A 42,438-nucleotide genomic window follows, 5' to 3' on the forward strand; every position below is an offset into this window, starting at 1 on the left:
CACCGATCAGATCCTCGGCATCTACACCGAGATGACCACCCTCGCCGGTGAGATCCACACGGGCCTGCACCGGGGTCGCCGTCTGACTGACGCGGAGAAGACCGCGCTGCTCGGGAAGGTCACCCGGCGCAGCGAGCTGGGCCAGCAGGCCGAGCAGCTGTACGTCAACGCGGTCTGCCGGGGCCACGACCTGCTCGGCGACGAACAGGTCGCGTTGGCGGAGAAGATCCTCGCCGCCGAGAGCGACGCGGCGTGGTCGGCGATCGCGCAGGCCCTGGGCCGCCCACAGGTGCCGGCGCTGAGCTAACTCCGCGCCGCGCCCCGCGCCGCTGACGCCCGCAGCGGATCTGCAGGGCGTCACCGGCGCGCGGTACACGCGTCCCCTCCCCGCCGTCCACCCACACGGAAACGGACCTGGCATGGCCGACGGCCCACCCGTCACCGACCGGACGCCCTTGAACACCAATGTCGCGCACACGGCGCGGATGTACGACTACTTCCTGGGCGGCAAGGACAACTTCCCCGCGGACCGGGACGCCGCCGAACAGGCTCTGGACAAGTTCCCGCACCTGCGCACCGCGGCCCGGCAGAACCGCTCCTTCCTCCACCGGGCGATCAGGTTCCTCGCCGCCGAAGCCGGCGTCGAGCAGTTTCTCGACATCGGTACCGGTATCCCGACCAGCCCGAACCTGCACGAGGTCGCACAGGAGATCAGACCAAACGCGCGCATCGTCTACACGGACAACGACCTGCTCGTCCTGGCGCACGCCCGCGCACTGCTCACCAGCACGCCCGAGGGACGCACCGCCTACGTGCACGGCGACCTGCGTGACGTCGAGGCGATCCTGTCCGCCCCCGAGATACCGGCCACGCTGGACCTCACCGCGCCGGTCGCGGTGTCCCTCATCGCGATCCTGCACTTCCTCGACGACTAGGACGACCCGTACGGCGTCGTCCCCCGGCTCATGGACCGGCTGCCCCCGGGTAGCCGTCTGATCATCAGTCACATCACCGCCGATTTCGATCCGGCGGTGGGCGACGCGGTCGAGGTCTACCGGGCGCGGGGAGTTACGGCGCGGGCGCGTAGCCGGGAGGAGATCGCACGCTTTTTCGACGGTCTCGATCTGGTCGAGCCCGGCATCCAACCGGTGCATCGCTGGCGCCCCGACCACGACACCGACGTCACGCTCGCCGACGCCGAGGTGAGCGTGTACGGCGCGGTCGCTATCAAACCGTGAGGTCCGGAGCGTGCGGCGTGAGCACGGCGGCTGGCGGGGGTGGGGCCGGTCGGATCGGCTACAGCCGGGGTGAGCTGCCGCTCGCATTGACGCGGACGGTGGTGCGCGCGGTGCGCAGGGCCCGGGTTGTCGTCGCGGAGGCGTGCCGCCGCGACGACAACCCCACGGTCCGGATGGAGCATGACGATCCGACCAGACAAGCGCTGTTGTGGGCGCCCGTGCCGGGGCGGCTCCGGCCTGAAACCCGACGGCGGATCGAGGTCCACGCGGACGGTCGCGCAGGTCGAGGAGATTCACCTGCGGCTGCGCGCCGCGGCGGAGGGCACGTCGGATGATTGACCTGCACAGCTACACGACCGCTTCCGGCGGGCAGATGCTGCCGCAGGAGCTGGTGGTCCCGCATCCCGGTCACGACACCCAGGCCCGGCGTGAGCTGCGTGAGCTGGCCGCGACACTCGGCCTACTCCCGATCGGGGGCAGCGGCTACCACGGGCACGGTGATCGGCTCGGCGCGGCGGCGACGTCGCTCGCCGTCTACAAGCGGCTCGTCGCCCAGGCCCACGGCGACACGCCGATCCGCCGATGAGCCGCGCCTGTGACCTGCTGTCCTGCGCGTTGCCGTGGCGGCGGCAGTGGCGTGCGCAGGACCTGCGGAACCTGGATCCGGAGGTGCGCCGAGGGGTGCAGGAGGGATGGGGATTCGTCGCCGTGGCGGTGGCCTTCGCTCTGCTCCTCACCGTCCTCGTGATCCTCCGGTGATGGGGGGTGAGCCCGCTCCGTCCGCCGTCCCTGCGGACGGAGCGACCCCCGTCTCAGACCACGAAAGGCACGTGGCCCGTGCGGAGGAACGCGCGCAGATCGGCCGCCTCGCGCAGGCGGTCAGAACGACGTTCGACGCCGCGCACATCGACCTGGACGTGGCGCGGTGCGCGGCGTTTCGGGGGCGCACCGCGCGGGCTGGCCACATCGACGGCGCGTATCGCGCCGCCCTGGCGCGGGCGGCACAGCAGTGTGCGGGCCCGGCTGGCGGCGGGACGGAAGGTGGGAGATGACGACGAAGACGATGGCGCTCACGGGGCTGCTGTGCTTCGGGACGGCCCTGCTGTGGAGCGCCTACTACACGCTGGTGCGCTGGTGTGCCCGGGTGGGCATGGGGCGGGAGGCCGCGCTGCACGTGGCCGTCGGCGGCGCATCCTCCGTCGTCCTGGTCAGCCTGCTGATGCGTGCCTTGTGGTGAGGATCTACGCGCTGGACATCGGTGCCTCCGCCGTCAAACGGGCGATCGTGGAGACAGGACCGCCGGTCACGATCGTCACGCCGCTGACGGCGCTGCGCCTACCGCCCACGCCCACCGTCGACGCGGTGCGAGACCGGCTCCTCACCGCGCTGACCGAGCCCGGCGCCACCGACGGCATCAAGCGGATCGGGATCGCGACGACCGGCGCGGTCGACACCGACGGCACGGTGCTCCGCGCCGGTGCGATCCAGCGCTACACCCGCATCCACTGGCCCACCCTCCTGGCCATGTCTCTGCCCGCACTGCGCGGACGGATCCACGTCACCAACGACGGCCTGGCCGCGACCTGGGCGGAATACCACTGGCGCGGACTGACCGGCACCCACGTCCACATCACCCTCGGGTCGGGCATCGGGGGTGCAATCGCGACCGGCGGGCGGCTCGTCGGCACCTCGGGCGCGGGCCCGGCCGGGCTGGGACACATTCTGGTCCACCCCACCAGCACCGTGCGATGCTCCTGCACCCGCGTCGGATGCGTGGAAACCCTCGCCTCAGCAAGAGCGATCCGCCGCGCCTACCAATCCTCCCAGCGGGCGGTGTCCGCGCCGCACAGCTCCTCACCACCGCGCACCCCCACCCTGCTCGAGCTCACGCACCTGGCCCAGCACGGCGACGCTACGGCCCGGCGCGCGTTCGCCGCCGCCGGCTACTGGCTGGGAATCGCCGCCGCGAACCTGGTCAATATCCTCAACCCTGACTCGATCACCGTCGGCGGCGGACTCGCCCGAGCAGCCGCAACCGCCGCCGGTGACGGCGACGGCTACCTCGCCGCCGCGCAGCAGGCCATGCGGGACCACGYGGTCCCCCGCCTCGCCGCCCACGCAAGCCTCGACACCGCCGCCTACGGCGCCGACGCGGAACTGCTCGGCGCCGCGCTCCTCGCGGCCAGCCCTTAGYCGCCGCACCAGCACAGCACTCTCACCAACCAGGAGGTGTTCCGTGCCCGCAGGGATGGAAGCGTCCCGAGACTATGACGCCCGCCGCACGGTAATCATCGCAGTCACCGTCGGGGCGGCCGTCATGCTGCTCGTGCTCCTTCCACCCTGGTCGCCGGTATCACCGTGGCGATCAGCCACACGGCTGGGCGCCTGCCCGACCCTCACCCTCTACATTCCAGACGGTCGGTACAGCGCCTACGGGCAGGATCTGCGCCGGCGCACCGAAACCCGCTACCCCGGTACACGGGTGCATATCGACGCCGTCGACGGCACGGAGATCGTCAATCTTCTCGGCGTCGGCGACCCCTGCGCGGCGGCCATCAGCCCCCAGACCACCCTCACGGACACGCAAGACCACCTGCACCTCCTGCCGCCCGTCCCGCGCAACCGGACGGACCCTCCCGCCCGGCTGGTCAGCAGCACCTCCGCCGATCCCAGCCTGATTGCCTATCTCGCAAGCGGGCCATGACAAGCCGGCCCCGCCCGCCCCGGACCACCGCGCCCTTCTCCGCGGCACGAGGCCACCCCCACCCCATCCTCCTCACCCGCCATGGGAATGACACGTGATCGATGAACAACAAGCGAAGAAGATCGCCGAGAAACTGCTCGGACGCCCCGCCGACGACCCGGAGCAGCCGTGGCACCTCGAAGAATTCCCCCAGGGCTGGATCATCAACACGACCRCACACCTAACAGAGCTGTACGCCGGCGGGTTGCTTCAGGTCATCGAGAAAGAAAACGACCGCGTCATGCGCTTCCCATCCTTCGTCCCACCCCCCCGAATCCGCCACGACTACGAGAACATTCTCCGCAGGGGATTCCCGGAGGACATCGGTGATCTCGATGATTGACGAGGAGGCGGCAGGAGAAATCGCGACCTCCCTCCTCGGACGACCCAGCAGCGATCCGACGCAACCCTGGAATCTCATCGAATTCCCGCAAGGATGGATCATCAACGAGACCGGATACCTGGGGGAGACATTTGTCGGTGCACTGGGAAGGGTGATCGAGAAAAACTCCGGGCGAGTCGTCCGGTTCCCCTCACGGGTTCCTTCCGGCCGAATCCTGTCCGACTACGGGTCGGTCGTCACGATGGGAAGGACCGAAAAAAACGAGTCGTCGGGACGGTCCGACGGTGGCGCATCAGCCCAATGCCATGAATCATGACCGTGCCACGAACCAGCTCAACTCCCCGGCACACAACGTCAGAAGAAGAGCCGCGAGATCCAGCCCAACCATGTCCCCGCGGCGAAGCCGACCACCGCCACTATGATGGCGAGCGCCACTACAAGAGCCGCTGAGACCTCCCACGATTCCCACCGGCCGTCAAGGCGCTGGTTCCTCTTCATCTCCGCAGCTACTCCAATCCGAATTCCGGTGGCGTTTCGCCTCCACCCGGCGAGGGAGGCTGATTCGTGGTGACGCTGAGCGGGCTGTGGATGGCTGCCAGAGCGGCCAGCGTCGCGATCGGCTCGGTGCCCGTCACTTCCAGTCCGGGGACCGCTCGAACAATGTTGCCGAGGTCTTCTAAGCTGCGGTGCAGGGCTGACGTGAACGCCCCTGTCGGGGCGGCGAGGATGCCGCGTGAAGGATCACGGACGAGGGTGTGATCGGGCGCAGGGGCAGGTAGTTCTTCGTGGTGTGGTCGTTCCCAGATCTCACCGAAGAGGGGATCGCGGCGGGGCAGGCCTGATCCGCGGCGAAGCCGCGGGCCAGCCGGTCCCTTCTCGGCGAAYGCGTAGTTGTCCATGCTGACGAGAACCTCACCGGCCCGCAGAGGAAGTCCGGCGTCCTGACGAGCGGCCACCAGCGCGTCGATCGTCTGCCACATGGTGCCGGCCAGGGGCTCGATGTCCCGCGCGTGCAATCTGAGGGGAGGCTGRCTGAGGTTGTCCGGCTGTATCTCGTAGATCGGCCTGCCGTGATGGGGGAAGGCGCGCAGCACCGTTCCGTTCTCCAGGCCGGGGTGATCTATCGCTCGTATCCGGGCTCCGTAGCACAGGATCGGTTCTATGCCGCTGCTGGGCGATCGCAACGTGGGCATGACCGTGTCCGCCGCGAGGGCGACGAAGGAGGTGGGGTGGTGGCGGAGGGGATGCCCGGGCAGTCTGCTGATGTCCGGGCGGATTCCGTACCACAGCCCTCCTGACCCATCCTCGATCGTCTCCATGACGACGGCGGTGATTGCCGAGGGCCGGCCGTCATCGTCCAGCAGGGCGATTCGTGTCCCCGTCGGATAGGGCACGTGGGGTGGGGCAAGAATCCGTAACAGTCGCGGTCCGTGCGCCGCCAGGAGGTCCCGCTGCCGCGCGGTCAGACTTTCGGCCGTACGGCGGGCGACGGCCTGTTCGGCTACCCACCGGATGAGATCGTCGTCGTCCACGCCGAGGGCTGCGGCCACGGTGATATCGCCGGCCACGACGAGCGAGGAGTCGTGCCAGAACCGGAAGGACACCTGCTGTGCGTGGTCGTCGCGAACGGTGAGGTCGACGATGTCGATGYGGTAGTCGCTGTGTTCCCAGACTCGCGAGGGCGGGTTTTCGTAGAGGAGTCTGCCGTAGCTGGTGAACGTGCCGTCGGCGAGCAGGACGCTGCTGCCCCTCGTCGGCCTCCATTGCAGGAGCTGACTCCACGACGCCCGCATCGTCGCCGGAGAGTCCACCGCCGCGCTGCCGGCAGGGGCAGCAAGGAGGATCTGATATGCGTGCGCGGGAATGGCGAACCCGAGGCTCTCCTCGAGAGCCCACCGGGAGGCCGACGCGCGATGGATCGTGACGGGTTGTCCTGATTCCCGGGAAATCAGATGGAGCTCGGCGCCGATCAGCGGCGGGTCCGCCGCGTCGAGACGTGTCAACTCCCAGACGGCCTCTCCGACATGGATGACGACCGCCGGCGACAGCGGCGGTGCCGTCGACACCATGGCGATTCGCCCCTTTCCGCGAGCGGTGCCACGCCTGGATCCGCAGAGCCGCGCGTGCGGGCTTCGTCGGGACGTGTTCAGGTTCCGGTCATGGCGTGGTCGGTGTCGCAGAGGTCCCACTCCCACGGGGCGACGGCGTGGTCGACGATCGCGGACTGGTTGCCGATCTTCCACAGCGCCTGGAATGGTCGCAGGGCGCGCAGGAGCGTCGTTTCGGTGCTGGTGAGGCCGAGGTCGGCGAGCAGGCCGCGGATCTGTTCCGGGTTCTGGTGGAGGAAGACGCGCACGCTCGTGGTGGTGAGCAGTCCTTCGGCGATCTTCGCCGCGGCGGAGCCGTCGTCGACCTGGCTGCGCAGGTCGCTGAGCGCGTGGGTGATGAGGATGTTGGCGGCGCCCCACTGGCGGCCGAGTCGCCACTGGTCCTGCAGGAATCGGGTGATCGCGAGGTCTTCGAGGGCCATCCAGGCTTCGTCGACGATGGTGAGCATGTGCCGATCACGGCTGCCGTACATCGCGCCCTGCAGCCAGCCGGCGGCGGCGGTGAGCACCAGCCGGAGGGTGCGGCGCCGGGCCAGCAGCGCTGACAGGTCGAGGACGAGCCCGGGGACGTGGTCCCAGTCGAGGTCGACGCTGGTCGCGGTGTCGCAGATGCCGCGCAGGTCGTCCTCGGCGAGCAGGGCCACCGCGTCGAGGAGAGGCCGGCGGCGCTCCTCGAGTTCCTGCCGGGTGGTGTTGAGGTCGTCGGCGAGTCTGGCGGGCGGCTCGGCCAGCAGGCGGCGCAGGTCCGGCAGGGTCGGATCCAGGGTTGTTGTGGCGGTGAGAAGGCGCAGGGCTTCGTGGAGGATGCGCCGCTCGCCGGCTGGCAGGTCGGTGCGGGCCGTCGCGATGGCCACCAGGGTCGCGGCGACCCCGACGCGGTGAGCGAGCAGATCGTCGGCGTTCGCCTCGGCGCGGGCCGGTCCCAGGTCGAACGGGTTGACGCGGACCGTTCCGCCGTGGCGGAGTCTGAGCACGGCCCAACCGAGGGCTTCACCGAGGCGGGTCCACTCCCCTTTCGGGTCCAAGACCGCGGTGAACCGGGTTGGGGTGAGCACGCTCGATCGGTAGACGAGGGTCTTCGCGATCGCGCTCTTCCCGTAGGCACCGGCGCCGCAGATCATCATGTTGGGTCCCTGGACGAGGCCCTGCCGGTAGGCCTCGTGCAGGTCAAAGAAGAATCCGCCGCCGGCCAGCCGGTTGGCCCCGAGCAGGGCGCCGGTGACGCCAAGCCGGGCACCGATGCGTCCGGGATAGAGAACGCACAGGTGCGCCGTGGTCGCGAGGTCACGAGGAAGGGTCAGCGATCGTCTTGTCAGCGGCCCGGCGGACGTCCGTCGGTCGTCGGATGGCAGCGTCGTCACTCGTCCTCCGTGCTCACTGATGGTGGATGTGGGAGAAGCGGCGGTCACAGGAGGGCGTCGCGCAGGCCCTGGTGAGGTGCCCGTCCGCCGGGCAGGCTCGCGGCCCAGGCCCGGTCATGACGGCCGTGCAGGGCGCGCAGGTCGGTGATGCCGGTCTGGGCGGCGCGGTCCCTCAGATGTCGGCTCGCCTCGTCGAGTTCGTCGAGCGTCGGCGCGGCGACGTCGGCGAGGGCGAGGTAGCCGAACTCGGCGTGTCCGGAGTGCAGTTCGATCTCGCGCTGGTCGACGGCCGCCTGGGCGTTGGCGAGATGCGTCGGGACGCGGACGCCGTACCGCTCTCGGGTGGCGACGGCGGATTCGACCTGTACCGCGTCGGCGGTGATGCGCCGCCGGGACGCCCGCGAGGAGATCGGCTCGCACAGGACCGTCAGGGTGTGCAGGCCGTCCAGGTCGAACAGCAACGGGTCCAGCCATCCGGGTTGCACGGTCCCGGAGGGCCACTGCGTGACCCAGAACATCCGATGCCAGATGTCGTCCACGCGGACGGCATCCCACCGGGTGAGCAGGGACAGCGGGCCGGCGTGCACCCCGGCCAGCGAGCTGGCCAGGCCCGCGTGCTCGGCGAGGCCCCGCGGCCGTCCGGTCAGGCGGCCAGCCGCGGTCGGGTCGGCGCGCATCCGCAGTGCCTCGGCGATCTGGATCGGGGAGTCCGGGGAACCGACGAGGAGTCCCGCGGTCGCGCACTGGTCGAGAAGCGCCTCGGCGAGGTCGACCGCCGACGTCGCCGCGGCGGCGACGCGGGGTCTTCTCCGCACGTCCACGGTGAGCCAGAGCCGCAGGTCATGGTCGGACAGCGCGGGGCCGACCTGTGCCAGCAGGGCCTCATACTCCGCAGCCGCCTGGACCTGTTCCGGGGCGGCGGCCTTCTGGGCATCTCRCTCGGTGAGCCACCGCCGGTGTGCGGTGAGGGAGGCGGGTGCCGAGCATAGCGACCAGCCCAGACGCAGCAGCGAGCTGTCACGGGTGAGGTTGGCGAGTGCCGCCGCCCAGGCCTGCAGCCGCTGGTGCTGATCGGACGGGTCGAGCAGGACGATGTCCGTACCCCGGGCGGTGATCAGAACGCTCATGGTTCCCCTGCGCCGGTCCTGGACCAGACCGATGGGCGCGACCGAGCCCTCAGCGCCGGTCGCCACCGAGCGGGGCGCGGCGATGATGTCCAGCCCAGCCAGCACCGGCGGCACCAGCGCCGTGGAGGCGCCGGCACCACGGCCGCCGCTGTCGTCCGAGGTGCGGCGTGCCCGTGCCAGCGGTAGCGGTGCCGTCCACCGGTCGCGCCCGCTCGCCCGGCGAAGGAGATGACGGACGGCCAGGGGGATCATCTGATGTGCTGGCCCACCTGGCAACGGCAGCACCGCCATCAGGGCACAGGCCACGCCGATGAGCACCCCGGCGGTCACCGCTCCCGTCAGCAGCGGCACGACGAACAGCGCCGTCAGCCCGCTCAGCAGCAGGATCAGCGGGCCGAGTTGCAGGCCGAAGAACGTGCTGTTCTGACGGCGTCGCGCGAGCCGATACACGGGAGCCGAGGGCTCGCCGCTCATGACCTACCTCCCTGCGGACGAGGTGGACGACGTCGGCCAGGGCCTTCCGGCGGCGACGGCCCGCCGTTGCCCGGTCTCGGTGGCGCCGGGTCAGCCAGAGTCCGAGTTCCGGATCCGGGCGCCCGCCGCGGCGGCGTAGGACGACTGGCACGTGTGGGTGTGGGCACGTTCCGTGGCCCGCCCTCGGACGGCTCCCTGCCGGAGCGGCCTCCCAGCGGTTGCGTACCGCCGGGGCCCGAATCCCGCGCCGCCGAGGCCAGCTGGCGGGGCCTGCCGAGCCCACCGCCTCCAGGCGGCGCTGGTCGGCCGCCCGGTGTCGCTCCACGGCCGGCGGCCCGCGACAGGGTTCCCGCCAACGCCGAGCCGAAGTAGGCGGTCTGCATCGCCTGCATGCCCGCCCGGAAGGGCGCACGACCGAGACCCTGCGCGACCACCGCCTGCTCCATCGACGGGATCATCCGCCAGATGATCCACGGCATGAACGCAGCAACTCCCGCCACCGCCAGTCCCAGGAGAATGCCCGCCCAGTCGGTGCCGCTGGCCGGGCTCGGATGCCGGTCCGGCCCGGCCAGATCGATACCTACCCGCAGCGCGAGGAAGATGCCCGGCTTGATCAGAACGATGGCGATAGTCAGCTCCACCGCCTTGCGCGCTGCCGCGCGGCCAGACGCTGTCGTCATCGTCATGAACGACAGCGGGGCGACGGCGACCGCCACGTACGTCAGAGCCGTCTGCACCACCAGTTCGAGCGACATCACAATGATCGCGAACAGGACCAGCTGCTCCAGGAGCAGGACGGCGACGTTCGCCCCCGGCAACGCCGTATACGGCAGGATCGCGTCGGCAAGCTTGTCCGGCGTGAAGGTGCCGGGGGGCAGCATCCACTCGGCGAGAACATTGGACACCTTCAGTCCTTCGCCGACAGCCCACGGAAAGCCCACGATCGCGAGAGCGGCGACAACCACGTCACGCGGAAGACGCAGCAGCGCCTGGGTGGGCTCACCGGAGAGCATCGCCTGGATCACGCCGAGGCTGATACAGCCGATCAGACCGAGGCAGGCGAACGACGCGACGTCGTGATACGCCCCATGCGGACCGATGAACTCCTCCGCGGTGACGTCCGGGTTGGTCGACGCGTGTACCAGATTGGTCAGCATCGACCGGGCGGAGTCGTACAGGCTGGTACTCAGCCAGTTCACGACGGTCTGGACCGCCTCCGTGGTGAGGCCGGTGATGCCGCCGCTCACCTTGTCCCGCAGCCAGCCTCCCGGCGAGGGCAGGCTGAGCGCCGGCTGCGCCGTGAACGACGCCGGGACGACGGCGCCCGCCTGCCCAGCAGTGCTCGCTCCGGTCCATGCTCCGCCCGCGGAGTAGAGACTTGGCGCACGCCCGGCGGCCGGCTGGTGTGCGGGAAGTCCCATCTCCCAGCCGGGCGCGTGGATCAGTCCGGACTGCCCGCAGGGCGGCACCGACTCCGGCGCCACCGGTCGCGCCGGCGACCCCCGCAGCTGCGTCCACACGACAAGGAAGCCGCACACGACAAGGACCACCAGCGCCGCGATGCCGGCAAGCCGACGTCGCCATGATCGCCGCGTCTCGGCCGGGCTGAGCTCCTGCGCCTGCGATGCCGGCACTGGCGACCCCGCGGCTGCGGACCTTCGGCGGGTGGCGCGGTGGCGACCGCGTGTCATGCCGAGTGGACCGTAGCCGGCGCGATCAGCCAGGAGACCAGCTTTGCGCCAACGGAAATGACGAAGGCACCCCCGCCGCCACCCAGGATGTAGCCGCCGGCACGGCTACCCGACCCCATCGAACCGGTGACCCGCCCGACCCCCAGCATGCCGCCCCCGACCAGCACCGCACCCACGGAACTGACCAGCCCCAGCTGGGCAGTCGCGTCGAGGACACGTTGAATGACATGAACGCCGGGCATGCCGTTCCAGCCGGGGTGGACCTCGACGTCGTCCGTCCCGTTCGGGTCGGGCTCCGTGGCCGCGACGGCGGGCAGTGCCACCGCGGCGATGGACAGCAGACAGACCGTGCAGGTCACAGCGGCGCGGCGCAGCACCGCACCACCTCGCCAGCGTCTGAGCACACTCACCTGGGCCTCCCATCGATGCGACATCACAGCCCATGAAGTGCACGGCCGCCTCTCTGCGGAACATGCGATCCCCGGATCAGCCCGATCGCCACCTCCGCGGAGCCATGAGTCTCAACGCCGCGGACGTAATGACCTCCGCGTCCACAGGCGATTCCATTCCGTCGACGAACGGCCCGCATCACGCACGCTCCGCGTCAGAAACAGCGCAGCGGAACAGCGAAATCCGCCGCGTACACTGGTCTTCACACCACGCGGGAGGAGGGGAAATGGACTATCCCGAAGGCGGAGAAGTCGACTATTTCAACCGCAGGTGTCATACGCCTGAAGGGGCCGCTCTGCGCGCCCACGAGCAGGACATCGTCGATCTCGTCACCATGCATGTCAGGAGGATTCGGGAGGCGTTCCTGGCCGCATCCCCGTGGGTGGTCGTTCTCGACGTCACCACCGCCGCGGACGAGCAGGGAGGCACGACTCTGCGCGTACGCACGGCGAACGATTTCTTCGGCTACCCATTCCTCGGCCCCGACTCGCCTCTCTTCCAGGGCGCCGCGCAGCTGGTGGCCCCCGACCTGGCAGCCATCTACCGGCTCACGCCGGCCGACCGCTGGGCCTACCCCCGCCACGTCGACGTCTACAACCATCGGTCCTGGCACGATTTCCACTGAGGCGCGCCGCATGGGCCGCGCCGCAGTCGAGCTCCGGCCAGCCGACGCTACAGATCAATAGCGAAATCCTCGAAGGGTGGCGGTGGCGCTTCCACCTCGGGCGCTGCCAACACGGACAGATCCTGCGGGACGGCCCCCTCAGGAACGAGACGCGCGAGCGCGTCGCTCAACCCGCTTCCTCGGGTCGCCACGAAGTCTCTCTGCTGCTGTGTGAACGATACCGAGTCCCACTCTCCCGCTGGACCAGCGATGACGGTCCGCAACGCGTCGATCGAGGCGGGACTCACGCCAGCCGGGATCGTGACGTCGTCGCCGGCGAAGATGACGGCTCCCTCCTGCAGGATGCGGTAGGTCAGCCGGGATCCTCCTCCAGGCCGCAACGTCGTCGACCTGGACCCGATGATTTCGACCTGTACGTCCCGATCGCGCCAGAGCGCCAGCTCGTCACCGAACAGATCCCCGTAGGCCAGCGGTTCCCGGCTGTGTAGGAAGACCTCGCTTGCCGCGTGGGGTCGCAGCTCCGCCCTCTCCCGGATCTTCGCCATGCTGACGTGCTCACCCTTGATCGAGAAGTACGGCTCGCCGGGGATACGGCGTAGCACGTCGTGCACCTRCTCCGGCAACGGGAAGCCGACTCGCTCCTCGATGATCCTGCCCACGGCGAGGTCCTGCGCGACCGCCCGACCGGACTGCGCGGCAACCAGTTCGGCGACCACATCGCGTCGCTGACCCACGCGCCGCACCGACGTGAACCTCCACTCGCCGCCTGGCACCGCGATCCTGACCGGCCACAGATCAGCCCCCGCACCGCCACCTGCCGTTCGTGGGGCGACCGTGCCGGGCCCCGCTGCCGGGACCGACGTCTGCTGACTCTCGGACATCGCCATCGCGCTCCTTCCACCGACGGTTGCCATCGCTCGGTGAAGCGCAGCGGCCGACGTTCGCGGAAGTCCGATCACTCGCGTGGCCCCGGAAATGTCCCTCGCGACAGGTCCGGTCCCACCCGCGCACCTGGCTGGCTCGGTTTCCGGCACGTCCCCGTCAGGCGCTTCACCAGCTGGCAGAGAACGTCCAGGCGCGAGCGGCGGAATGGGGCGGTGGTGGGCATTGATCGCCACGGTCAAGGTGCTGGGCCTGTCCGCCCGGGGCCGATCCACCGTCGCTGCGGCGGCCCGTCGGGTCGTCGAGTACGTCGAGGGACGCGATCCCACGAAGAAGCCAGCGTCGGCCACCGCTGCCTACTACGCCGAGGGCACGTCGGCGCCGGGACGCGCGCGCGGACAGGGTGCCGCGCTCGTCGGCCTGGGCGCGGCGGGCGATCCGGTGACGGCCGAGCAGCTGGCGCGGCTGCTCACCGGTGCGCACGCACACACCGGCCGCCTGCTGCTGTCCGCATCGGGCTCCGCGGGACGCCTCACCCGCAGGCGACAGCACCTGCCGCCCGGACGCGACAGCTTCACCCTCCCGCAGGCGGCACGCATCGCCGGAGTCGACGTGTCCTACCTTCGTCGTCTCGCCCGCGCCTCCGCTAGCACCCCGGCACCGCCGCCGGCGTCAGGTGACCGGCGCACCCCCGCGGCGCTCGCCGCGACGCGCGACCCGGACACCGGAYGGTGGACGGTCAGCCGGCAGGAACTGCTCCGGTTCCTCCGCCACCGCCAACCCCCGGCCGTCGTCATCGGCTACGACGTCGTCTGCAGCGTCCCGAAGGRCATCAGCGTCGCGCACACGTTCGGCGACGACGAGCTGCGCGCCGACATCGTCGCCTCGGTCAACGTCGGCGTCGACGCCGTCGTCGACTACCTCGAGCGCTACGCGGTCCGAGGCATGATCGACGGTCGGAACCGGGCCGGCCTGGGCCTGTCCGCCGCCTCCTACCAGCACGACGTCAGTCGGGCCGACGAGGCGCATCTTCACGTCCACACCATCGTCGCGAACGCCGTCGCGGTCCCGCTGGTCGACGAGGACGGCCAGCCGGTACGCGACCGTGACGGCACGGCAGTCGTGCAGTGGCGGGCCCTCGACGGCGAACTGTTCCTGCAGCATGTGCGCACCGCCGGTTTCGTCGGGGCCGCCGCGATGCGCCACGAGCTGACCCGGCGCCGCGGCGTCGCCTGGGGCCCCGTTCGCAACGGACTCGCCGACCTCGACGTCCTCCCGCCGTCGCTACTGGCCGCGTTCTCCACCCGCCACGGCCAGGTCCACGAGGAGTTCGCGGAACTCGTCGCCGCCGGCCTGTTCCCCGACTCACGCACCGAGGCCGCCGCGCAGCGCCGCTCCCGCGCGTCCAAGAAGGTCCGCGCCGACGCCGAGATCCGCACCCACCAGCAGCGCATCCTCACCGACGCCGGATGGACACCGGCGCAGGTACGCGCGCTCCTGCCGTCCCGCCCGCACCCCCCGGCGGCGCCCACCGACGACGAGATCGACGCCCTCGTCGAAACGATGGTCGGCCCCACCGGGCTCACCGCGAACAGCGCGGTGTTCACCCGCCGCGACGTCTACCAGGCCGTCGCGTCCTGGGCGGTGGACCGGCTCGACAGCGCCGCGATCAGCCGCGTCGTCGACCGGGCCATGACAGACCCGCGGATCATCCTGGTCGAGGAGCTCGACCAGCGCCGACGCCGCACCGAGCAGTACTACACCGCCGAGGAGCTACTCCACGTCGAGGACCGCCTCCTCGCCCTGCACCGCCAAGGCCAGGTCGCCCACGGCGGACCACCCCGCCCTCTGCTGCCCCCCGACGCGGTCCCGGCCGCACTCGCCGCCGCCCAGCCAGCGGAAGGTAGCGGCGGCATCCGTCTCAGCGGCGAGCAGGAAACGCTTCTGCGTGACCTCCTCTCCAGTACGGACCTGATGCGGCCGGTGATCGGCCCCGCCGGCTCCGGCAAGACCACCGTCATGCGGGTCCTCACCCGCATCCTCACCGCCCACGGCTACACCGTGCTCGGCGCCGCCCACGGCGGACGCCAAGCCGAGCAGCTCGGCGCGGCCCTCGACCAGACCAGCCGCGTCGTCACCGGCTGGCTCACCCTGCTCGACAACGCCGACGACCCGACCACCCACTGGCCGGCGGGCCACACCGTCCTCATCGTCGACGAGGCCACGCAGGTAAGCACCCGCGACGCCGAACGGCTCGCCCGCCACGCGACCCGCACCGGCACCGTCCTGATCCTCGTCGGTGACCCCGCCCAGCTCGGCTCCGTCGGCGCCGGCGGCTGGTTCACCCACCTCGTCAACCACCAGCCCACCCCGGCGCTCACCACCGTGCGCCGCCAGCAGGGCCCCGCGATGCGCACCGTCCGCGCCGCCCTCGACGGCCTACGCTCCGCCGTCCCCGCCCGCACCATGACCGCCCTCACCCGCCTCGCCGACGACGGCCACATCCGCCTGTTCGACGACCGCGAAGCCCTGCTCACCGCCGCCGCCTCCGACTGGTACACCGAACGCGCCGCCGGCGACGCGGCGCCGATGATGGCCGAGCACCAACGCGACGTCGACGCCCTCACCGTCACTGCCCGCGCCCTGCTCCAGGCCGACGGCACCCTGCGCGGAGCGGTACTCACCGCCGCCGGACGCGACTTCCAGGTCGGCGACGAGGTCATCACCCTCACCCAGACCGGCCACACCCTCATCCCCGACGGCGGCAACCGACGGGACTACATCCGCACCGGCACGACCGGCCACGTCACCGCCCTCCACGCCGACCCGACGCGGCCCGACAGCCAGCATCTGCAGGTGCACTTCCCCGGGCGCGGAACCGTTCGCGTCGGCTGGGACTACCTCACCCACGCCTTCCCCGACGGCCGCGACGGCGGACTCGCCCACGCCTATGCCCTCACCGCCCACAAGGCCCAAGGCTCCACCATGCGCACCGCGCGCCCCCTGATCGCCGACGACACCTCCCGCGCCGGCCTCTACGTCATGCTCTCCCGCGCCCAGCACGACCTACGCGCCTACCTGATCCGCCGCCACGACCTCGAAACCGGCCTCGACGACGAGGACTGGCTGCCCGTCCTCGTCGACGCCGACGCCACCACCCGCCTCGCCGCCCGCCTGCGCGCCTCCCGCGACGAACGACTCGCCGGYGACATCGACCCACACGCCCGCACCGCACATCACCTCGCCACCACCCACAGCCTGCCCGCACTGGCCCGCCTGCGCCGCACCCGCACGCCCGGCTCTCCCCCACCAGGAATCGTCCGCCGCGCCGAACTCGCCGCCGAAACCGCGCTCACCGCCCACGCCCTCGCCACACCCGCACCGGCGCTCATCGCCCGGATCGGCCCGCGGCCCGCGCACGGACCCCACCGCGACCAGTGGGACCAGGCCGTCACCGCCCTCGCTCTCTACCGCGCGCACGTACCCGACGCGCCCGTCGACGACCCCGGCCCGCCACCGGAACCCGACGACGCTCCCCCCGACCCCTGGACCGCGCTCCGCCGCGAGGCCCAGCAGCTCGCCCTGGCGTGGATCGCCAGACTCCAGCCGACAGCCCGCGACCGCTTCACGATCGGCACCCGCACCGTGCCCCGCGAACGCGCACTCGCCGGCATCCACGCGCTGCTGGACACCGGCTGGGACGCCCCGCAGCTCCTCGCCCGCCTCACCGCCGAGCCCCGCAGCTCCGTACGGGACGCGGCCGCCGTCCTCGACCATCGCGTCACCGCGCTCTGCCACGAACTCGCCCTCGACCCGACCCTCTACCAGCTCCCCCCACCACGCGCCCTGCCCGAGCTGTGGCAGACCGCCGCCACCCGCCTCGACACTGCCGAGATCGCCCACCTCGCCACCCAGCCACCCGCCAACCTCGCCAGCGAACTCGCCACCCTCACCAGCGATCAACCCGCACGCTTAGAACAGCACGATCGCGCGCGCCGCCTCGACAGCGCGCTCACCCACCAGACCGACACCGCAATGATCCACGTGCGGCAGAACCCCGCCCGCTACCTCACCGATCTCCTCGGCCCCGTTCCGCCCACCGCCGGCCAGGCCCACAGCTGGTACACCCGCGCCCGCCGCATCGAGGACTACCGCCACCGCATCCTCGGCCTTCCCTACGGCCAGCCCGCAGCACCCGACGCGGACCGCCCCTCACACCGGGCCCTCGGCGAACCACCCCAACACCCCGGCCCCCGCGACCTCTACGCGCAACTGATCACGGCGGCCGACACGCTCGACCTGCGGTTCTGACGCCGGCGACTGCCGACGTCAGGCCTCTTCGGCCGGGCACGCGGCGGTTCCTCCAACCAGGGAGTTCCGTTGATCATGCGCGCCGCGCTTCATGACATGACCACCCCACCGCCATCCTGCCTGGCGTCAGACGATCAGAAAGGGAAGGCACGCTGCGCATATGCCACCCAGCAGATCAACACTTTGAGCTGCCAGACGACTCCGTAACGCGCTGTTCACATACGGCAAATTGCGGCCAAAGACCGTCCGTGCTCCCCTTGACACCCACTCACATCCGGGCGAGGTTGGAGGTACACGGGGGTAAACAGAGGCTATCGGCCACATACGCATGGATGAGAGGCCATCGTGCCCAAGTCGCGATCATCGCGCCACCCGTCACCCGGAGGCGAGCTCGCCCGAGCCAGCACGCCTCGTCGGTCGGGACGGGCTGCCGTCGGATCCAAGCATCTCGATGCTCGCCGCCTCGCCGCCGGCCTCTCGCTCACCATCACCGTCGTCCTCGCGGCCGGCTGCTCCGACAACGCGTCTCCCCGGCCTCTCACCACCACCACACCAAGCGCCTCGCCGTCACCGAGCCCGACCGCCGACGCCGCCAAGGAAGTCCGCGCCGCAACGGCGGCCTACGAGCAGGCCTACCTCGCCGCGGTCGCGGACCCCAAGAACAGCGTCAAGAGCCAGACGCTTCTGGCGATGTACACAGATGACTCGCCGGAGCGCGCCGGAATGGCGCATTTCCTTCAGGCGTTCACCGCGAACGGCTGGGCCGGGCGTCCGGGTCCACGCAGCCATCAGGATATCGAACAGATCAGGCTTGTCGCGCCGGCCGCGCACGGCAAAGCCGAGACGACTACCTGCACGTACGACGACGGCACGGTCGTCGACGCCGTCAACCGTGCCCCTGATGGCAGCCAGATCATCGTCAACGACGACAAGCAAAGCGCGCGGACGCGGTGGACCTGGGTATCGATCTCAGGAACATGGAAGATCCAGGATGCTACGACCATCACCACGTGGCACGGGGAAGACCGATGYGCGCCTCGATAGCGCGGGCAGTCCTCGTCGGAACGATCACGGGGTTCCTGTCCGCGGCGGTGTGCGTTCCGGCGCAGGCGGCCATTGGCAATGGCACCGAGCGGAGTGCCGCGGGAAAGGTTGATCCCACGTTGTCGCAGATCGAATCACTCGCTCAGGTACGAGTGCCCGCCGTGAAACCACGCAGTGGCGGCGGGGCACCGGATCCGTGCTCCTGGCAGCCTGGGGCATTGTATTCGTATCTGCAGCGCCTTGACCAACCAAGCGAACGGGTCGATGCCGACGGTGTGAAGGCCACCCTGTACGCGCGGGTCTGCGGGCCGACGGACATCACCTACTACTGGATACGGGCGACGCCGACCGCACAGCAGGTCGCCGCCCTGGCGATGGATGACGCCCGGCAGCGGATCCCCGTCCCTGACGGGGTCTTCACGCCGGATCTGCGGACGGGCCGGYGGGTCATCGTCCACGCGCCGCTGACCTTCACCGTCCGGTCCTGGGCGCCCGTGACGGCCACCGCGTCGGTCGGCGGTGTCACCGCGACGGTCACCGCGACGCCGCGGGTTCTGCGGTTCGATCCGGGAGACGGATCGCCCTCGGTCACCTGCGACGCGATCATCGGCAGAACCGCCCAGCCGGCCGAAGGCTGCAGGTATTCCTATCAGAATGCCTCCTCGGTCGCACCGAACGGAACATCCTGGCCGGCGCGCCTACAGATGACATGGGCCGTCGATTGGACCGCTTCCACCGGCGATGGCGGCACCCTTCCCGACGTCACCACCGCCTCCGCCTATGCGGTGACCGTCGGCGAGATCCAGGCCGTGGAACAAGCGCAGTAGTCCAGACCCTCGACCGCGAGCAGAGTGGGTGACGCGATGGCAACGACGGTGGGCGGAACCAGCCCATCCAGCATCATTCCCGGGGAGCGTTTCTCACCGCGCCGCGCGTCCCGGGGAAGTCTCGCGGTCGCCATTCTGCTCATGGTGCTCGGCGCCGGCGTCGCGGTGTGGGCCGCCCGCTGGCACGACGATCACGTCGACGCGGTCATCCTGACCCGGCCCGTGGCACGCGGGGACATTGTGGACGCCTCCGCCCTCGCGGTGGCCCGGGTCTCCGTCGAGGGAAGCTCCGCCCGTCTGGCTTCCCCGGCGACAGCGCGGGCGGCGATCGTCGGGCGGCAGGCGCTTGTCTCCCTCGCCGCGGGGACGCTGATCTCGCCGGAGATGGTCGGCTCCGCCGTTCCGCCGGCCGGGGCGGCCCGGGTCGGACTGCGTCTGTCCGCCGACGCCCTGCCGTCGCGGACTCTGCGGGCCGGCGACTGGGTACAGGTCGTCCTGCCCACCGCCCAGGGACAGACCGCCGGCACCGGCGCGGGCGACGGCGCCGCGAACCTGCTCGGCGGCCCGGTGCAGGTCGCCGAGGTCCGGCCGCTGTCCGGCCAGACGTCTGGCGGTGACCTGGTGGTGGATCTGGATGCGCCGGCCGACCAGGCGGCGCGGATCGCGGCGTCAGCCGGCTCGGGCGGCCAAGGCCTGCGGCTGCTGGGGGTTCGCCGATGACGACCTGCTGGGCCGTGGGCACCCCGGGGCCGGGAGCGCCCGGTGCGACGACGATGACCCTCGCTCTCGCCGCGGTCGGTGGCGGCGTGGTGGTCGAGGCGGGTACCGATGGCGGTGTCCTCGCGGCCCGCTGCGCGCTGTCTCTGGCGGAGGGGGCCCCTGGGCTTGCCAGCCTGGTCGTCGCTGCGGCCCACGGACCGCTCGACGTTCTCGACCACGCCCAGCGCTGTGCCGGCGGAGTATCGGTCATCGCCGCTGCCACCACCGAGGAGACGGTCGCGGGTGCGCTGCGGGGCCTGACCAACGCCCTGCCGCGGCTTCGCCGCGAGCAGACCACGCCGCTGCTGCTCGACGTCGGCCGGGTGCGGCAGGCCTCCGCGGCGCTGCTGAGTTCCTGTGACGGTCTGATCCTGGTCACCGAGGCCAGCCGGGAGGCGCTGGCCTGCGCGCTCGTGCGCCTGCCGGACCTGTTCGCGTTCGCCCGGCGGATCGTGCTCGTCGTCCGCGACTGCGGCCACTACGCGCTCGGTGATGTCCGCCGGCTCGTCGACGAACGCGTCGGCGTCGCCGGTGTGCCCGTGCTCGCCGTTCCCGACGATCCGCGCAGCGCCCAGTCTCTGGTCGAGGGAGGCCGGTTTCGTCGCCGTGCCCCGCTGCTCCTCGCCGCCGATCAGATCCTTGACGCCTGCGACACGATCGGCGCCGACGGCCTGCCCGCCGAGGCCGTCCGATGAGCTGGACGCCCCCTCCCCTCGACGACGCGACCATCACGGCCATCGTCGACCACCTGCGGCCGGTGCTCGCGTCCAGCCTCACCGGTATCCCCGCGGGCGAGGAGCGTCTCGCCCGTGTCGACGAGATCGTGCAGACCAGCCTGCGTGACGAGCAGTTCCGCCGCACCCGCACCGGGCAACCCCCGCTCGACCAGGCCACCGAACAGGAGGTCAGCCGCCGGCTACGCCTCGCCCACTCCCCCCTCGGGCCGATGGCCCATCTGCTGCAGTCCGGCGACCAGTGGAGCGACATCGAGGTCAACGGCGCGGCCACCGCGATCTGCACCGACCGGGTCACCGGACGCCGCCACCAGCTCGCCAGTCCCTTCCTCGACGAGGAGGAGGCGTTCGCCTGGGTCGCCGCCCAGGTCGCCGCCCAGGGCCGCCGGTTCGACGACGCTATGCCGAGCGTGCGCTGCCGGCTACCCGGCGGGATACGGCTGCACGCCATCGCCCAGGTCACGGGCAGGGTCCACATCTCCTGCCGGATCTTCTCTCCTGGCCTGGACACCCTGCCCGGCCTGGAGTCGGTCGGCATGTTCGACACCGACCTCACCCAGCTGCTGGCCGCCACCGCCTGGATGAACGACCCGTTCGGTCTGGTGATCTCAGGGGCGACCACGGCCGGCAAGACCACTCTGCTGCGGGCCTGCCTCAACGCCCATCCCTCGACAGTCGTCCTCGACCGGATCGTGACCGTCGAGGACGAGATGGAACTGTTCCTCGACCCTGACCGCTTCCCCAACCTGGTGGCGTTCGAGGCCCGCGAGCCGAACGTGGAGGGCGAAGGCGCCTACACGATGGAACGGTTTCTGTCCTCCGACCTACGCCGACTCACCCCGGACCGGGTCGCGCTCGGCGAGCTCAAACCCGACGGCGGCGTCATGCCGCTGCTGCTCGCCCTCGGCCAGGGCGTCGCCCGCGGTGTCGCCACCACCATTCACGCCCCGTCCGCCGTGGACGTCATCCCCCGCATCCGCACCTACGCGGCGTTCGGCGAGCACCGGGTCGCCGACTCGGTCATCCTCGACACGATCGCCGCGTCCGTAGACCTGATCGTCCAGGTCAGCCGGGTCCGCGGACGCCGCGTCATCAGCTCGGTCCTCGAGATCGCCGGCCGCGGCGAACGCGGCGTCAGTGTTGCCGAACTGTGGCGGTGGAACCCCGCCGCCGGCCGGGCGACCCGCACCGACCTCGCCGCCTCCGATGAGCTCACCGCCCGCATGACCGGCGCCGGTCTCGACCCGTCCATCCTTGACCGCGACCGCAGCTTCCTATTGGGCACCCACCGATGACCACGCTCACCCTCACCATGGTGGCGCTCGCCGGTGCCGCCGTCGGACTCGGCGTCTGGCTGTTCGCCGTCGCCCTCTCCGGAGGGATCCCCCTTCCTTTCACCGGCTCCCGCCGTGGCGGCGCGCCGCGTCTGGGTCTGGYGCCGCGCCCGGCCGCCGCGCTGCTCGGCCTCGCCGTCGCCGCGGGTGCCATCACTCGCACGCCGGGCCTCGGCCTCGTCATCGCGGCCGTCGGCTCGGTCAGCCTCGTGCAGCAACGCGGACCGTCCGTGCCCACCGTCACCCGTCTCGGGGAGGCGATCGCCACCTGGACGGAGATGGTCCGCGACGGGCTCGGCTCCGGCCGGCATCTACGGGCCGCACTGGCCGCCAGCTGCGACCAGCCGCCCGCCGAACTCGCCGAACCCCTGGCCCATCTGTCCGTCAACCTGGACACGAAGGCCGTGCCCGACGCGCTGCGGCAGCTGCGCCGCGAGGTCGCTCATCCCGCGATCGGCCCGGTCGTGGCCGTCCTCGACATCGCCTACCGGCGCGGCACCGGCGACCTGATCCGCCTGATGGCCACCCAGGTCGACACCACCCGCGACGACGTCGCCCGGCTACGCGACCAGCACGCCCTGCGCGCCCGCCACCGCCGCTCGATGACCCTGCTGCTCGCCCTGTTCGCCGTTGCGGTCACCGGGGTGCTGGCGGTCTGGCCGGCGTTCTTCGCCGCCTACCGCACGGTCACCGGCCAGCTGGTCCTCGCCGCCCTCGGCGCTGCCGTCGCCGGCGCGGTCCACACCCTCATCCGCATGGGCCAGCCCGACCTACCCCCCGACGTCTTCGCCCCCGACCCGGACCGGCCATGACCAGCATGCTCACTGTCGCCGCCGGCGGCGCGCTCACCGGCTACGGCGCCTTCCTCGCCGGAAGGGTGCTGCTGCCCCGGCGCCCGGACCTCGGCGCCGATCTCACCGCCCTGTTCGCCTCGCCGGCCCGCCAGCCGACTGCGCTGCACCGCCTGCCCGGACGGCTGTGCGCGCTGGCACGCACCCACGGCCTGGGCCGACTGCTCCGCAGCAGCGATGTCACGCTCGCCGACCGCACCGACGAGGCACACATGGCCAGCCGGCTACTACACCTGCTCGGCGGCGCCGCCGGCGGCCTCGGCTGCGCCGCCCTCGGTCGTCTGCTAGCCCCGACACCGCCCCCGCTGGCCCTGGTGCTCGTCTTCGTCGGGGGGCTCGGCGGGATCCTGCTCGCTGACCGGCCGGTGCGCCGGCTCGCCGCCGCCCGCCGGCGCGACGCCGCGTTGGCCGTCGCCGCCTACGTCGATCTCGTCCGCGTCCTGCTCGTCGGCGGCCTGCCCCTGCCCACCGCGCTCACCGCCGCCGCCGACCGCGGCCGCAGCTGGACCTTCGACCGTCTGCGCGCCGCGCTCGCCGATGCCCGCCTGCGCGGCGAACCCCCCGACCGCGGCATCGCCGCCCTCGCTGACACCTACCCGCTGCGCGAGTTCACCGACCTCGCCCGCACGCTCAGCGCCGCCCGCGCCGGCGCCTCCCCGGTCCTCGCGTTCGAGTCCCGCGCGGCGGCGATCCGCCGCCGCGACACCGCCCAGCAGCGCGCCCAGGAAGCCGCCGCCGACGCGCAGATGGACCTGCCCGCCGCCGTCGTCGCGCTCGCCTTCGTCGCGTTCCTCGCCTACCCCCTCCTCACGATGATCAACAGCAGTGTCGGTTCGTAACGAAAGGGCCCGTCTCATGCTGCGTTCCCTGGCAGCCCGCCTCCTCCTGCTCCACCTCACCCTCACCGCCCTGCTCACCGACCGCGTCCAGCGCCTGCACCGCCGCGCCAGCGACGACGAGCGTGATCGCGGCGACACCGGGCTGTCGACCGCGCTCATCGCCGCCGGCCTCGCCCTCATCGCCGCCGTCGTGATCTTCTACCTGCGACAGAAAGCCACCCAGATCGCGCAGAACGTCTGCACCTCGACCGACCCCACCCAGTGCCAGCAGCAGTGACCCGCCCGCTCACCGCACTCCGCCGCCAGCCGGCCCGCCGCGGGCCAGCCCATGACGGCGAGCGGGACAAGGGTGAGGCCACCGAACTCGCCATCATCATGATCGGCGTGTTCGCGATGATGCTGCTTGTCCTCGCGATCGGAGTCCGCTGGGTCACCGCCGAGGCCGCGCAGGCCGCCAGCCAACGCGCCCTCGAAGTCGCACAGTCCCCCGGCAGCACCCCGACGGCCGTCGACGCCGCCGCGAAGCGGATCACCGCCGGGGTGCTCCTCGTCTCCGGCACCGACGTTCGCGTCGGTGGGCGCGACGATCAGGTGACCGTCACCGTCACCGCGCACAGCCGGCTCGGCGGCGCGGTGAGCACCACCGCCACCGGCCCCCGCATCCGCTTCATCCCCCAGCAGCGCACCCGAGGCCGCTGATGGCTGGTTCCCGTCCTCATCCGCGCCGCACCGTCGGGGACGATGACGGTTCCTACGCGGTCGAGTTCGCCGTCGCCGCCGCGCTGGTCCTCCTCGCCCTGCTGCTCCTCGCCGTCGCCTACCAGACCAGCCAGAGCAGCGCCGCCGTTACCGCCGCCGCCCGCGAAGCCGCCCGCGCCGCCTCTCTCGCCCCCTCGGCCGCGGACGCCGAAGCCGCCGCCGACCAGACGGTCCGCGCTCGCATCACCCCCGGCCAGGGCCCGTGTGCCGACGTCTCCGTCACCACGACCACGACGTCGTTCCGCGCCGCGGGCACGGTCAGCGTCGCCGTCACCTGCCACACCGGCAGCCTGCTCGGTCACCGCCGCGTCGTGCATGCCACCGCCGACGAGGTCATCGACCGCTACCGCGGCGGCCTGTGATGGCCAGCCGCCTCCGCGACCGGCTGCGCGCCCGTCTCTACCTGTGGCGCGACGGCGGCGGTGACGACGCCGGATCGATCACCCTGTTCATGCTCGGCGCTCTCTTCGGCGCCGCGGTCCTCTTCGGCGCGCTGCTCTCCGACCAGGTCCGCGTCCTGCACGCCAACGGCCAGGCCTTCGACCTCGCCGGCAAGGCCGCCCGCGTCGGCGCCCAGCAACTCGACACCACCGCGCTGGCCGCCGGCACCWTCCGCCTCGACCCCGACACCGCCCGCACCACCACCCGCTCCTACCTCACCGCCCACGGCATCCGCGACGCCGAGATCACCATCGACGGCGCCACGGTCACCGTCACCGTCCACCAGCCGGTGCCGTTCCGCATCCCGGTCCTGAACGCCGGCTCCGGAGCAACGGTCACCCAGACCCGTTCCGCCATCGCCACCCCCGGCCCCTGACCAGCCACCCTCCAGCCCCAACCGGTTTCCGCATCCCTGCTGCGACCGCCGCCCTGCCCCCGACCGCGAGGCACGCCGATGACCACCCGACGCACCCGCCACCACGGCGCCCCGCCCGCCTCCACCCGACAGTCCACCGGCGCCGCGGCCCTGCGTGCCGGGATCGCCGTCGTCGGCCTGCTGCTGTTCGCCGCCGTCCCGCTCCTGCTGCACGACTGGCGCCCCGACCCGCTGCCCCACACCTGGCAGCCCGGACGGTGGATCACCCTCGCCCGCCGCGGCTACCTGCACCCCGACGTGCTACCCAACAGCCTCGCCGTCACCGCCTGGCTGCTGTGGACCGTCCTCGCCACCGCCCTCGCCCGCGAGATCATCGCCCAACTGCACCGCGGCGCCGCCGCCGCGCACACAAGCCTGCTCCCCGGGATCATCCAGCGCCTTGCCAGCACCTGGATCACCAGCTTGTCGCTGCTGCTCACCCTCATCGCCAGCCGCGCCACCACCGCACCACTCCCCGCCGCCGTGGCCACCATCGCCGCCGACACCCCCGCCGTCCCGATCCCCTCCGCAGGCGGTGCGCAGGATCCGTCAGCCGCCGCAGCCGCGCACCGCGCCGGCGCCTACGACATCCATCGCACCGAGCGCTACGACACCCTGCGGACCCTCGCCGCCCAGCGCTACGGCGATCCCGACCTGTGGCAGACGATCCGCGACGCCAGCGTCGGCGTCCTCCAACCCGACGGCACACCCCTGCCCGCCGGATTCGTCGCGCTCACCCCCGGCACCATCCTCCACATCCCCACCGTGCCGGCAGCCGACAACCCGATCACCCTCGTCGCCGACCGCCAACCCCTCCAGCCAGCTACCGGCCAGGAGATCCAGCCGGTCACCGCAGACCACGAGGTACTCCCCGGGGAAAACCTCTGGTCCATCGTCGGCAGCGTCTACCCCACCCTGCCCGCCGACGACACACCCGCCGCCGTCACCACCGTCTTCACCGCCAACCACGGCGCCACCGACCCGGCCGGCCACCGCCTGACCGCCCCGGACGTGATCAATCCAGGCATGCGGCTGCACCTTCCCCCGGTACATCCCCCCGCCGACCCCACCGTCGCAACCGGCCCCAGACAGCCGCCTGTCCCCACGACCCCCGCGCCGTCCTCCACCACGCCCGCACCGTCCCCGGCCCGCCCTGCACCAGCCATGCCGTCCGCGGCCGCGTCCACCCCGACCGTGCCCCCGGCCATCAGCCCGGACACTGCCCCATCCCCCGGAATCACCTCGCTGCGCGCGCTGCCGACCGCGTTCGCCTCCTCGGCCTCGCCCGCACCACGGGCCGACGCCGGGCAGTGCGCCCCGACCGTCAGCCCAGGCACCACCCCACCGCCGACCTCACCCCGCCCGCCGGCATCGTCCCCGTCACCGCACCAGCAGACCATCGACAGCCTGGCCTGGCTCGCCGCCGGCGGCCTACTCGCCACCACCATCGTCGGCTCCTGGACCGCCCGGCGCCGCTGGCGCGACAACCACACCACCCCCCGCCACACCCTCGCCCCCACTCCGCCCGACCAGGCCGCCCTGCACACCGCGCTCCTCGACGCCGACAACCCCGACCTCCTCGACCGCGTCGACGCCGCCCTACGCCACCTCGCCGCCACCCACCAACACCAGCAGGCCGGACCCGCCCCGCAGATCCTGCTCGTTCACCCCGACGACACCGTCGAGGTCTACCTCCACCCCCACAGCAGCCACACCCTGCCAGCCCCGTGGGAGCCCGGCCCCGACCCCCAGATCTGGACCCTGCCCGCCGACGCACCCCTCCCCCCGCCGCCGCCCGCGCTTCCCCCGCCCTGCCCGGCGCTCGTCCAACTCGGCACCACCTTCGACGGCGCCGACGTCCTCGCCGACCTCGAAGCTCTCGGCAGCCTCGCCATCGCCGGCAACCCCACCGACCTTCACGACGCCGCCCGCGCGATCCTCGCGACCCTCATCACCAGTCCCTGGGCCGACCTCACCCGCATCCACACTCTCGGCCTCGACCCCGCCGCCCTCACCGACCCCGAACGCGTCACCCCCCACATCACCGCCGACGCCCTGCTCTCCGCCTCCCACCACGACATCGACCTCCTACGCCACGCCCTCGACACCGCCGGCTACCCCACCACCCTCACCGCCCGCGTCCACGAACCTGGCGAGGAATTCGACCCCCTCATCGCCCTCGCCGCCACCCCCGCCACCACACCCGCCCACGACGCGCTGCAAGACCTTGCCGCCCTCGCCGCCGACGGCCAACGCGGACTCGGCGTCCTGCTCCCCGCCGACGCCGACATCCCAACCCGCTGGACCCTGCGCCCCGCCCCGAGCGCGGACGGCACCGACACCTGGCTCCTTCAGCCCCTCGGTCTGAGCTTCGCCCTCACCGCCATCCCCGAGGACGCCCACGACACCCTCGCCGAACTTTGGACCGACGCCGCCGCACCTCTCCCCGAACTCCCACCCCCACCCGTCGAACCGCACCCCCACGCGTTCACCGAACCGGCCTGGCAGGTCATGGTCCGCCTCCTCGGCCCCGTCGACGCCATCGCCCAGGACGGCACCCACGCCGACCCCGCCACCACCCGCGACCGCACCCACGAAGTCCTCGCCTGGCTCGTCACCCACCGCCACGCCACCCGCACCGACCTCGAAGCCGCCCTCTGGCCCCGCGGCGCCACCCCCAAGACCATCGCCAACGCGCTCAGCCGCGTCCGCCGCCTGCTCACCACCCTCGCCGGCGACGACGCCGAACACTGGCTCCCCCGCTTCGAACGCGGCTCCCTCACCCTTTCCCCCCACGTCACCAGCGACCTCGACCTCCTCCACGCCCGCATCCACCACGCCGAAACACACCGCCACCACCCCGAGATCGCCATCCCCACCCTCCAGGGCGCCGTCGACCTCATCCGCGGTATCCCCGCCGGCTACCCCTGGCTCGACGCCCAGATGGGATCCCTCCTCACCACCACCCCCATCAACGCCGTCATCCTCCTCACCGAACACCACCTCACCCTCGGCGACACCACCGCCGCCCTCACCACCACGCTGCGCGGCCTCGAAATCCTCCCCGCCCACACCGAACTGTTCGCGCTGCGCCTGCGCGCCCACGCCGCCAACGGAGACCCCGACGCCCTCAAAGCCGAATACCGCGCCTACCTCCGCGCCGAAAAAGCCGAACCCTACTGGGACGGAGACACCGACCGCGACCTCGAAACCCTCTACCGCACCCTCCTGCGCGAAACAACAATTCAGTACGGCCAGACAGACCACACGACGCCTACACAGAAAGTGGAGGAACCGGGACATGAACCCCGAGCAAGGACTGGCACCCGATGACGACGGACGCTTCCGTGCCAGGAGACGCGTGACGCCCGCCCTGGACCATCTCACCCAGACTTCAAGAGCAGACTTTCTGCGGACTATCCGCAATCTCGAGATGACCGGGGCTGCCCTGCCGCAAGGGTACAGCATGGGTAAGATGCTTGCGTCCAAACATTCCGGAGCGGCAGACGTATACAGCTACCTGCAGCTCAGCTCACTCGCCCCCATCGCCATACCACGGCTGTACAACCTCAGGCGCGAGCCCGGCGCCCTCGAACGCGAGGAAAAGATTCTGGAACGGGCAATAGCCGATCCGGCCCTACACGGCGTCGGCCAGGAGACCACCGCCAACCTCCTGGCCCTGCTGTGGGACGCCGACGACTACCTGACCGGCCTGCTCTGCGAAACAGTGACCCACCTGCCCGACCCCCAGGTCGGCGCGCTTCTCCTGGAGCTGTGGCACGTAGGTGAAGACGAGTTCAACCCCGACGCACCCGGCAGCGAACTCGACCTCAACGCCCACGACACCATGACGGCCACCTTCGACCACCCACAGCACTACCTGCTGGATCTGATCGTCGACACAATCCTCGCACGGCTCATCAAGCGCCACGGCCCCGAACTCCTCCTCGCCTGGGCCGACRCTGTGGACAACGCCGTCCGTCAGCTCGGGCGAGTACCAGGCACTCCGAAGGACCCATGGCACCGCCGGTACGGAGCATGACGCGAAGAGCGACAACCCACGACCGCTCCATCACGCCATCGATATCTGCGCGGGAGTGTAAGAACAACGGCTCTGCCTGCCCAGCTACCTTTCGTGCTCGCTCGGGTCCACGTCGATGCGTTACATGCGGGCATTCGTGACGATGGCGATCCCGGCGTCTGTCACGATCAGTAACAGAACGTCAAACAATCGATCTTGTCGGAGGGACGCGTATGCACGAGGTGGAAGTGAAGTTCGCGATGCCCGGTATCGAGGAGGTTGTGTCGGTACTTCGCGCTCGTGGTGTGACGCTGTCCGCGCCAACCTTCCAGGATGATCAGGCGTTCGCGCCGGTCGGCTGGTCCTTCGGTGACAGCAAGATCGGGGTTTCTTTCCTGCGGCTACGGACGGTGGATGGCCGTCACTGGTTCGCGTTGAAGCAGCCGGGCGTGAACGCCCAGGACTGCCTGGAGCATGAGACCGAGGTCGTCGATCGCGAGCAGATGCACCGGGCGATCCTGCGGATGGGCTATCAGGCCACGGTGCGGGTGGCGAAGACCCGTCGCACCGGCCGGTACGGCGAGATCGTGCTGTGTCTGGACGTGGTCGACGGCGTGGGCGCCTTTCTCGAACTGGAGCGGATGGTGCCCGACGACACCCAGGCCACCGTGGTCCAGGAGGAGCTGGCCGCCGTCGTCGCGTCGGTGGGTATCGAGGCCGTGCGCACAGCGGAGACCTACGACTCCCTGGTCCGCGCTGCGCAGATCGACGCGGCCCGCGTGCCGCTCAGCCGGACGGGAGCCGACACCGCCGACATGGCCACCCCGTCGTCGATCGGCCGAACGTGATGCCCTGACGTGGAAGACGCGCCGGGCGACCGGCGGCGCGGCGACCCGCCCCGGGCAGGGCTTGCCGCTGGCCAGCCTGCCGCTGATCCGGCCCTGCCCCACGCCACTGAAGGGGCGTCCCGGCGAACACGGACACAGCGATGTCGGTGCACATGATCCCTCTCTCGCCGCTGTCCGGCTGCGCGACGTGGCCCCCCGCCACCCTGCTGCTCGGGCAGCTCCAACGCAGGCATGCTGTCCGGGATGCGGGGCTGGGTGCGTCGAGGCGAGCGCCTTCGTGACCGCCACCCAAGTCCGAGTCGCGGCAAGTGTCGAATTGACTGCCAGATGTGACGTCCGGCTGTCACAGTTGGAGTGATGCCGTCACAGCCTGACCACCTGGGCTGCGACGTCACGGATTGGATCGAGCCTCGCCGTTGCTGCGACGGCCTACCGTGAGGAGTTCCTGTGCCGGAGGACGCGGCGGTTCTTGACCGCCTCACCGCGGACCTGTTTGACCTTGGTGTCCGGGCGGTGCCGGTTCCCGAGGTTTCTGGGTCGAACACGACGACGGACTGCACGGATGACGGCTGCTCGGCGACGTGCCCGAGCGTAGGCTGCTCGGCCACCTGCAACGACTGCGAGTAGCGGGTCCGCAGGTGCACTCCCGGCTGTTCGCGCCCCTGCCAGGCGCCGTGGTGCTGGCGCGTATTCCGCTGCTTCCGGCACGGGGCGGTGAGGTCGAGGGCCGCTTCCTGGACCCGATCGTGATCGAGGGGATCGCGCTTACCTCCCGCGAGGCCGTCCCCTCTGTCCTTGGTCGTGGCGCGTCCGGTGTCGGGGGTCGGGCGGCGACCGTTCGTGCTTTTGACCGTCGGGCGCGGCTGCGCCCGACCCCGCGAGCGGTGTTCGCCGGCGTTCAGACGGTGGCCGTTGTCGAGCGTGGCTGCACACTGGCCCTCGGCGACGATCACCGTCCCCGCAGTGCCCCGAGTCCGGTGTCGCTGACCGCCCTCGCCCCGAGTCTCCTGGACGTTCCCGGGGTGGTCGAGCGGCTCATGTTCACGACGAACAATCTGATCCGCCGCCGGGGTCAGCGGTTCGAGCACGAGCGGCAGCCACTCGGCGCGGGGGCGCCGCAGCTGATGTCCATCCGCGCGACCGAAGCAAGTGCTCTGATCCTGCGGTCATGCGAGCAGGGGGCCCGGTACAACGCCCTGCTCGCCGCCATGGGCGACCGCTGGTCGGGGGTGCCGGAGTCGACGCTGCGCGGCATGGTCATCGAGATGATCCGTCAGGGGTTCCTGCTGACAGACCTGCTGCCCGTCGACCTGGGCGACGATCCCCTCACACACCTACTGTCCCGCCTGCCCGACGGCTGCGATGTCCGCGGGCCGCTGGAAGATCTCCAGTCCCGCCTGCGTGCCGCTGACCTGCTTCCCCTGGGGACAGCGCCCCGGCGGGCGGCCCTCACCGCCGCGCGGGAGATGTCCGCCCGCATCTGCGGCCAGGACAACCCGCTGTGCGTCGACGTCGCCGCCGACGCCTCTCTGACCCTGCCCCGGGCGCTGCTGGCCGACGCCGCCGAGGCCGTCGGCGTGCTGTGGACGATGAGCGCCACCAAGCCCACGCTCGCCGCCTACCATGCCCGTTTCGTCGACCGGTGGGGCCACAGCCGATCTGTTCCGCTCGTTGATGTCGTCGATCCGGTCGTCGGGTTGGGGGACGACGGCATCGAGACCGGCATCGAGCCCGGGGAGGCATCTCCGGAGCGTCTCTCGATCCTCGCCGCTCTGCTCGGCGACGCGACCGCCCACGGCCAGACCGAAGCCGTCCTGGACGATGCCACCGTGGCCGCGCTCGCGGTTCCCGGCACCGACCTGCCGCCGCCCGGAGCGGAGGCGTATGCCCGTGTGCTCGCCGCCTCGGAGGAGGATCTGGCCGCTGGCCGGCTGCACCTGGCGCTCTATGTCGGTGGTACGCAGGACGCCGGCTCGAGCGCCGGCCGGTTCACCTCGCTGCTCGACGCCGGCCCGCCGCGTGTCGCCGACCCGCCGGAGGGTGCGGTCGTCGCTGAGGTGGTGGTTCGGCCCCGGATTCCGGTGCTGTCGACGATCGCCCCGCCGACCGGTGTCGCCCCACTTCGTATCCCTGTCGGGGTCCCCGTCCGGCCGGGTGATCTGCGGCTTGATGACCTGCTGCTCGTGGCCGACGCTCACCGTCTCACGCTGTGGTCCCGGGGTCGACGGTGTCCGGTTGTGCCGGTGCTGAACTCTCGGATCGGGCCGCGTTACCTGCCGGCGGAGGCCCGGCTGCTGGCGCTGCTGGGCCGCTCCGGCTGTCGGCCGTGGCGTCTGTTCTCCTGGGGGTCGTTGCGGGAGACGGCTTTCCAGCCGCGGGTGCGGTATCGGTCGACGATTCTCGCGCCCGCTCGCTGGCGCCTGCCCACGCGGCTGACGGACGCCGCCCGCAGCACCGCGGCCTGGCCGGCACAGCTGCGAGTATGGCGGACGTCCACGATCCCGCCGCCGCCCACCGTCGTCGTCACCGACGATGACGAACGACGGCTCCCGCTCGACCTTGACGATCCGCGGGACGTGGAGCTGCTGCGCCGCTATGTGCGTCGCGGCCTGCGGGCCGTGACCGAGCAGCCCGGCGGAGACCGCACCATCCAGGACGTCGTCACCGGTCGGTCCGGGCGCCATCTGCTCGAACTCGTCATCCCGCTCGCCGCAACCGTGTCCCGGCCCGCCCCTGCTCGTCCGGTGACCGTGCTGCCCCGGCCAGTGGGCGTCGGGCGGTATCTGCCGGGCGGGCCGTGGCTGTCGCTCGCGATCGGCGCGCCCGCGGCCCAACACGACGAGATCCTCGCCGACCTCGCCAGGCTCCTCCCGGGCCTACGCGCGATGTTCGACCGATGGTTCTGGCTGCGCTACCGCACCCAGGCCCTCGGACCACACCTGCGGATCCGCTTCCACGGCGCCCCGGCCATACTCGGCGGGGAACTCCTGCCCGCACTCTCCCAATGGGGCGCCCAGCTGGTGGCCGACGCTCTCACCAGCGGGTGGAGCGTCGAACCGTACGACCAGGAGATCGAACGCTACGGCGGCCCGCCTGCGATCAAGGCAGCAGAAGACGTCTTCACGGCCGACAGCGACCTGGTCCTCGCCACGCTGAGCGCGACCCGCGAGCCGGACCAGCGGCTCGCCGTGGCCGCGCTGACCGCGGCAACCGTGACCCGCACGCTCGCCGGCGATGATCGCACCGCGCTGGGCCGCCCCCGCCTCGACCGACCCGCCCACCGCCGCCTCGCCGGTCTGCGTCGCCTCGTGCGCGACGCGGCCTGCGAAGGCACGACCGCCCGTCCCCTGTCCGAGCCCGTCTGGGAGGGATACCTCGATGCGCTGCGCGCCTATCACGACCGGCTGCCCGCCGAGCGGCGGGCGGACTGCGCCTCGTCAGTGATCCACATGCATGCCAACCGGCTTCTCGGGGACACAGCGTCCGAACGGATCGCCAGAGTGCTCGCCATTGGCCTGCTCGCCCGCGAGACAGCGTCACGGTGACCAGCGACGGCCTGACGGACGACGCCGCTCGGCAGTGCCTCGCCGTCGCCGAGCGACTGCTACGCCCTGAGACCGTCACCGCGGCCCTCCCGGCCGACGCGGCGGCCAGTTTCGCCGACGGCCTGCCCGGAACGGCGCTGCTCTACGCCCGGCTGGCAGCTGTCCACCCTGACTTCGCGGCTGCTGCGGCGAGCCACTGGACCCAGGCGGCCCGCTGGACTCCGCGAGGCGTCCACCGCACGGGCGTGTTCCACGCCAGCGCGGGCCTGGCAGCCTCACTGATCATCGGCGTGCCCTACCTTCCCGACCCGGCCAGCCACGCGACGAGCACGGCCCGAGCTGTCCGCTGGCTGTCTGCGCAGGCTGTCACCCACGCCGACGAGCACCGTGCCGCCCTCACCCGCGGGGAGATGGGCACGCCGTGGCACGTCTACGACGTCATCACCGGCCTCACCGGAACCGGCAGAGTCCTGCTCGCCGCCCACCACTCGGGACACGCCGCCGCCGAACACGGGCTGCTAGCCGCGCTGACCACCCTCACCATAATGATCAATAGTCGGATCGGTAGCCGCCCCGGCTGGTGGCTGCCCGCGGATCGCCTCCCCGACGCGGTGACCGTGCACCCCTCGGGCGCGGCGACCACCGGCATGGCCCACGGGATCGCGGGCCCGCTCGCGCTCCTCGCCACCGCGCACCTGGCCGGATGCACCGTCCCGGGCCAGCACGACGCCATCACCGACGCCGCCGACTGGCAGCTGCGCTGGCGCGACGAACACACCCGAACCTGGCCTCCACACATCACCGGCGACGACCTCGACGCCGGCCACGCCGCGCCGCCGACCGGGCGCACCGACGCCTGGTGCTACGGCACCCCCGGCATCAGCCGCGCCCTCATGCTCGCTGGCCTGGCTGCCGGACAACCCGCAGTCGAGGACGCCGCCCGCGACGCGCTGTGCCTCTTCGCGCAACGGCCGGGCCGCTGGGACGTCGAAGGGCCGACGCTCTGCCACGGACACGCCGGCGTCCTCCGTGCCGCCAGCGCCATGCGGCACACGGATGTCGCCACGCAGGCCGCCACGGCAGTCACTCAGGCATTTGATCCTGTGCACCGCTTCGGCTTCGCGCACGTCGCCAGGAACGCGACCACCGATCGGCCTGGTTTCCTCACCGGCGCCGCGGGAACGGCGCTCGCTCTTGCCGAGCACGCCGCGTTCCCGGTTCCTCCGGGCCTGGCGACGACCTGGGACGCCCTGCTGCTCCTGTCCTGACACCGCACCGACAGGGCGCGATCAGACCTGGGCGGGTGCCCGCTCGGCCAGTCGGACGAGAACCCGGCTGTCACGCTTGTCGACCGCCAGCAGCAGCCCCGGCGCTTCCGGACGCTCGGTGCCTGCCAGATGCGCCTCGATCCACAGCCGAACACCCTGCCCGCCATCACGGTCCCAGTCACCGATCCGCTCGGCGAGGCGGGCCGCCAGATCGGCACCCTGAGGGCCGTAGCCGCAGGCACCGATCTCGAGGTTGGGCATCTTCACGTCACTGCCAGGAGCCGGCCGGGTCGTGAGATAGGCCAGTGTCCCACCCTCGACAACGCCCATACTTCCCCACGGCCCTTTCGGCGCCATCAGCCGGCCGGCCTCCACCGCGCCCCGGGACACCAGGAGCCGGCAGAAGCCGGCCAGCGTGGCCAGCCAGAAATCGAGATGCTCCGCCCAGCCCCAGGGGACCGCGACCCCAGTCCAGGACACCGCCACAGGATGATTCAACGCGCCGTGCAGCGCCGCCGCGTCCACCGGCCGGTCATCATCGAGCCGGACCACCAGGTCCGGACCGGCACCGACCGCAATGTTCTGCTCGCGCACGGCGCCGATGCCGCGCATCGGCATGAAACCGTCCTCCAGGACCGAGCGGCTTCGCAGCACAGCCCCGTCACGCTCGAAGGCGACCGTCCGGGTAAGCCCGAGGATCCGCATCGGCACCACCAGACGTCCGTCCTCGGCCAGCTGCTCCCACCAGGCCCGTGGCACATCCCAGGCGCCCGCAGTGACCACAATCCGGTCGAAAACCGGCCGTCCAGGCGCACCGGCCATGCCGTCCCCGTGCACGACCGTCACAGCCGCACCCAGACCGTGCAAAGCCGAGCGCGCGGCGGACGCCACGGCTTCGTCATACTCGATAGTCGTCACCGAGCCTGTTGGACCCACGAGATGGGCAAGCAAGGCAGCGTTGTATCCGGTTCCAGCGCCGATCTCCAGAACCCGATGTCCTGGACGGACATCGAGCTTCTCCAACATGCCTGCGACCGTTCCCGGAGCGGACGCTGAACTGACCGGAACCCCATCGCCATCACGGTGGGTCACCACCGGATCCGGCCCATAGGCGCGCTCCAACGACACCTCGGGCACGAACAGGTGCCGCGGCACGGCCCGCATCGCCGCGTCCACTCGGCCGCTGAGCGCCAAGCCCCACGGCCGCAGGCCATCGACCATGGCATCTCTCAGCCTGCCTGCCGCCGCGGTCTCCGCCTTCAAGGTCACCACTCCAATGTAGTCCGTCAGTCTCCGACCGTGTGGCTCGATGGATCACTACCCGAGCGAAGGGCTACCGCGTCTGTCGGTGCGGGAATGTCCATACTGGCGCACCGAAATCCGGTGTCGTCGTCGAGCATGCCAGTAGATGCGTCATTGAAGCGTGAGGGCTCTGCTCGCCGAAAAGGACTGGTGAAAGCGCTGCCTTTGAGGCCGCGACGTCCCGGCTCGGATTCGGTGGCGAGCCATTCCCAGATGTTGCCGCACATGTCGTATGCGCCATAGTGGCTCACACCGCTGTGGTAGCGGTCCACCGGCGTCGTGGAGCCGATGCCGGACTCGCGGAAATTCCCTTTCGCAGTCGTCTCGGAGTTTCCCCATGGATATCTCGTGCCGTATGGGCCGCGGGCGCACTTCTCCCACTGGCGATCCGTGGGCAGTTTCTTTCCGGCCCAGTCGGCGTAGGCCACCGCGTCGTGCCAGGTGACCCAGACCACCGGGTGGCGGGCAAGATCCGGCGGGCATTCGCCCGACGGCCAGTGCCTGGGCGGTCGGTATCCCGAGGAGCTGATGAAGCGTGCGTAGTCAGCGTTCGTTACTGGATGCGCATCCATCCAATAGGAGGGAATCCACAGCTTCTCGCCGGCGGCCCCGGACATGAACTCGCCCTCACCAACGTGGATCATGAGCTTGCCGTCCACAGGGTGGCGTGTCTGGCTGGTGTCGACCTCGCCAACAGGGGCATGGTCATGAGCGCTGGGGGCGCTGCTGATGACCACGCCGATGAGAGTGACGAATCGGTCTCGCACCTCGGGAGGGGAGCRCCGCAAGACCGTGTCCAACGCCTCCTGGTTTACCGGGCGCGGGGTGATGGCCTCGCGACCCGCCTCCCATTTGGAGACCGTGCGTTCGGCGACTCCAAGGTGATGCGCGAAAGCAGTAATACTCATGCGCCTGGCTTCGCGAAGTGCGCGGACCTCGCGCCCGGTCCAACGGATAATGGTGGTCATGGCAGCCTGAGTTACCCCAGTGAATCCAGTTGCACCGCCGCGTATGCGGCGCGTAGCACCTCGTAGATCGGGTGCTCCACCTGAAATTCGACTTTGTCGATAGCGTGGATCGGCCGGACGCCGATCGAGGCATTGGTTGCGAACGCGGCCTGAAATTCACCGAGTGCATCGACGGACACTGGCACAGTTTTGTAGGGTTGGCGTTGCTGCAGGAGGGTCATAGTGACGCCCGGAAGTACCTCGCCATCCGGCCAGACGACACTTTGTCCGTCGTACAGACCGACATTCCACGTCGGCCCTTCGAGAACCTGTTCCTTGCTAACCAGCAGCGCATCGTCGTAGCCGGCTAGTTGAGCAGCCCGGCGCTCACGCAGCGGGCCGAACAACCCCACGTGCTTGACAGCGGGAAGATCGCGGCGGTACTGCCGGCTGCCGAGTCGCAGCGGTGGAAGYGTCGCCGGCGCGGCGGGACGGAACGTGATCCCGATACGCGGCATCAACGGCGCGCCGGGATGACCAAGGTCGAGGCCGGGATCAAAAACGGTGACCCGAACGATGAAGGCTCCCGAGCGGCCCCGAACAGCATCGGCAACCAGGGCCCGCACCCGGTCTGGATCCAAGTCTGCAGCGAAGAGTGTGCGGCAGTCCCGGACGAGCCGATCCAGGTGCAGGGACAGACCGCGTACCCGCCCCTCCTCGACGCGCATCGAGGTGAAATGACCGTAGTTGGTGAGGCCCAGTGCCTGGACCGCGTCGGGCGAGGCGGGCTGACCGTCGAGCTCCATGACCTTGGAGTCTGCCAGCACGTGTGACTGGACGCTGACACTCTCGGCATCAACCGGGCGCCAAGTGCAGTGAAAGGGCAGGGGAAGGTCAGTGCTCGGCCCTGTACCCCCTGGCAGAGCCACGCGACGATCGTGCTGTCGCTGTCACCCCATGTGAGTTCGACGGTCCCGTCGACTGGCATCAGCCGCCGGCTCTGCACCCGCCTGGTCCGCCACGGCGTGGTGCTGGGGGACGCGCTCCCGTGACACWCCTCAAGATGATCGGAACTTGTTCATGCCTCCCTTCTTCGAGGTCGCTCCGCATCGGGGTGGACTTCTGGATCTGGCGCCGCGGAGCGTGGCGCCGTCCGATCTGATCGGTCGGCTGCTCGACGAGGCCGATCGGGTCGGTCTGACCGATGAGCAGATTCGGATGTTGCTGCGGGTGCAGCGTGACTACCGGGCTGCTCTGCACGCACTGGATGTGGAGATGGCGCTGGCCGCCCACGAGGTGCGTCTGACCCCCGAGGCGTTGGCTCCGCAGCGGCAGGAGGAGCGGCGGGTGGTGTTCCAGCGTCGCGGCGAGCTGTTCGCGCACCGGGAGATCGTCGCGGACGAGGCGATCGTGACGGTGTTCGAGCTGCTCACCGACGCGCAGGCCGCGGCGCTGATGGCCGTGTACGGGGAGGAGGTGACCGCGACGTTGACGGCGCTGGCGCCGATGCTGGTCGCGGCGCTCGGCCCGCGGTACACGCTGATGGCCGACGACGGCGACGGGCCGCGGGAGGTCGCCCCCGACGGGCTGATACCAACGGCGGTCCCACGGTCCTTCACGGACGACGTGCAGGCCGCGCGTCATCTTCCGGTTCTGCGGTGAGGGGCCGGCGGTGACGGAGCAGGGATGGGCGTCGCCTCCTGCCGCGCAGGTGTCGCCGGTGGATTTGCAGATGGATCGGCCGCATGCGGCGCGGATGTACGACCTCCTGCTGGGTGGTAAGGACAATTTCCCCGCGGATCGGGAGGCGGTCGAGGCGGCGGTGGCGGCGTTTCCGCATCTGCCGGCGGCGGCCCGGCAGAACCGGGCGTTTCTGCACCGGGCGGCGCGGCTGGTCGCACAGTGCGGGGTGCGGCAGTTCTTCGATGCTGGCACGGGTATCCCGACGTCGCCGAACCTGCACGAGGTCGTCCAGGCCGCCCTCCCGGACGCCCGCATCGTCTATCTGGACAACGATCCGATCGTGCTGGCCCATGCCCRCGCGCTGCTCACGAGCAGCCCGCAGGGCCGCACCGCCTACCTGGACGCGGACCTGCGCGACGTCGAGCGGATCCTGAGCGCGCCGGAGCTCGTCGACACGTTGGATCTCACCCGGCYGGTCGCGCTCTCTCTGATCGCGATCCTGCACTTCGTGGGAGACGAGGATGACCCGTATGGCATTGTGCGGCGGCTGGTCGAGCGGCTGCCGTCGGGGAGTCACCTCACGATCAGCCATGCGGCGGGCGATCTGAATCCCGAGGTGGAGCGGGCGGCGGAGGTGTACCGGCAGCGCGGCGTCGCCATCCACCCCCGGTCGCGCTCGGAGATCATGAGGTTCTTCGACGGGTTGGAACTGGTCGGACCCGGGCTGGTGCCGGTGCAGCGCTGGCACCCGGACGATCTCGGTCTTGCAGCCGTGCCCGACGCGCAGGTCAGCGCCTACGGCGCGGTCGCCGCCAAACCATGATCCGCACACCTCGGATCCTGATGCTGCTGCCGGCGGGAGGCGTGCCGCTGCTGTCGGGTGTCCTCGCCTCGACAGGGCGGGCCGCGCAGGTCGTGGCGGTGGTGCCGTCGCTCGGCGAGGCCGAGTCAGACGGTGGTGGGGCGGGTCGGGTGGTGGCGGACCTGCGGGTGGGGTTGCCCGTGGCCGATGGCGCGGTGGACATGGTCGCCGGCTATGGGATCCACCCCGCGGATCCCGCGCTGCTGGTGGACGAGGCGCGTCGGGTGCTCGCTGCGGGCGGGCGGATCGTGTTCCGCGTCGAGCTGGGGCATCTGCGTCATCACGGCTGTGATCTGCCTGGTCTCAGCAGCGAGGAGGTGGGGCGGGTGGCGCGGGCGCTCAGCGAGGCGGTGGAGGTGCAGACCCGTCACGGCTGGGAGGCCATGCACGCCGTGATGGACACCGGCCGGGCGGGCCTGCAGTCCGAGGGCGCCGAGGTGATCCACATGACGGAGCGCCTCGACCACCGGGGCGTCGAGGCGTACCTGCGCACGGCGACACCCGTGGCGCCGGCTCCGTTCGCCGCTGTGCGGTCCTCTCTCGACGAGCGTGCGGCGCGCCGCTACCGGGCTGCCTGCCACCGGGCCGTCGATGTGCACGGCGCGTTGACGTTACGCACGCCGATGGTCTGCATGCGGGCCCGGCGGCTGCCGTGAACAGCGACGGTGGGCCGGTGGGGCAGCGCCGCGCGGGCTACAACCGGATCGAGGTACGCGCGGCGGTGGCCGGGGCCGTGAAGCACCCGGCGGAGCTGGTCCGTGCCGTCGTCGCGGCGGCCCGCCGCCGACCGGCCCGGGCCGTCTGGGACGACCTCCACAACATCGAGGACGGGGGGTTGTTGTGGGTGTCCACGGCGGACAAGGTCCGGCCCGGTACGCGCATGCGGATCGAGAGCCACGACGGGACCAGTGCGACCGCGACCGTGACGGGCACGTTCCTGCGCGTGCGCGTGGACCCGAATACCGGTACCGGGGGCCCGGAAAAATGATTGATCTTCATACGCATACGACGGCGTCGGACGGCGCGTTGATGCCGCAGGAACTCGTGGCCCACGCCGCCGCGGCCGGGCTGCGGGTCCTCGCCATCACCGACCATGACACGACCGGCGGGATCGAGGCCGCGGCGGCGGCGCTGCCCGCGGGGATGACGTTGGTGCCCGGGGTGGAGATCTCCTGCCGCGCGCAGGTCGCAGGACGCGCCCGGGAGGTGCACCTGCTCGCCTACCTGACCATGCGGGAGGACCGGGCGCTCGCGGACCTGCTCGGCCGTATCCGGGACAGCCGGGAGCTGCGGGCGCGACGGACCGTCGGTCTGCTGCGCGCCGAGGGTCATCCGATCGAGTGGCCGCAGGTGGCGCAGGTGGCGGGCGGCGCGCCGGTCAGCGGACGGCATCTCGCGGCGGCGATGGTCGCCGCGGGCATCGTGAGCTCAGTCGACGATGCGTTCGGCCGGGACTGGCTCGGGGGCCCGTTTCACGCCCCGCTGTGGCGGCCCGAGGTCACCGAGGCCCTGACCGTGGTCCGTGGCGCCGGGGGCGTCGGGGTGCTCGCGCACCCGTGCGCGCCGGACGGCGCCCCGCTGTCCGTGGAGTTCGTGGCGGACCTGGCCGCGCGGGGGCTCGTCGGCATCGAGGTCGACCATCCCGACCACGACGAGGACGCCCGGCGGCGGCTCCGCTACCTCGCCGACGAGCTGACCTTGCTGCCGATCGGGTCGAGCGGCTTCCACGGGCCCGATACCTCGCGGATCGGGTCCGACACAACGACACCGCAGGTGTACACGCGGCTCCTCGCCCACGCCAGCGGCAGCACACCGATCCGCGGATGAACGCCCGGTGGAGATGGCGGGTTGTCGACCTGGACGACGGCGAGCGGTGGGAGGTGATGGACCCGGCCGTGCGCGCGGACGTGGAGGAAGCGGGTCGGGCGGGCTGGGGGCTGGTCTGCGTCGCGGCTGGCCTGGGCGCCGCCCTCCTCCTGCCCATGATCGTCTTGCGGTAGTGGGACGGCCGCTCCGCCTGTTGCCCCTGCGGGCAGAGCGGCCTCACGCCAGAGAAAGGGGGGAGTGATGGCGGACACCGACACGCAGGGTCGGGGGCGGCTCGCGGGCCGGCCACCTCTACCGGGACCGAGAGGAGGAACCGGGATGACGCCCACCGGGGCGGGGCTTGTGGTCGCGGTGTGTGTGGCGATGGGGCTGGTCTATGCGTGGTACGCGGACCTGATCCGCCAGGCCCGACGGGAGGGCTACCACCGCGAGATCCGGATCGCACTGATCGCGGGCGCGAAGAATACGGTGATCCTCTGGACGCTCGTCGCCTGTGTCTGGGTGCTGGTGCTGCGATGAGGGTGTACGCGGTCGATATCGGCGCCTCGGCGATCAAACAGGCGATCGTGGACACCGGCCCGCCCAGCCGGATCGTCACCGCGCTGCCCACGCTGCGGCTTCCCCCGTCCCCGACCTTTCACGCGGTGCAGGAACGGATCCTCACGGCGCTGACCGGCGCGGCCGACGTCGAGCAGGTCGCGATCGCCACCCCCGGCGCGATCGACGCCGACGGGACAGTCGTGCGGGCCGGGGCCATCCAGGGATACACCGGCATCCAC

At 71.2% G+C, this 42,438-nt stretch carries 44 protein-coding genes and 2 pseudogenes; 37 read left to right on the plus strand and 9 right to left on the minus strand.

What is annotated here, in order from left to right:
- The 11 genes and pseudogenes from KBI5_RS26220 to KBI5_RS08635 all read left to right on the plus strand — a co-directional run.
- Positions 1-307: hypothetical protein (locus tag KBI5_RS26220; RefSeq protein ID WP_157902466.1), on the plus strand; the 307-nt coding region annotated here is incomplete at its 5' end.
- Positions 308-419: 112 nt separating this feature from the next.
- Positions 420-1,238: pseudogene (locus KBI5_RS08610) on the plus strand (SAM-dependent methyltransferase).
- A 180-nt stretch (positions 1,239-1,418) separates the two neighbouring features.
- The gene (locus tag KBI5_RS27310; RefSeq protein WP_206745249.1) at positions 1,419-1,577 is read left to right on the plus strand and encodes a hypothetical protein; all 159 of its coding nucleotides are present in this window, start codon (positions 1,419-1,421) and stop codon (positions 1,575-1,577) included.
- Positions 1,570-1,824, plus strand: a complete 255-nt coding sequence (locus KBI5_RS08615; protein ID WP_085014925.1) for a hypothetical protein — start codon at positions 1,570-1,572, stop codon at positions 1,822-1,824. The genes KBI5_RS27310 and KBI5_RS08615 overlap by 8 nt, the downstream gene beginning before the upstream one ends.
- Entirely contained in the window at positions 1,821-1,997 is a 177-nt protein-coding gene (locus tag KBI5_RS26230; protein WP_157902465.1) for a hypothetical protein, read from the plus strand. The genes KBI5_RS08615 and KBI5_RS26230 overlap by 4 nt, the downstream gene beginning before the upstream one ends.
- A 71-nt stretch (positions 1,998-2,068) precedes the next feature.
- Positions 2,069-2,290, plus strand: a complete 222-nt coding sequence (locus KBI5_RS25155; protein WP_133056977.1) for a hypothetical protein — start codon at positions 2,069-2,071, stop codon at positions 2,288-2,290.
- A complete protein-coding gene (locus KBI5_RS26235) occupies positions 2,287-2,475 on the plus strand; it encodes a hypothetical protein (RefSeq protein ID WP_157902467.1) in 189 nt (62 codons plus the stop codon). Before KBI5_RS25155 ends, KBI5_RS26235 begins: the two co-directional genes overlap by 4 nt.
- Positions 2,469-3,431: an ROK family protein gene (locus KBI5_RS08620; RefSeq protein WP_198537596.1), complete on the plus strand. Its 963-nt coding sequence runs from the start codon at positions 2,469-2,471 to the stop codon at positions 3,429-3,431. Before KBI5_RS26235 ends, KBI5_RS08620 begins: the two co-directional genes overlap by 7 nt.
- A 43-nt stretch (positions 3,432-3,474) precedes the next feature.
- On the plus strand, positions 3,475-3,942 hold the full coding sequence (locus KBI5_RS08625; RefSeq protein ID WP_133056979.1) for a hypothetical protein: 468 nt from the start codon (positions 3,475-3,477) through the stop codon (positions 3,940-3,942).
- 94 nt (positions 3,943-4,036) lie between these two features.
- Positions 4,037-4,324, plus strand: a complete 288-nt coding sequence (locus tag KBI5_RS08630; protein WP_085014928.1) for a hypothetical protein — start codon at positions 4,037-4,039, stop codon at positions 4,322-4,324.
- Positions 4,317-4,640: a hypothetical protein gene (locus KBI5_RS08635; RefSeq protein ID WP_241882760.1), complete on the plus strand. Its 324-nt coding sequence runs from the start codon at positions 4,317-4,319 to the stop codon at positions 4,638-4,640. Before KBI5_RS08630 ends, KBI5_RS08635 begins: the two co-directional genes overlap by 8 nt.
- Positions 4,641-4,830: 190 nt before the next feature.
- Here the strand turns inward: KBI5_RS08635 and KBI5_RS08640 are convergent, their stop codons facing one another.
- The 5 genes from KBI5_RS08640 to KBI5_RS08660 all read right to left on the minus strand — a co-directional run bounded on the left by KBI5_RS08640 (position 4,831) and on the right by KBI5_RS08660 (position 11,495).
- On the minus strand, positions 4,831-6,393 hold the full coding sequence (locus KBI5_RS08640) for a hypothetical protein (protein WP_085014929.1): 1,563 nt from the start codon (positions 6,391-6,393) through the stop codon (positions 4,831-4,833).
- A gap of 77 nt (positions 6,394-6,470) precedes the next feature.
- Positions 6,471-7,793 (minus strand): ATP-binding protein, encoded by a 1,323-nt coding sequence (locus KBI5_RS08645; RefSeq protein ID WP_085014930.1) that lies wholly within the window; start codon positions 7,791-7,793, stop codon positions 6,471-6,473.
- A 44-nt stretch (positions 7,794-7,837) separates the two neighbouring features.
- Positions 7,838-9,394 carry an SCO6880 family protein gene (locus KBI5_RS08650; protein ID WP_085014931.1) on the minus strand — a complete coding sequence of 519 codons (1,557 nt, stop codon included), beginning with the start codon at positions 9,392-9,394 and terminating at the stop codon, positions 7,838-7,840.
- Entirely contained in the window at positions 9,391-11,028 is a 1,638-nt protein-coding gene (locus KBI5_RS08655; RefSeq protein ID WP_085014932.1) for a hypothetical protein, read from the minus strand. The genes KBI5_RS08650 and KBI5_RS08655 overlap by 4 nt, the downstream gene beginning before the upstream one ends.
- 53 nt (positions 11,029-11,081) lie before the next feature.
- Positions 11,082-11,495 carry a hypothetical protein gene (locus tag KBI5_RS08660; RefSeq protein WP_133056980.1) on the minus strand — a complete coding sequence of 138 codons (414 nt, stop codon included), beginning with the start codon at positions 11,493-11,495 and terminating at the stop codon, positions 11,082-11,084.
- A 266-nt stretch (positions 11,496-11,761) separates the two neighbouring features.
- Here KBI5_RS08660 and KBI5_RS08665 point away from each other — a divergent pair, with 266 nt between their 5' ends.
- Positions 11,762-12,160, plus strand: a complete 399-nt coding sequence (locus KBI5_RS08665) for a hypothetical protein (protein WP_085014934.1) — start codon at positions 11,762-11,764, stop codon at positions 12,158-12,160.
- A 47-nt stretch (positions 12,161-12,207) separates the two neighbouring features.
- Here the strand turns inward: KBI5_RS08665 and KBI5_RS08670 are convergent, their stop codons facing one another.
- On the minus strand, positions 12,208-12,903 hold the full coding sequence (locus KBI5_RS08670) for a hypothetical protein (RefSeq protein WP_085014935.1): 696 nt from the start codon (positions 12,901-12,903) through the stop codon (positions 12,208-12,210).
- A gap of 364 nt (positions 12,904-13,267) precedes the next feature.
- On the opposite strand from KBI5_RS08670, the gene mobF reads away from it, so the two are divergent.
- From mobF to KBI5_RS08755, 17 genes are all read left to right on the plus strand, one after another.
- Positions 13,268-17,353: a MobF family relaxase gene (gene mobF, locus KBI5_RS08675; protein ID WP_241882755.1), complete on the plus strand. Its 4,086-nt coding sequence runs from the start codon at positions 13,268-13,270 to the stop codon at positions 17,351-17,353.
- A 345-nt stretch (positions 17,354-17,698) separates the two neighbouring features.
- Entirely contained in the window at positions 17,699-18,397 is a 699-nt protein-coding gene (locus tag KBI5_RS08680; protein ID WP_085014937.1) for a hypothetical protein, read from the plus strand.
- A gap of 275 nt (positions 18,398-18,672) precedes the next feature.
- On the plus strand, positions 18,673-19,224 hold the full coding sequence (locus KBI5_RS08685) for a hypothetical protein (protein ID WP_133056981.1): 552 nt from the start codon (positions 18,673-18,675) through the stop codon (positions 19,222-19,224).
- A gap of 36 nt (positions 19,225-19,260) precedes the next feature.
- Entirely contained in the window at positions 19,261-19,944 is a 684-nt protein-coding gene (locus tag KBI5_RS08690; RefSeq protein ID WP_085014958.1) for an SAF domain-containing protein, read from the plus strand.
- The gene (locus KBI5_RS08695) at positions 19,941-20,678 is read left to right on the plus strand and encodes a hypothetical protein (protein WP_085014939.1); all 738 of its coding nucleotides are present in this window, start codon (positions 19,941-19,943) and stop codon (positions 20,676-20,678) included. The genes KBI5_RS08690 and KBI5_RS08695 overlap by 4 nt, the downstream gene beginning before the upstream one ends.
- Complete coding sequence (locus tag KBI5_RS08700; protein ID WP_085014940.1) at positions 20,675-22,012, plus strand: ATPase, T2SS/T4P/T4SS family; 1,338 nt, start codon at positions 20,675-20,677, stop codon at positions 22,010-22,012. Before KBI5_RS08695 ends, KBI5_RS08700 begins: the two co-directional genes overlap by 4 nt.
- Entirely contained in the window at positions 22,009-22,863 is an 855-nt protein-coding gene (locus tag KBI5_RS08705) for a hypothetical protein (RefSeq protein ID WP_085014941.1), read from the plus strand. Before KBI5_RS08700 ends, KBI5_RS08705 begins: the two co-directional genes overlap by 4 nt.
- The gene (locus tag KBI5_RS08710) at positions 22,860-23,741 is read left to right on the plus strand and encodes a type II secretion system F family protein (RefSeq protein WP_085014942.1); all 882 of its coding nucleotides are present in this window, start codon (positions 22,860-22,862) and stop codon (positions 23,739-23,741) included. Before KBI5_RS08705 ends, KBI5_RS08710 begins: the two co-directional genes overlap by 4 nt.
- Positions 23,742-23,757: 16 nt before the next feature.
- The gene (locus tag KBI5_RS08715) at positions 23,758-24,018 is read left to right on the plus strand and encodes a hypothetical protein (RefSeq protein ID WP_085014943.1); all 261 of its coding nucleotides are present in this window, start codon (positions 23,758-23,760) and stop codon (positions 24,016-24,018) included.
- Positions 24,003-24,440, plus strand: coding sequence for a hypothetical protein (locus KBI5_RS08720; protein ID WP_241882756.1), 438 nt, complete (start codon positions 24,003-24,005; stop codon positions 24,438-24,440). Before KBI5_RS08715 ends, KBI5_RS08720 begins: the two co-directional genes overlap by 16 nt.
- A complete protein-coding gene (locus tag KBI5_RS26245; RefSeq protein ID WP_085014945.1) occupies positions 24,440-24,862 on the plus strand; it encodes a hypothetical protein in 423 nt (140 codons plus the stop codon). The genes KBI5_RS08720 and KBI5_RS26245 overlap by 1 nt, the downstream gene beginning before the upstream one ends.
- Positions 24,862-25,317 carry a hypothetical protein gene (locus KBI5_RS08730; RefSeq protein ID WP_085014946.1) on the plus strand — a complete coding sequence of 152 codons (456 nt, stop codon included), beginning with the start codon at positions 24,862-24,864 and terminating at the stop codon, positions 25,315-25,317. Before KBI5_RS26245 ends, KBI5_RS08730 begins: the two co-directional genes overlap by 1 nt.
- 78 nt (positions 25,318-25,395) lie before the next feature.
- Positions 25,396-28,689: a hypothetical protein gene (locus tag KBI5_RS28365; protein WP_085014947.1), complete on the plus strand. Its 3,294-nt coding sequence runs from the start codon at positions 25,396-25,398 to the stop codon at positions 28,687-28,689.
- Between the two features lie 133 nt (positions 28,690-28,822).
- On the plus strand, positions 28,823-29,398 hold the full coding sequence (locus KBI5_RS08740; protein ID WP_085014948.1) for a hypothetical protein: 576 nt from the start codon (positions 28,823-28,825) through the stop codon (positions 29,396-29,398).
- Between the two features lie 212 nt (positions 29,399-29,610).
- Complete coding sequence (gene cyaB, locus KBI5_RS08745; RefSeq protein WP_085014949.1) at positions 29,611-30,225, plus strand: class IV adenylate cyclase; 615 nt, start codon at positions 29,611-29,613, stop codon at positions 30,223-30,225.
- Between the two features lie 581 nt (positions 30,226-30,806).
- On the plus strand, positions 30,807-33,770 hold the full coding sequence (locus KBI5_RS08750) for a lantibiotic dehydratase (RefSeq protein ID WP_085014950.1): 2,964 nt from the start codon (positions 30,807-30,809) through the stop codon (positions 33,768-33,770).
- Positions 33,767-35,038, plus strand: coding sequence for a lanthionine synthetase C family protein (locus KBI5_RS08755; RefSeq protein WP_198537600.1), 1,272 nt, complete (start codon positions 33,767-33,769; stop codon positions 35,036-35,038). Before KBI5_RS08750 ends, KBI5_RS08755 begins: the two co-directional genes overlap by 4 nt.
- Positions 35,039-35,059: 21 nt before the next feature.
- Here the strand turns inward: KBI5_RS08755 and fxlM are convergent, their stop codons facing one another.
- From fxlM to KBI5_RS08770, 3 genes are read right to left on the minus strand one after another with little or no spacing between them, the layout of a single operon-like run.
- Complete coding sequence (gene fxlM, locus KBI5_RS08760) at positions 35,060-36,307, minus strand: methyltransferase, FxLD system (RefSeq protein WP_133056982.1); 1,248 nt, start codon at positions 36,305-36,307, stop codon at positions 35,060-35,062.
- A gap of 17 nt (positions 36,308-36,324) precedes the next feature.
- Complete coding sequence (locus KBI5_RS08765; protein ID WP_085014952.1) at positions 36,325-37,308, minus strand: SUMF1/EgtB/PvdO family nonheme iron enzyme; 984 nt, start codon at positions 37,306-37,308, stop codon at positions 36,325-36,327.
- A gap of 11 nt (positions 37,309-37,319) precedes the next feature.
- Positions 37,320-38,114, minus strand: coding sequence for an aminotransferase class IV family protein (locus tag KBI5_RS08770; protein ID WP_241882757.1), 795 nt, complete (start codon positions 38,112-38,114; stop codon positions 37,320-37,322).
- A gap of 247 nt (positions 38,115-38,361) precedes the next feature.
- Here KBI5_RS08770 and KBI5_RS08775 point away from each other — a divergent pair, with 247 nt between their 5' ends.
- The 8 genes and pseudogenes from KBI5_RS08775 to KBI5_RS08805 all read left to right on the plus strand — a co-directional run.
- Complete coding sequence (locus tag KBI5_RS08775) at positions 38,362-38,949, plus strand: hypothetical protein (protein WP_133056983.1); 588 nt, start codon at positions 38,362-38,364, stop codon at positions 38,947-38,949.
- A 70-nt stretch (positions 38,950-39,019) separates the two neighbouring features.
- Entirely contained in the window at positions 39,020-39,793 is a 774-nt protein-coding gene (locus KBI5_RS08780; protein ID WP_085014961.1) for an SAM-dependent methyltransferase, read from the plus strand.
- Between the two features lie 20 nt (positions 39,794-39,813).
- Positions 39,814-40,488: a hypothetical protein gene (locus KBI5_RS08785; protein WP_085014954.1), complete on the plus strand. Its 675-nt coding sequence runs from the start codon at positions 39,814-39,816 to the stop codon at positions 40,486-40,488.
- Positions 40,485-40,820, plus strand: coding sequence for a hypothetical protein (locus KBI5_RS08790; RefSeq protein ID WP_085014955.1), 336 nt, complete (start codon positions 40,485-40,487; stop codon positions 40,818-40,820). The genes KBI5_RS08785 and KBI5_RS08790 overlap by 4 nt, the downstream gene beginning before the upstream one ends.
- On the plus strand, positions 40,817-41,659 hold the full coding sequence (locus KBI5_RS08795) for a PHP domain-containing protein (RefSeq protein WP_085014956.1): 843 nt from the start codon (positions 40,817-40,819) through the stop codon (positions 41,657-41,659). Before KBI5_RS08790 ends, KBI5_RS08795 begins: the two co-directional genes overlap by 4 nt.
- A complete protein-coding gene (locus KBI5_RS26250) occupies positions 41,656-41,832 on the plus strand; it encodes a hypothetical protein (RefSeq protein WP_157902473.1) in 177 nt (58 codons plus the stop codon). The genes KBI5_RS08795 and KBI5_RS26250 overlap by 4 nt, the downstream gene beginning before the upstream one ends.
- 145 nt (positions 41,833-41,977) lie before the next feature.
- Positions 41,978-42,178: a hypothetical protein gene (locus KBI5_RS08800; protein WP_085014957.1), complete on the plus strand. Its 201-nt coding sequence runs from the start codon at positions 41,978-41,980 to the stop codon at positions 42,176-42,178.
- Positions 42,175-42,438 (plus strand): annotated as a pseudogene (locus KBI5_RS08805) (ROK family protein); the annotation flags it as partial. The gene KBI5_RS08800 and the pseudogene KBI5_RS08805, both read left to right, overlap by 4 nt.

Source organism: Frankia sp. KB5, from assembly GCF_002099325.1.
GTDB classification, from domain to species: domain Bacteria; phylum Actinomycetota; class Actinomycetes; order Frankiales; family Frankiaceae; genus Frankia; species Frankia casuarinae.

Excerpts from the sequence above, each read along its gene's own strand:
- KBI5_RS08785 (WP_085014954.1), top strand. The coding sequence starts at position 39,814 with ATGCTGCTGCCGGCGGGAGGCGTGCCGCTGCTGTCGGGTGTCCTCGCC.
- KBI5_RS08795 (WP_085014956.1), top strand. The coding sequence starts at position 40,817 with ATGATTGATCTTCATACGCATACGACGGCGTCGGACGGCGCGTTGATG.
- KBI5_RS26235 (WP_157902467.1), top strand. The coding sequence starts at position 2,287 with ATGACGACGAAGACGATGGCGCTCACGGGGCTGCTGTGCTTCGGGACG.
- KBI5_RS08700 (WP_085014940.1), top strand. The coding sequence starts at position 20,675 with ATGAGCTGGACGCCCCCTCCCCTCGACGACGCGACCATCACGGCCATC.
- KBI5_RS28365 (WP_085014947.1), top strand. The coding sequence starts at position 25,396 with ATGACCACCCGACGCACCCGCCACCACGGCGCCCCGCCCGCCTCCACC.
- KBI5_RS26250 (WP_157902473.1), top strand. The coding sequence starts at position 41,656 with ATGAACGCCCGGTGGAGATGGCGGGTTGTCGACCTGGACGACGGCGAG.
- KBI5_RS27310 (WP_206745249.1), top strand. The coding sequence starts at position 1,419 with ATGACGATCCGACCAGACAAGCGCTGTTGTGGGCGCCCGTGCCGGGGC.
- KBI5_RS08715 (WP_085014943.1), top strand. The coding sequence starts at position 23,758 with ATGCTGCGTTCCCTGGCAGCCCGCCTCCTCCTGCTCCACCTCACCCTC.
- KBI5_RS08695 (WP_085014939.1), top strand. The coding sequence starts at position 19,941 with ATGACGACCTGCTGGGCCGTGGGCACCCCGGGGCCGGGAGCGCCCGGT.
- cyaB (WP_085014949.1), top strand. The coding sequence starts at position 29,611 with ATGCACGAGGTGGAAGTGAAGTTCGCGATGCCCGGTATCGAGGAGGTT.
- KBI5_RS08665 (WP_085014934.1), top strand. The coding sequence starts at position 11,762 with ATGGACTATCCCGAAGGCGGAGAAGTCGACTATTTCAACCGCAGGTGT.
- KBI5_RS08690 (WP_085014958.1), top strand. The coding sequence starts at position 19,261 with ATGGCAACGACGGTGGGCGGAACCAGCCCATCCAGCATCATTCCCGGG.
- KBI5_RS26230 (WP_157902465.1), top strand. The coding sequence starts at position 1,821 with ATGAGCCGCGCCTGTGACCTGCTGTCCTGCGCGTTGCCGTGGCGGCGG.
- KBI5_RS08635 (WP_241882760.1), top strand. The coding sequence starts at position 4,317 with ATGATTGACGAGGAGGCGGCAGGAGAAATCGCGACCTCCCTCCTCGGA.
- KBI5_RS08615 (WP_085014925.1), top strand. The coding sequence starts at position 1,570 with ATGATTGACCTGCACAGCTACACGACCGCTTCCGGCGGGCAGATGCTG.
- KBI5_RS08710 (WP_085014942.1), top strand. The coding sequence starts at position 22,860 with ATGACCAGCATGCTCACTGTCGCCGCCGGCGGCGCGCTCACCGGCTAC.
- KBI5_RS26245 (WP_085014945.1), top strand. The coding sequence starts at position 24,440 with ATGGCTGGTTCCCGTCCTCATCCGCGCCGCACCGTCGGGGACGATGAC.
- KBI5_RS08800 (WP_085014957.1), top strand. The coding sequence starts at position 41,978 with ATGACGCCCACCGGGGCGGGGCTTGTGGTCGCGGTGTGTGTGGCGATG.